General features: G+C 70.3%; 55 protein-coding genes and 2 pseudogenes (2 of these 57 running past the window's edge). 20 read left to right on the top strand and 37 right to left on the bottom strand.

The features are described 5' to 3' along the window. A protein-coding gene (locus tag ACZ418_RS06875) for an ABC transporter permease (RefSeq protein ID WP_468357999.1) crosses the window boundary here: on the top strand, positions 1-1937 show its 3' portion. It extends 406 nt beyond the left edge of the window; 1937 of the gene's 2343 nt are visible here — the last part of the coding sequence; the start codon falls outside the window, past its left edge; its stop codon occupies positions 1935-1937. A 63-nt stretch (positions 1938-2000) separates the two neighbouring features. Here ACZ418_RS06875 and ACZ418_RS06870 read toward each other — a convergent pair whose 3' ends face one another. From ACZ418_RS06870 to ACZ418_RS06855, 4 genes are all read right to left on the bottom strand, one after another. Next, on the bottom strand, positions 2001-2426 hold the full coding sequence (locus ACZ418_RS06870; protein ID WP_468357996.1) for a hypothetical protein: 426 nt from the start codon (positions 2424-2426) through the stop codon (positions 2001-2003). 3 nt (positions 2427-2429) lie between these two features. Further along, a complete protein-coding gene (locus ACZ418_RS06865) occupies positions 2430-2816 on the bottom strand; it encodes a roadblock/LC7 domain-containing protein (protein WP_351204712.1) in 387 nt (128 codons plus the stop codon). Between the two features lie 60 nt (positions 2817-2876). Continuing rightward, positions 2877-3743, bottom strand: coding sequence for a MarR family transcriptional regulator (locus ACZ418_RS06860; RefSeq protein ID WP_468357992.1), 867 nt, complete (start codon positions 3741-3743; stop codon positions 2877-2879). A 174-nt stretch (positions 3744-3917) separates the two neighbouring features. Beyond that, the gene (locus ACZ418_RS06855) at positions 3918-4865 is read right to left on the bottom strand and encodes a LysR substrate-binding domain-containing protein (RefSeq protein WP_468358910.1); all 948 of its coding nucleotides are present in this window, start codon (positions 4863-4865) and stop codon (positions 3918-3920) included. Positions 4866-5003: 138 nt separating this feature from the next. Here ACZ418_RS06855 and ACZ418_RS06850 point away from each other — a divergent pair, with 138 nt between their 5' ends. Beyond that, on the top strand, positions 5004-5558 hold the full coding sequence (locus ACZ418_RS06850) for a peroxiredoxin (protein WP_055704786.1): 555 nt from the start codon (positions 5004-5006) through the stop codon (positions 5556-5558). 3 nt (positions 5559-5561) lie between these two features. Then, positions 5562-6095, top strand: coding sequence for an alkyl hydroperoxide reductase (locus tag ACZ418_RS06845; RefSeq protein WP_468357989.1), 534 nt, complete (start codon positions 5562-5564; stop codon positions 6093-6095). Between the two features lie 256 nt (positions 6096-6351). Here ACZ418_RS06845 and ACZ418_RS06840 read toward each other — a convergent pair whose 3' ends face one another. The 5 genes from ACZ418_RS06840 to ACZ418_RS06820 form a co-directional block, all read right to left on the bottom strand. Beyond that, the gene (locus ACZ418_RS06840; protein WP_468357986.1) at positions 6352-7716 is read right to left on the bottom strand and encodes an AI-2E family transporter; all 1365 of its coding nucleotides are present in this window, start codon (positions 7714-7716) and stop codon (positions 6352-6354) included. A gap of 151 nt (positions 7717-7867) precedes the next feature. Continuing rightward, entirely contained in the window at positions 7868-8566 is a 699-nt protein-coding gene (locus ACZ418_RS06835) for an aggregation-promoting factor C-terminal-like domain-containing protein (RefSeq protein WP_468357983.1), read from the bottom strand. Positions 8567-8962: 396 nt separating this feature from the next. Continuing rightward, complete coding sequence (locus tag ACZ418_RS06830; protein WP_351799110.1) at positions 8963-10288, bottom strand: PhoH family protein; 1326 nt, start codon at positions 10286-10288, stop codon at positions 8963-8965. Positions 10289-10633: 345 nt separating this feature from the next. Next, the gene (locus tag ACZ418_RS06825) at positions 10634-11407 is read right to left on the bottom strand and encodes an isoprenyl transferase (RefSeq protein ID WP_451002562.1); all 774 of its coding nucleotides are present in this window, start codon (positions 11405-11407) and stop codon (positions 10634-10636) included. A 744-nt stretch (positions 11408-12151) separates the two neighbouring features. Continuing rightward, positions 12152-12934 carry a class I SAM-dependent methyltransferase gene (locus tag ACZ418_RS06820; RefSeq protein WP_468357978.1) on the bottom strand — a complete coding sequence of 261 codons (783 nt, stop codon included), beginning with the start codon at positions 12932-12934 and terminating at the stop codon, positions 12152-12154. A gap of 68 nt (positions 12935-13002) precedes the next feature. On the opposite strand from ACZ418_RS06820, the gene ACZ418_RS06815 reads away from it, so the two are divergent. After that, positions 13003-13500 (top strand): DinB family protein, encoded by a 498-nt coding sequence (locus ACZ418_RS06815; RefSeq protein WP_468357975.1) that lies wholly within the window; start codon positions 13003-13005, stop codon positions 13498-13500. A gap of 226 nt (positions 13501-13726) precedes the next feature. On the opposite strand, the gene ACZ418_RS06810 is transcribed toward ACZ418_RS06815, so the two are convergent. Next, positions 13727-14215, bottom strand: coding sequence for a GNAT family N-acetyltransferase (locus ACZ418_RS06810; RefSeq protein ID WP_468357972.1), 489 nt, complete (start codon positions 14213-14215; stop codon positions 13727-13729). A gap of 44 nt (positions 14216-14259) precedes the next feature. After that, a pseudogene (locus ACZ418_RS06805) lies at positions 14260-15133 on the bottom strand (LLM class flavin-dependent oxidoreductase). Between the two features lie 92 nt (positions 15134-15225). Here ACZ418_RS06805 and ACZ418_RS06800 point away from each other — a divergent pair. Both ACZ418_RS06800 and ACZ418_RS06795 read left to right on the top strand, forming a co-directional pair. After that, on the top strand, positions 15226-15666 hold the full coding sequence (locus tag ACZ418_RS06800) for a DUF192 domain-containing protein (protein WP_468357969.1): 441 nt from the start codon (positions 15226-15228) through the stop codon (positions 15664-15666). A gap of 35 nt (positions 15667-15701) precedes the next feature. Beyond that, positions 15702-16124, top strand: coding sequence for a DUF3224 domain-containing protein (locus tag ACZ418_RS06795; protein ID WP_468357966.1), 423 nt, complete (start codon positions 15702-15704; stop codon positions 16122-16124). Positions 16125-16187: 63 nt separating this feature from the next. Here ACZ418_RS06795 and ACZ418_RS06790 read toward each other — a convergent pair whose 3' ends face one another. The 14 genes from ACZ418_RS06790 to ACZ418_RS06725 all read right to left on the bottom strand — a co-directional run bounded on the left by ACZ418_RS06790 (position 16188) and on the right by ACZ418_RS06725 (position 27348). Further along, positions 16188-16805 carry an OmpA family protein gene (locus ACZ418_RS06790; RefSeq protein WP_468357963.1) on the bottom strand — a complete coding sequence of 206 codons (618 nt, stop codon included), beginning with the start codon at positions 16803-16805 and terminating at the stop codon, positions 16188-16190. Positions 16806-16812: 7 nt separating this feature from the next. Continuing rightward, a complete protein-coding gene (locus tag ACZ418_RS06785) occupies positions 16813-17394 on the bottom strand; it encodes a hypothetical protein (RefSeq protein WP_468357960.1) in 582 nt (193 codons plus the stop codon). A gap of 34 nt (positions 17395-17428) precedes the next feature. Next, on the bottom strand, positions 17429-18013 hold the full coding sequence (locus ACZ418_RS06780) for a pilus assembly protein TadG-related protein (RefSeq protein ID WP_468358907.1): 585 nt from the start codon (positions 18011-18013) through the stop codon (positions 17429-17431). Further along, the gene (locus ACZ418_RS06775; RefSeq protein ID WP_351239101.1) at positions 18013-18210 is read right to left on the bottom strand and encodes a Flp family type IVb pilin; all 198 of its coding nucleotides are present in this window, start codon (positions 18208-18210) and stop codon (positions 18013-18015) included. Before ACZ418_RS06775 ends, ACZ418_RS06780 begins: the two co-directional genes overlap by 1 nt. 125 nt (positions 18211-18335) lie before the next feature. Continuing rightward, positions 18336-19091, bottom strand: coding sequence for a response regulator (locus ACZ418_RS06770; RefSeq protein WP_468357957.1), 756 nt, complete (start codon positions 19089-19091; stop codon positions 18336-18338). An 11-nt stretch (positions 19092-19102) separates the two neighbouring features. Next, a complete protein-coding gene (locus tag ACZ418_RS06765; protein ID WP_468358904.1) occupies positions 19103-20419 on the bottom strand; it encodes a sensor histidine kinase in 1317 nt (438 codons plus the stop codon). A 79-nt stretch (positions 20420-20498) separates the two neighbouring features. Next, on the bottom strand, positions 20499-21386 hold the full coding sequence (locus ACZ418_RS06760) for a DUF5936 domain-containing protein (RefSeq protein ID WP_451555826.1): 888 nt from the start codon (positions 21384-21386) through the stop codon (positions 20499-20501). 19 nt (positions 21387-21405) lie between these two features. Further along, positions 21406-22350: a type II secretion system F family protein gene (locus ACZ418_RS06755; protein ID WP_468357954.1), complete on the bottom strand. Its 945-nt coding sequence runs from the start codon at positions 22348-22350 to the stop codon at positions 21406-21408. Positions 22351-22357: 7 nt separating this feature from the next. After that, positions 22358-23695: a CpaF family protein gene (locus ACZ418_RS06750; RefSeq protein ID WP_468357951.1), complete on the bottom strand. Its 1338-nt coding sequence runs from the start codon at positions 23693-23695 to the stop codon at positions 22358-22360. Positions 23696-23711: 16 nt separating this feature from the next. Next, positions 23712-24056, bottom strand: a complete 345-nt coding sequence (locus tag ACZ418_RS06745) for a TadE/TadG family type IV pilus assembly protein (protein ID WP_468357948.1) — start codon at positions 24054-24056, stop codon at positions 23712-23714. A gap of 1 nt (position 24057) precedes the next feature. Then, entirely contained in the window at positions 24058-24438 is a 381-nt protein-coding gene (locus ACZ418_RS06740; protein ID WP_468357945.1) for a TadE/TadG family type IV pilus assembly protein, read from the bottom strand. A gap of 7 nt (positions 24439-24445) precedes the next feature. Further along, complete coding sequence (locus ACZ418_RS06735) at positions 24446-25687, bottom strand: AAA family ATPase (RefSeq protein ID WP_468357942.1); 1242 nt, start codon at positions 25685-25687, stop codon at positions 24446-24448. Between the two features lie 12 nt (positions 25688-25699). Next, complete coding sequence (gene cpaB, locus ACZ418_RS06730) at positions 25700-26407, bottom strand: Flp pilus assembly protein CpaB (RefSeq protein ID WP_468357939.1); 708 nt, start codon at positions 26405-26407, stop codon at positions 25700-25702. A 59-nt stretch (positions 26408-26466) separates the two neighbouring features. Then, complete coding sequence (locus ACZ418_RS06725) at positions 26467-27348, bottom strand: hypothetical protein (protein ID WP_468358901.1); 882 nt, start codon at positions 27346-27348, stop codon at positions 26467-26469. A 315-nt stretch (positions 27349-27663) separates the two neighbouring features. Here ACZ418_RS06725 and ACZ418_RS06720 point away from each other — a divergent pair, with 315 nt between their 5' ends. Continuing rightward, positions 27664-29379, top strand: a complete 1716-nt coding sequence (locus ACZ418_RS06720) for a chitinase (RefSeq protein ID WP_468357936.1) — start codon at positions 27664-27666, stop codon at positions 29377-29379. A 296-nt stretch (positions 29380-29675) separates the two neighbouring features. Here the strand turns inward: ACZ418_RS06720 and ACZ418_RS06715 are convergent, their stop codons facing one another. The 5 genes and pseudogenes from ACZ418_RS06715 to ACZ418_RS06695 form a co-directional block, all read right to left on the bottom strand. Next, positions 29676-30275, bottom strand: coding sequence for a hypothetical protein (locus ACZ418_RS06715; protein ID WP_468357933.1), 600 nt, complete (start codon positions 30273-30275; stop codon positions 29676-29678). A 276-nt stretch (positions 30276-30551) separates the two neighbouring features. Then, positions 30552-31270, bottom strand: a pseudogene (locus tag ACZ418_RS06710) (GntP family permease); the annotation flags it as partial. Positions 31271-31349: 79 nt separating this feature from the next. Then, positions 31350-31760, bottom strand: a complete 411-nt coding sequence (locus tag ACZ418_RS06705; protein WP_468357930.1) for a RidA family protein — start codon at positions 31758-31760, stop codon at positions 31350-31352. 22 nt (positions 31761-31782) lie between these two features. Further along, on the bottom strand, positions 31783-32577 hold the full coding sequence (locus tag ACZ418_RS06700; RefSeq protein ID WP_468357927.1) for an IclR family transcriptional regulator: 795 nt from the start codon (positions 32575-32577) through the stop codon (positions 31783-31785). Then, a complete protein-coding gene (locus tag ACZ418_RS06695; RefSeq protein WP_468358898.1) occupies positions 32574-33620 on the bottom strand; it encodes a sugar kinase in 1047 nt (348 codons plus the stop codon). The genes ACZ418_RS06700 and ACZ418_RS06695 overlap by 4 nt, the downstream gene beginning before the upstream one ends. Before the next feature lie 120 nt (positions 33621-33740). Here ACZ418_RS06695 and ACZ418_RS06690 point away from each other — a divergent pair, with 120 nt between their 5' ends. Further along, entirely contained in the window at positions 33741-35015 is a 1275-nt protein-coding gene (locus tag ACZ418_RS06690; RefSeq protein ID WP_468357924.1) for an amino acid deaminase, read from the top strand. A gap of 21 nt (positions 35016-35036) precedes the next feature. Beyond that, complete coding sequence (locus tag ACZ418_RS06685) at positions 35037-36662, top strand: N-acyl-D-amino-acid deacylase family protein (RefSeq protein WP_468357921.1); 1626 nt, start codon at positions 35037-35039, stop codon at positions 36660-36662. Here the strand turns inward: ACZ418_RS06685 and ACZ418_RS06680 are convergent. Both ACZ418_RS06680 and ACZ418_RS06675 read right to left on the bottom strand, forming a co-directional pair. Then, a complete protein-coding gene (locus ACZ418_RS06680; protein ID WP_468357918.1) occupies positions 36659-37492 on the bottom strand; it encodes a trypsin-like serine peptidase in 834 nt (277 codons plus the stop codon). The genes ACZ418_RS06685 and ACZ418_RS06680 overlap by 4 nt on opposite strands. A gap of 211 nt (positions 37493-37703) precedes the next feature. Continuing rightward, positions 37704-38510: a hypothetical protein gene (locus ACZ418_RS06675; protein WP_468357915.1), complete on the bottom strand. Its 807-nt coding sequence runs from the start codon at positions 38508-38510 to the stop codon at positions 37704-37706. Positions 38511-38721: 211 nt separating this feature from the next. Here ACZ418_RS06675 and ACZ418_RS06670 point away from each other — a divergent pair, with 211 nt between their 5' ends. From ACZ418_RS06670 to ACZ418_RS06650, 5 genes are all read left to right on the top strand, one after another. Further along, positions 38722-39933, top strand: coding sequence for a pyridoxal phosphate-dependent aminotransferase (locus tag ACZ418_RS06670; RefSeq protein WP_468357912.1), 1212 nt, complete (start codon positions 38722-38724; stop codon positions 39931-39933). A 110-nt stretch (positions 39934-40043) separates the two neighbouring features. After that, on the top strand, positions 40044-40475 hold the full coding sequence (locus ACZ418_RS06665; protein WP_468357909.1) for an SCO4983 family protein: 432 nt from the start codon (positions 40044-40046) through the stop codon (positions 40473-40475). 246 nt (positions 40476-40721) lie between these two features. Continuing rightward, positions 40722-41276, top strand: a complete 555-nt coding sequence (locus ACZ418_RS06660; RefSeq protein ID WP_468357906.1) for a tetratricopeptide repeat protein — start codon at positions 40722-40724, stop codon at positions 41274-41276. A 52-nt stretch (positions 41277-41328) separates the two neighbouring features. Next, complete coding sequence (locus tag ACZ418_RS06655) at positions 41329-42603, top strand: glycosyltransferase (RefSeq protein ID WP_468357903.1); 1275 nt, start codon at positions 41329-41331, stop codon at positions 42601-42603. Positions 42604-42835: 232 nt separating this feature from the next. Continuing rightward, entirely contained in the window at positions 42836-43423 is a 588-nt protein-coding gene (locus ACZ418_RS06650; protein WP_468357900.1) for a tetratricopeptide repeat protein, read from the top strand. Between the two features lie 54 nt (positions 43424-43477). Here the strand turns inward: ACZ418_RS06650 and rfbD are convergent, their stop codons facing one another. After that, positions 43478-44389, bottom strand: coding sequence for a dTDP-4-dehydrorhamnose reductase (rfbD, locus tag ACZ418_RS06645; RefSeq protein WP_468357897.1), 912 nt, complete (start codon positions 44387-44389; stop codon positions 43478-43480). Next, entirely contained in the window at positions 44386-45360 is a 975-nt protein-coding gene (rfbB, locus tag ACZ418_RS06640) for a dTDP-glucose 4,6-dehydratase (RefSeq protein ID WP_468357895.1), read from the bottom strand. The genes rfbD and rfbB overlap by 4 nt, the downstream gene beginning before the upstream one ends. Positions 45361-45777: 417 nt before the next feature. On the opposite strand from rfbB, the gene ACZ418_RS06635 reads away from it, so the two are divergent. Beyond that, positions 45778-46080: a hypothetical protein gene (locus ACZ418_RS06635; protein ID WP_468357892.1), complete on the top strand. Its 303-nt coding sequence runs from the start codon at positions 45778-45780 to the stop codon at positions 46078-46080. 318 nt (positions 46081-46398) lie between these two features. Here ACZ418_RS06635 and rfbC read toward each other — a convergent pair whose 3' ends face one another. Together rfbC and rfbA are read right to left on the bottom strand one after the other, a co-directional pair. Then, positions 46399-47043, bottom strand: coding sequence for a dTDP-4-dehydrorhamnose 3,5-epimerase (gene rfbC / locus ACZ418_RS06630; RefSeq protein WP_468357889.1), 645 nt, complete (start codon positions 47041-47043; stop codon positions 46399-46401). A gap of 30 nt (positions 47044-47073) precedes the next feature. Then, a complete protein-coding gene (rfbA, locus tag ACZ418_RS06625) occupies positions 47074-48003 on the bottom strand; it encodes a glucose-1-phosphate thymidylyltransferase RfbA (protein WP_468357886.1) in 930 nt (309 codons plus the stop codon). 150 nt (positions 48004-48153) lie between these two features. On the opposite strand from rfbA, the gene ACZ418_RS06620 reads away from it, so the two are divergent. The 5 genes from ACZ418_RS06620 to ACZ418_RS06600 all read left to right on the top strand — a co-directional run bounded on the left by ACZ418_RS06620 (position 48154) and on the right by ACZ418_RS06600 (position 54426). Beyond that, entirely contained in the window at positions 48154-49695 is a 1542-nt protein-coding gene (locus tag ACZ418_RS06620; RefSeq protein ID WP_468357883.1) for a DUF2079 domain-containing protein, read from the top strand. Positions 49696-50010: 315 nt separating this feature from the next. After that, entirely contained in the window at positions 50011-51093 is a 1083-nt protein-coding gene (locus tag ACZ418_RS06615) for a hypothetical protein (protein ID WP_468357880.1), read from the top strand. Between the two features lie 18 nt (positions 51094-51111). After that, on the top strand, positions 51112-52290 hold the full coding sequence (locus ACZ418_RS06610; protein WP_468357877.1) for a toxic anion resistance protein: 1179 nt from the start codon (positions 51112-51114) through the stop codon (positions 52288-52290). After that, the gene (locus ACZ418_RS06605) at positions 52287-53837 is read left to right on the top strand and encodes a vWA domain-containing protein (protein ID WP_468357874.1); all 1551 of its coding nucleotides are present in this window, start codon (positions 52287-52289) and stop codon (positions 53835-53837) included. The genes ACZ418_RS06610 and ACZ418_RS06605 overlap by 4 nt, the downstream gene beginning before the upstream one ends. Beyond that, the gene (locus ACZ418_RS06600; protein ID WP_468357871.1) at positions 53824-54426 is read left to right on the top strand and encodes a hypothetical protein; all 603 of its coding nucleotides are present in this window, start codon (positions 53824-53826) and stop codon (positions 54424-54426) included. Before ACZ418_RS06605 ends, ACZ418_RS06600 begins: the two co-directional genes overlap by 14 nt. 166 nt (positions 54427-54592) lie before the next feature. Here ACZ418_RS06600 and ACZ418_RS06595 read toward each other — a convergent pair whose 3' ends face one another. Further along, on the bottom strand, positions 54593-55430 hold the 3' end of the coding sequence (locus tag ACZ418_RS06595) for a phosphoenolpyruvate carboxykinase (GTP) (protein WP_468357868.1). It continues 983 nt past the right edge of the window; the window shows 838 of its 1821 coding nt (coding positions 984-1821); the start codon falls outside the window, past its right edge — the gene reads right to left on this strand; it ends in the stop codon at positions 54593-54595.

Genomic DNA, 55430 nt, shown 5'->3' with positions numbered 1-55430 from the left:
TGCTGCGTGAGCGGCTGCCGTACCGGATCGTCGGGACGATCGGCGAGCCCGGGCTCATCGGCTCGCACGAACTCGCCTACTACGCCGGTGCGAAGGACCTGGCGTCGCACATCGACGGCTGGCGGACGGCCCGCATCACCCACTTCGGGCCGCCGCACGCGTCACCGGCGGACAAGACCGACCCGGTGCTGATCCTGATGGTGCTGGTCGTGTTCGTGGTGCTGCTGATGCCGGTCGCCGTGTTCATCGCCGCCGCCGTACGGTTCGGCGGCGAACGGCGCGACCGCAGGCTGGCCGCGCTGCGGCTGGTGGGCTCCGACAGCCGGATGACCCGGCGGATCGCGGCGGGCGAGGCGCTCGCCGGATCGCTGGTCGGGCTGCTCTTCGGCACCGGCTTCTTCCTGCTCGGCCGGCAGCTCGCGGTCTCGGTCGAGATCATGGACGTCAGCGTGTTCCCCAGCTATCTCAACCCCTCCCCGGCGCTGGCCGCCCTGGTCGCGGTCGCCGTTCCGGCGGCGGCTGTCCTGGTCACGCTGTTCGCGCTGCGCGGGGTGGTCATCGAACCGCTGGGCGTGGTCCGTACGGCCAGGCCCGCGCGCCGCCGGCTGTGGTGGCGGCTGCTGCTGCCGCTGGGCGGACTGGCCTGCCTGGCCCCGATGATCGGCCAGGGCCGCAGCAACGGCACCTTCAACGAGTACCTGGTGATCGGCGGCGTCCTGCTGCTGCTCGTCGGCGTGACCGCGCTGCTGCCCTGGGTCGTCGAGGCGGTCGTGGCCCGGCTCGGCCTGGGCGGGGTGGCCTGGCAACTGGCCGTACGGCGGCTGCAGTTGAGCAGTGGTTCGGCGGCCCGCATGGTGAACGGCATCGCGGTCGCGGTGGCCGGGGCGATCGCGCTGCAGATGCTGTTCGCGGGCGTGCAGGGCGACTACACCAAGTCCACCGGCAAGGACACCGACAGCATTCAGATGCAGGTCAACCTGTCGCGGGGCGTCCCCTTCGTGCCGGTCGCCGCGAAGTTCGAGGCGACCAAGGGCGTACGCGAGGCCACCGCACTCGGCAGCACCGAACTGGGGGACCGGCCCTGGACCCCCGGTCACGGGCCGGACAACACGGTGGGCCTCACCGTCGGCACCTGTGCCTCCCTGCGCAAGGTGGCCGCACTGACCTCCTGCCACGACGGGGACGTCTTCGTCGCGAAGGGCGGGGACGAGGACTCCGAAGTGGACCAGTACGCCCGGCCGGGCCGCACGCTCCACGTCGACACGAGCGACGGCCTGGGCGGCGGACCGGACGTCGTCTGGACCGTGCCGCACGGTATGAAGCAGGTCCGCGCGATCACCGGGCCGAACGGCACCAAGGACAGCGGGGTGCTGATGACACCGGCCGCGCTGTCCGGCCCGATGAGCAGCGCCCTGAACGGAGGGGTGTACCTCAGGCTCGACGAGTCCGTGCCGGACGTGCACGAGTACGTCCGCAACACGGCGGCGCGGATCGACCCGCTCGCGGACGCGATGGTGTGGTCGGCCACCGAGCAGTCGAACAAGTTCACCTCCATCCGCACCGGAACGTTCGTCGGCGCCGCCTGTGTGCTGGCGCTGATCGGGGCGAGCCTGCTGGTGTCCCAGCTGGAGCAGTTGCGCGAGCGGCGCAAGCTGCTGTCGTCGCTGGTCGCCTTCGGCACCCGGCGGCGCACCCTGAGCATGTCGGTGCTGTGGCAGACGGCGATCCCCATCGCCCTCGGCCTGCTGCTCGCCTCGGCCGTGGGGCTGACGCTGGGCGGGGTGCTGCTGAAGATGGTGGGCGCGACGGTGAGCGTGGACTGGCCGAGCGTGCTGTCGATGACCGGTGTCGGCGCGGCGGTGGTCGTCACGGTCACGCTGCTGAGCCTGCCGCCGCTGCTGCGGCTGATGCGGCCGGAGGGGCTGCGGACGGAGTAGCGGCGCGAAGTCGGAGCGCGGTCGGCCGTGGGCCCCTCCCGCCCGGGAGCCCACGGCCGTTGCTCACAGGCTGTGCTCCCGCACCACCCTCCGGGCCTGGGCGAACAGCATGCCGACGTTCACCGACTTACGGCAGACGACGACGGCGACGACGTCCTGCTGGTCGTTCATCCGCAGGAACAGGTGGGTGAGGTTCTCGCTGTTGACGAGGATCTCCTGGAAGAAATGGCTGTCGTTGCTGACGCCGCGGCGCTCCTTGAAGACGTCCTCGATCATGACGACCGTACGTCCCTGGAACAGGTCGAGGGTCGCACCCGCCAGCAGGTCCAGCACCTCCGGCGGGTGGTTGTCGACCGTCTCGTACGACAGCAGCATCCCGGTGGCCATGTCGACCACACCGGCCGCGACACAGTCGGGCGCCTCGGCGCGCAGCGACTTGACCAGACTCATCACCTGGTCGGAGAAACCCGTCATGCGCTTCGTCGCCATCCGTCACACCCCCTCTGGCGTCTTCTCGGTGAGGATCGATCCGATGCGGTCGAGGGCCGGGTGGGTCGCCCGGTGCAGGCGGCTCACGTCCATCCCCTCGTCACCGAGGACCACCATCAGGGCGGTGTCGCCGACGGCGTAGAAGGCGACACAGCCGTGGCTGCCGTACGTCACCGTCTGACGCAGCGCTCCACGCGCCGTGGCGGCGGCGGTGCGGCGCGCCAGGCCGAGACCCGCCGCCGCGAGCGCGGCGAGCCCCTCCGGGTCGATCGACTCCGCGGTGTCGGCCGCGATCAGCATGCCGTCGGCCGCCGCCAGGGCCGTGTCGGTGATCCCGGTCACCTCCTCGCGCAGTCCGCGCATCTCCCGCGCCAGGGCTTCGTGGTCCATGTGCTCAACTCCCTTGTTTTCCTTGCTGGTTCGTCCGTTGCGGCCGTCGACGGAGCCATGTCATCCAGCGGTTCCGTGGCGCAGCCGGAAGAACCCTTTCCAGCCCGCCCCGCTCACCGGCGGGACGAGGACTTCGGTGATGCCGCTGGCGCCGGGTGCGCGGCGCGGCAGTTCGTCGGGGGCGGTCGCCTCCGGCTCCGGCGGGGACTGCTCGCGGTGCCGTACGACGGGAGCCTCGGGCGCCACCAGGAGCGGGGCCTGGGCGAGCGGACCGGGGCACTCCAGCAGTCCCTCGCTCAGCATCCGCGCGACCTCCAGGGTGACCGTGTAGACCCCGCGGCCGGTGCGGAAGGCGAGGTCGCGGGCGGTGCGGCGGCCGTCGGCGTGCGCGAGCAGCTCCCGTTGCAGCAGGGTGCGGGCCTGCTCCGGCGAGGCCATGGGCAGGGGTCGTTCCCGGTCGGGGCGCACGGGGTACGGCAGCGCGTCCACGGCGGCCACCTTGCGCACCGCGTCCTCCAGCAGCCGGGCGGGCGGCTCGCCGGCGGCGGCCGGGGCGTGCGGCTCGGTGCCGGTGACCCGTTCGCAGGCGTCCACCCGCCCGGCGACGAGCGCGAAGGCCGCGTCCCGCAGCGCCAGCAGGCACACCACCTGGAGCTGGGCGGCCCCCGCGTAGCCGTGCGCGATCAGCCCGGCGGCCGGCCAGCGCGCCCCCGACTCGCGCACCAGTTCCGCCCACTGCTCGCCGTCGATGCGTTCGGAGCGCAGGAGCAGCGCCTCGGCGCCGGGGGCGCCGGGGCTCTCGGCCGCCACGACGAGTCCGTCCCGCAGATGGAAGGCTCCGCCGGGGCTGCCCGGCACCCGCAGCTCGCCCGTGAATCCGTCACGCCCGCACGCGGTCAGCGCGTGCGCGAGCCCGCCGTGATCCATCGCTCCCCTTGGCATTTCGTACAGACGCCTGACGTGTCGCACCGAGGGGGTATGTGTATCAGTCGATCGGTATATTTCGGCCGAGGGTTTCCGACCTGATCCCGACTGACGGAAGTTGGAGTTTCGAGCCGATCACATCGCTTTGTTCGACACTCATTTGATCGATTGGCAGGCTCAGGCGTCCTGTTCGAGCACCCGCACCGGCAGCGCCCGCAGCGCCCCGCGCAGGGCCGCCGCCAGCTCCTCGTACTCGGCGGACCGGGCCGCGCCCGCGCGCATGGCGAAGGCGACCCGGCGGCTCGGTGCCGGCTCGGCGAAGTACCCGGTGAGGAGCTGGCTGCTGCGGGTGGTCTCCAGCTTCAGCGCGGTACGCGGCAGCAAGGTGCACCCGAGCCCCCCGGCGACCAGCTGGACCAGCGTGGACAGCCCGGCGGCGGTCGTGGTCACCGGGGCGTCCGCACGGCCCGCCTCCCGGCAGATGTCGAGGGCCTGGTCGCGCAGGCAGTGCCCCTCGTCCAGGAGCAGCAGGTTCAGCTCCTTCAACGCCTCGCGCGGAATGCCCTCACGGCCGCCGAGCCAGTGGTCCAGCGGGGTGACCAGCACGAAGTCCTCGTCGAACAGCGGGAGTTCGACGACTCCGGGCACGCCGAGCGGCACCGCCAGCAACAGCAGGTCGAGACGGCCGGAGTTGAGTCCGTCGATCAGGTTGGCGGTCTGCTCCTCGTGCACCTGGAGGTCGAGGTGCGGATAGCGCTCATGGACCAGCCGCAGCACGGTCGGCAGCAGGTACGGCGCGACCGTGGGGATCACCCCGAGACGCAGCACGCCCGTGAAGGGCGCCCGGACCGCCTCGGCCTCCTCCAGCAGCGCCCCGACCGCGTCCAGCACCGCCTTCGCGCGTACGGCCAGCCGCTCGCCGGCGGGCGAGAGCAGCACCTTGCGCGTCGTACGCTCGAGGAGGGTCACCCCGAGGGTCTCCTCCAGTGCCGAGACCGCGCCCGACAGGGCGGGCTGGCTCATCCCGATGGCGGCCGCCGCGTCCCGGAAGTGCAGATGCTCGGCGACGGCGGCGAAGGCGCGCAGCTGTGCGAGGCTCGGCTGCCTCCGCTTGCCGTTACTCATGGTCACTGATAACTACCTCCGATCAACATGACCGAGTGTAGCTATTTCACTAATCAATGCACCCTGTGCCAACATCGACAAAGTCCAACCCATGGGAAACACCCTCAAAAGGGGTGTTCCTCGCTGCAAGGAGAGCGTGTGCTCACTGTCGGTGACAAGTTCCCCGAGTTCGAACTGACCGCCTGCGTCTCGCTGGAGAAGGGCAAGGAGTTCGAGCAGATCCACCACAAGTCCTACGAGGGCAAGTGGTTGGTGGTATTTGCGTGGCCCAAGGATTTCACCTTCGTGTGCCCGACCGAGATCGCCGCGTTCGGGAAGCTGAACGACGAGTTCGCCGACCGCGACGCCCAGATCCTCGGCTTCTCCGGTGACTCCGAGTTCGTCCACCACGCCTGGCGCAAGGACCACCCGGACCTGACCGACCTGCCGTTCCCGATGATGGCCGACTCCAAGCACGAGCTGATGCGCGACCTGGGCATCGAGGGCGAGGACGGCTTCGCGCAGCGCGCCGTCTTCATCGTCGACCCGAACCGCGAGATCCAGTTCACCATGGTCACCGCCGGTTCCGTGGGCCGTAACCCCAAGGAGGTCCTGCGGGTCCTGGACGCCCTGCAGACCGACGAGCTGTGCCCGTGCAACTGGACCAAGGGTGAGGACACCCTGGACCCGGTCGCGCTGCTGGCCGGTGAGTGACCCATGTCGCTCGACTCGCTGAAGTCCCGCGTCCCGGACTACGCCAAGGACCTGAAGCTCAACCTGGGCTCCGTCATCGGCAACTCCGACCTGCCGGCGCAGCAGCTGTGGGGCACGGTGCTGGCGACCGCCATCGCCTCCCGTTCCCCGATCGTGCTGCGTGAGCTGGAGCCGGAGGCGAAGGCGAACCTGTCGCCTCAGGCGTACACGGCCGCCAAGTCGGCCGCCGCGATCATGGCGATGAACAACGTCTTCTACCGGACGCGCCATCTGCTGTCGGACCACGAGTACGGCACCCTGCGCGCGGGTCTGCGGATGAACGTCATCGGCAACCCGGGCGTGGAGAAGGTCGACTTCGAGCTGTGGTCGTTCGCGGTGTCCGCGATCAACGGCTGCGGCATGTGCCTGGACTCGCACGAGCAGGTGCTGCGCAAGGCGGGCGTGGAGCGCGAGGTCATCCAGGAGGCGTTCAAGATCGCCTCCGTGGTTCAGGCCGTGGGCGTCACCCTCGACGCAGAGGCCGTACTGGCCGAGTAGGCCGACGCGGCACATCACGGCGGCCCCTTGCCCACCGGGTGGGCAAGGGGCCGCCGTCCGTGGCCGGCGGCGCCCGGAGCCACCTCTCGCGGACCGCCCATCGCAACGGCCAGGAGTGCGCGAGGACCGACACCCTCTGCTTCTCCTGGTGGGGCCTGACGGCCGTCCCCCTCGTCGTCACCGTCTCCGCGCGCTGCTGCTCGCCGCCATGGTCGTGCTCCACGGCTGAGCAAGCGGCGAGCCGGATGGTCGCGCCTCAGGCCCCTGCCTTCTCCTCCACGGTGGCCTGGGCCGGCGTCTCGGCGGCCTCGTCCACCGGCGCCGCGGCGGCCTTCTGCTGCTGCAGCTCCTCCGAGTACTGCCGCAGATACCCCACCACCGTGTTCGTCACCGCCACCAGCGGTACGGCCACCACCGCGCCGCCGATGCCGGCCACCATGCCGCCGGCGGCGACCGTGAGGACGACGGCCAGCGGGTGGACGCGGACCGCGCGGCCCAGGATGAACGGCTGCAGGACGTGGCCCTCGATCTGCTGGACGGCGAGGACGACCGCCAGGGTCATGACGGCCGTGAAGACGCCCTGGGTGACCAGCGCCACGATCACCGCGAGCGCGCCGGAGGCGACCGCGCCGACGAGCGGGATGAACGAGAACAGGAAGATGAAGACGGCCAGCGGGACGGCCATCGGCACGTCCAGGAAGTAGATGCCGATGCCGATGAAGATCGCGTCGATCAGGGCGACCAGCACCGTGCCGCGGACGTACGCCGTCAGGGTGCGCCAGGCGCGCGGGCCGGCGCCGGCCACGCCCGGGCGGGCCGCGGCGGGCACCAGCTTCAGGAACCACTCCCAGATGCGCTTGCCGTCGTAGAGCAGGAACAGTGTCGAGAAGAACACCAGCAGGATGCTGGTGAGGGTCTCGATGATGACCTGAACGCCCTCCAGGCCCGCGGACGTTATCTGGTCGGCGTTGGCGCCGATCGCCTCGCGGAGGTTCTTGGCGATCTGGTTGATCTGCTTGTCGGTGACGTGGAAGGGGCTCTTCAGCAGCCAGTCGCGCAGGTCGTCGATGCCGGACTGGATCTGGTTGGAGAGCGTGTCGATGTTCTCCATGACCTGCCAGGTCACGAACCAGCCCATCAGCCCTATGACCACGAACCCGCTGATCGCGGTGAGCGCGGTGGCCGGGCCGCGCGGCACTCCGCGGCGGGTGAGCCGGGCGACCGTCGGCTGCAGCAGCGCGGTGACGAGCAGGGCGATGACGAAGGCGAACACCACCAGCTGGACCGCGCTGATGACCCGCATCAGGACCCAGACGGTGCCGGCGAGGACCAGCATGCGCCAGCCGGCCTCGGCCGCGACCCGCACGCCCCAGGGCACGGCCTCGGCGGGGTCGGGGCGGTGGCCGGCCGGGGGTACGTGCCGGCGGGCGGGCGGTACGACGGGCTCGGCGACGGGGTCCGGTGCGGCGGCGGGCTGCGGCGGGGGCAGCGGGGTGTCCGGGGGCTCTGGGGGCTCTGGGGCGTGCTCGCGCTCCACCTCCGCACGGCGCTCGTCCAGGCGCTCGCTCATCTCGGTGAGTCCGGCACCGAGCCTGCCGAGCCACCCTGGCACTCGCGACATGATCCGTCCTCTTCCCCCGCGTCCCCGCGTGCTCGCCACCTCTCCTCCCCCTGGAGGCATCCGGGTACGACCGTACAGGGCGAAAGCCCCTCCCCTAAGGACGGGGAGGGGCTGCGCGAGGTTGAGTGCGACCGGCAGTGACCGGACGGGCCTAGTACCAGTGGTTGGCCGACCAGAACGACCAGGCCTGGCAGGGGCTGCCGTACCGGCTGTCCATGTAGTTGAGGCCCCACTTGATCTGGGTGGCGGGGTTGGTCCGCCAGTCGGCGCCGGCCGAGGCGTACTTGCCGGCGGGCAGGGCCTGGAAGAGGCCGTAGGCACCGGAGGAGGCGTTCACGGCCTGGTAGTTCCAGCTGGACTCGTGGTCCACGATGTTGCTGAAGCACTGGAACTGGTCGGCCGCCACCATCTGACGCGCCATCGCCTGGATCTGCGCGACGCTGTAGCTGCTCTGGACGGGGAAGCTGGAGGAGTCGCGGGCGCTGTCACGGCTGGCCGCGGTCTTCGCCTCGGCGCGCGCCTTGGCCTCCTTGGCCGCCTGCTCGGCCGCCGCCTTCTTGGCGATCGCGGTCTCGGCGGCTGCCTTGCGGGCCGCCGCCTCGGCGTCCTTCTTGGCACTCGCGTCCGCGGCGATGGCCTGGGCGTCGGCCTGCTGCGTCAGGGACGCGGACTGGACCTGGGCCTGCTGACCCGCGGGTATGTCCGCGAGGAGCGTGGTGTCGGCTGCCGTCGCCTCGGCGTCGTTGTTGTTCTGCGCGACGCTGCCCGAGGCAACTCCGACGACGCTTCCGACGGCGGTGACCGCGGTGGCCGAGGCCACTGCGAATCCCCGGACCGAAATCCGGCTCACACGGTTTCCTTCCAGCATCGCCCGCTTCGGTGACCCTGGCGGACGCAATCGTGCCCCTGGCACTGGCCTCCCAACTGCGGGGTCACGGGAGGCGCGGGCCCGGTGGGCAACTCCCCCTCCGGGGAGCGCCGCGTGGTGCTCGGGCGGCATACGACGAACTCTATGGAGTTGGTGGTGCTGCTGTGGTCTGTGCCGCTGGGGGTACAGGTGTGTCGTATGCGGGGCCTGACAGGACTGAGACTCTGCCGTAACCGGACGCCGGGTGGCAATTCTGTGTTGCGTGTGAAAGCTCACATCCCGTTTGGCCCTGGGGATTTCCGGAAACCTCCGCACACCAAGCGCCGTCCGGCTAGGCTCTTGGCCTTTGCCGGACGGCGCCAATTGCGGTGCGTCGGATCAGATGTGACCGTCCTCCAGCATTTCGGTCACAAGTGCCGCAATCTGGGACCTCTCGGACCGGGTCAGCGTGACGTGTGCGAAGAGCGGATGCCCCTTCAGCTTCTCCACGACGGCGACGACACCGTCGTAGCGACCGACGCGCAGATTGTCCCTTTGCGCCACGTCATGGGTCAGAACGACCCGGGAATTCGCGCCGATTCGGGACAGAACGGTGAGAAGCACATTCCGTTCGAGGGACTGCGCCTCGTCCACGATCACGAACGCGTCGTGCAGCGAGCGGCCGCGGATATGGGTGAGCGGCAGGACCTCCAGCATTCCGCGCGCGGTGACCTCCTCGATGACCTCGCGGCTGGTGACCGCCGACAGCGTGTCGAAGACGGCCTGCGCCCACGGGCTCATCTTCTCCGCCTCGGTGCCCGGCAGATAGCCCAACTCCTGCCCGCCGACCGCGTACAGCGGCCGGAACACCATCACCTTCTGGTGCTGGCGGCGCTCCAGGACCGCCTCCAGGCCCGCGCACAGTGCCAGCGCCGACTTGCCGGTGCCGGCCCGGCCGCCCATCGAGACGATCCCGACGTCCGGGTCGAGCAGCAGGTCGAGCGCGATGCGCTGCTCGGCGCTGCGGCCCTTGATGCCGAACGCCTCCCGGTCGCCGCGCACCAGGCGGACGTTGCCCTCGGCGGTGATCCGGCCGAGCGCCTTGCCGCGCTCGGAGTGGATGGTCAGGCCGGTGTGCACGGGCAGCTCGGCGGCCTCGGGGACGTACAGATGCCCTTCCTCGAAGAGGATGTCCACCTGCTCGCCGGAGAGGGTCAGTTCGGACATTCCGGTCCAGCCGGAGTTCTCCGTGATGGCGAGTTCGGCGCGGTACTCCTCGGCGAGCAGACCGACCGAGGACGCCTTGATCCGCAGGGGCAGGTCCTTCGAGACGACGGTGACGTCGTACCCCTCGGCCTGCAGATTGCGGGCCACCGCGAGGATGCGGGAGTCGTTGTCCCCCAGGCGGTAGCCGGTGGGCAGCACGCTGGGGTCCGAGTGGTTGAGCTCGACACGGACGGTCCCGCCCAGCTCCCCGATCGGGATGGGGGCGTCGAGGCGACCGTTCTTCACCCGGTAGTCGTCCAGCAGGCGCAGGGCCTGGCGGGCGAAGTAGCCGAGTTCCGGATGGTGCCGCTTGGCCTCCAGTTCCGTGACCACCACGATGGGGAGCACGACCTCGTGCTCGTCGAAGCGGGTCAGGGCGTTCGGGTCGGCCAGCAGGACGCTGGTGTCGAGAACATAGGTGCGCCGGTCTGGCTTGTGGCGCTTTGTGCTGGTCACCACGGAAGGACGTACCCCCTCGGATGAGGTCGGGGAGCGACGAGATCGAGCTGGGCCGGTCGTCGGCCGCCCTGCACGGGCCGACAGCCGGCCCTCCGCCTCTTCGTCCGCGCTGTGACCGCACGATCGGGCTGGTGCAAAGGGCCTCCCGGGCGGACGGCCCCGTGCCGCCCGCTGAGATCCGACACCCGTGGTTCGGGTGTCGACCTGTTTGGCTTATGCCCTCGAACATGCACTGCCATGCAAAAGCGGCCACCGCCGTACCGGTGAACTCCTGGTTACGTCCGCACGAATCCGGGTGTGCGAACGCCCCGCAGCCATGGCGGCCGGCGGGGCGTCGGTCGGGCCTCAGCCGCCGTAACGGCGGTGACGTGCGGCGTAGTCACGCAGCGCGCGCAGGAAGTCGACCTTGCGGAAGGCGGGCCAGAAGACCTCGCAGAAGTAGTACTCGGAGTGCGCGGTCTGCCACAGCATGAATCCGGACAGCCGCTGCTCGCCGCTGGTGCGGATGACGAGGTCCGGGTCGGGCTGGGCGCCGGTGTAGAGATGACGGCCGATCATGTCGATGTCGACGGACTCGGCGAGGTCCTCCATCGGCACGCCCTTGTCGTGGGCGTCGAGCAGCATGGAGCGCACGGCGTCGGCGATCTCCTGCCGGCCGCCGTAGCCGATGGCCACGTTGACGAGTATGCCGTCGATGTGGGCGGTGGCCTCCTCGGCCTCCTTCAGGGTGCGTTGCATGCCGCCCGGCAGCAGGTCCATGGTGCCGACGTGGTGCACGCGCCAGCGGCCGTCGGCGGCGAGCGTGCGCACGACGTCCTCGATGATGCCGAGCAGCGGGACGAGTTCCTCCTGCGGCCGGTCGAAGTTGTCCGTGGACAGCAGCCACAGGGTGACGACCTCGACGTCGGTCTCGGTGCACCAGCCGAGGAACTCCTCGATCTTGTCCGCACCGGCCCGGTGTCCGTGGACGGTGGTGGAACCGGACGCCTTCGCCCAGCGGCGGTTGCCGTCCATGATGACGCCGATGTGCTTGGGCACCTGAGCGTGGTCCAGGTGGCCCTCCACCCGGCGTGCGTAGAGCCTGACGAGCAGGCTGCGCAGGTTGTCGCGCAGGTTCACGTGGCCCTCCGGGGGTTTGGCGGCGGGTTTGGGGTGCGGGAGGTGTTCGAGCCTACCCCGCTGGCGGCCTTGTTCTGGCCCGGGGTTTGGGGATTGGGGTCGGGGTCCTGCGAATGCGCCGTCGGGTGCGGCCGTGTGGGGGTCGATCGCACAGTTCCCCGCGCCCCTTGAGTGGGGACGCCGAGCCGGCGCCGAGCGGTTCCCGGAGCTCCCGCCGAAAGACCTGCCGAGGGGCGGGACGAAAAACGGGCCGGTCCGTGGGGGGGAGACGGACCGGCCCGAGGGGGGGTTTCCACCATAACCCTTCGTAAGGGATGGTGGGTGCATTGGCGGGACACAACTACTCTCCGGAATCACCCGGCGACGCCCTGGTGGCTCCGGAAGGCTGGGTTCAGAGGCGTCGCATCGCCGGTTCACAGTGGATTCCCAGGGATGACCGGACAGATGCGAAAGGATTCGGAGGAATCCAGACTGTTTACGCCAGCTTGCGGAGATGTCGGCAAGTTGCGCCCGGGTCCCCCCGACGGACTACCCGGCCAGCGAACGGTGACTTGACGGTTCCGGTAGGGCGACTCGGGAAGGTCGCGCGGTTTCACAGCACCGCGCAGCCCCCTCCGCTGCGCGGTGCCACCCGCGCAGGGTTTGCCGACGCGAATTACCTTGGTCTGAACTTATGTGACCGATGATGCCGATGTGAACCGCACTGCATAACGATGTGGAAACCGTTGGCAAAATGCGGGTGAATCAGCCGGGTTTGCGTACGTCGAAGAGGTGCCGGGTGCTGTGCGCCACGAACGGCCCCTCCTTCTCGATCCGCTCGTGCAGCACGCGGAGTTGGGGTTCGTACGCCGCCACCGTGAAGCCCGGGACCATCCACACCACCTTCCGCAGGAAGTGGACGACGGCGGCTATGTCGTGGAACTCCATCCGCAGCCGCTCCGCTCGCAGCCCGGCCACCTCCAGGCCCGCCGCCTCGGCGTCGGCCCGCTCCCGCTCGGGGTCCCGGCCGGAGCGCACCTCCTCGGGCAGCGGACCGAGGAAGTACTCCACCAGCTCGAAGACGCTGGCCGGACCGACATGCTGGGCGAAGTAGGTGCCACCCGGCCGCAGCACCCGGGCGATCTCGTCCCAGTACGGCCGCACCGGATGCCGGCTGAGCACCAGGTCGAAGGTCTCGTCGGCGAACGGCAGCGGCGCGTCGTCCGGGGCGGCGACCACCACCACCCCGCGCGGCCGCAGCAGCGCGGTGGCCTTGGCCACATTCGGCGGCCAGCCCTCCGTCGCGGCGGCCAGCACCGGCCGGGCGGGCTCGGCCCTGCCCAGCACGAAGTCCAGCACCTCACCGCCACCCGTCTGGATGTCCAGCACGGCCTCCGCCCGGGCCAGCCGCTCCCCCGCCGACACGGCGTACCCCCACGAGGGCCGCTCCTCACTGGCCCGCCCCTCGAACCAGGAGAAGTCCCAGCCCTCGGTGGGTACGGCGGCGCCCTCGGCCACGAGGTCTTCGAAGGAGTGGTTCACGGACATGCCTTCCATGATCGCAGGGCGCTGCCCGGCGCGGCCTGCTAATTTCCGCCCGTATGACGACTTCCCGCATGACGACCTACTCCGCCGGAGAGAAGCAGACGCTGCACGCGAGCCTGGACCGGCACCGGGACGCCGTGCTGTGGAAGCTGGACGGCCTCGACGAGGAGCAGGTGCGCCGGCCGATGACACCGTCCGGCACCAACCTGCTGGGCCTGGTGAAACATCTGGCCTGCGTGGAGTACGGCTGGTTCGTGGAGACGTTCGGCGGCGAGGCCGAGCCTTTGTGGTTCGACCCGCACGACGACATGCGGGTCACCCCCGAGGAGACGACCGAGCGGATCGTCGCCTTCTACGGCCGCGCCCGCGCCGCCGCCGATGCCGTGATCACCGGGCTGCCGCTGGACGCCCAGGGCAGCCCGGCCTGGCGGGACATCACCGTGAGTCTGCGCTGGACCCTGGTCCACATGGTGGAGGAGACCGCGCGGCACGCCGGCCACATGGACATCCTGCGGGAGCTGATCGACGGCGCCACCGGGGACCATCCGCCGGTCACCGGCGCGGGCTGACCGTGCCGTACACCGCCCCGTACGCCGCCTGGGCCGTGGCCGCGTCGAGCAGGCCGGCGTCCGGGTGACGGCGGGCCTCACGGGGCGGCGTGCCGCCGAGCTGCGGGACGCGCTCCGCTCCGCGCCAGTGCTCGTCGGCGGTGACGCAGGCGACGTGCGGGACATGGGCGTGGATCAGCGCGCCGCTGCACAGCAGGCACGGCTCGAGGGTGGACGGGGATCGAGGTCACGGGGCCGCCCCCGGACCGCCGAGCACGAGGAGGATGTGCTCGTCGTCGCCGTGCCGGACCGTGCCGGCCCGCTCGAAGCCGTGTCTCTCCAGCAGCCGGACGGAGGCGGTGTTCGCGTGGAAGGGGTCGGCGTACAGGGGCCGTACGGGCTCCAGTTCCAGGAAGAGACCGAGCGCGCGCGTGCCGACGCCGCCGCCCCAGTACGGCCGCCCGAGCCAGTAGCCGACGAACCGCCGCTCGCCCTCCGTCCAGGAAACGACGTGCCCGGCGGCCGCACCGCCCACGGTGACCGTCCGCACGAGGCAGTCGGGATCGCCGAGGATCCGCTCCCGCCAGTGCGTGAGGAAGGCGTCCCGCGGCCGGGGCGTGAATCTCGACCGCCGGACGGCTTCCGGGTCGTGCTCCTGGGCGAGGAAGGCGAACAGGTCGTCGTCCGTGACGCCCCGCAGGCCCACTTCGCTGTGCTCGTCACGCTCGTCGGTCATGTCAGGCAGTGTGGCAGCCGCCACTGACAACGCCCCCCGTCACGTCAGGGCACCAGCGGCCGTACCTCCTCGGCGGCGAACCGCACGAACCCCTCCGGGTCGGGCTCGTCCCCGGTCGGCTGGAGCACGACGGTGTCGGCACCGGCCTCGGCGAGCCGCCGTACGGCCGCGGCGACGACGCCCGCGTCCCCCGCCACCCCCACGCCCGTGGCCGACACCAGCCCCTGGTCGGCGAGTTCGGCCCGCAGTCGGGCGGAGGCGTCAGCCCCCCTGGCGGCGAGCAGATAGACGACGACCGGGTGACGCTCTCCGCGTCCCGCCTCCTTCTGCCCCTCCTCGATGCGCTGCCGGGCCCGCCGTACACCGGCCGGGGAGGTGGCGGCGGTGAGGAGGATGCCGTCGGCCTTGGCTCCGGAGAGGCGGAGGGTACGCGGCCCGGTGGCACCGGCGAAGACGGGCACCGGCTGCTCCGGCGGCCAGTCGAGGGCGACGTCGTCGAGGGAGACGTACCGGCCCCGCACGGTGAGCCGTTCACCGGCGAACAGGGCGCGCAGGGCGTCGAGATGCTCGCCGAGGAGGGTGAGCGGGGAGGCGGCACGGGCGCCGACCTGCCCCATCCAGTCCTGCACGCCATGCCCGACGACGACGGTCGCGCGGCCCGGGAACATCCGGTGCAGGGAGGCGGCCTCCATCGCGGTGACGGCCACGTTCCTGAGGGGCACGGGCAGCAGCCCGACCCCGACCCGCACCCGCTCGGTCCAGGCGAGCGCCGCTGCGGCGGTCGCCATCCCGCCCTCCCGGAAACAGTCCTCCCACAACCACAGTTCCTCAAGCCCCGCTTCGTCCGCCGCACGGGCCACCGCCCGCAGCCGCTCGGGGGGGAGGCTGGGGGCGGAAGACGACACCGAGTCCAGTCATGGAGCTCTTCCTAGTGGGGAGGAGGTGGGGTGACAAGTGGTTTCCTCCGGCGCAGAGTTGGCGGCACCGAGGGACGGCGGGAGGGGACGGACATGGGGAGACGCCGGCGGGACGGGGTCGGGAGGCTGATCGTGCCGCGGGGTGAGGGACCGGAGGACCCGCTGGTGCTTCCGCTGGAGATCTCGGCCTCTTACCGGGCCCGGACGAAGGGCCTGCTGGGCCGGGAATCGATCGCCGGGGCGATGCTGCTGTCACCGGCGAGCGGGGTCCACACCTTCGGCATGCGCATTCCGATCGACGTCGCCTACCTGGACCGCCGCCTGACCGTCCTCGCCGTCCGCACGATGCCCCCTGGCCGACTCGGCCTGCCCCGGCTGCGGGCGCGGCACGTTCTGGAGGCGGAGGCGGGGGCGATGGCGGAATGGGGAATGCGGGCGGGGGTGCGGGTGAGTGTGGAGACGGGTGGTGACACCGACGGTGTTCGCGATGCCGGTGGTCTCGGCGATTCCGGCGGTGTGGACGGCTCGGGTTGAGGGCCGTTGTCAGTGGCGCGTCCTAGCATCGCGGCATGAGAGCTTCAGGGACGTTCAAGGTCGAGGAGTTCACTCCGGCAGAGGTGCGGCTGCCGGAGCCGGGGGTCGAGACGGCGGTGCCGGTCGGGGTGGCCACGATGCGGAAGCGGTACGAGGGGGAGGTCGCCGGGGTGTCGCAGACGCTGTTCACCGCGGCGTACGACCAGTCCAGTGGGACCGGCACGTATGTCGCCATGGAGTCCTTCGAGGGCACGCTGGGTGAGCGGAGCGGCACCTTCAACTTCGCCCACTCGGCGACGACCCTCGGAGAGGGCAGAGAGGCCGAGTTCTTCGTGATCGTGCCGGGGAGCGGGACGGCAGCGCTGGCCGGGATCCGAGGGGCCGGCGGTCTGCGGATCGATGCGGACGGCACCCATCGGATCTGGTTCGAGTACGAGGTGGGAGACGGCGGTTCCTAGAGTTCCACCGACTGCGCCACCGTATACGCCTCGGCATCTCATCTTCCGAAATCGGGGTAGCGGTCAGCTCTCCGAGCGCGGAAAGGACACCTCGACGCGGCGGTTCTTCCTCCTTCCCTCCTCGGTGGAGTTGTCCGCGATCGGGTACTGCTCGCCGTAGCCGCGGACCTCGAAGGTGATGTTCGAGTCGTTCAGGTCCTGGTCCAGAACGGCCTGTACGGCGTTGGCGCGCTGCCTGGACAGGATGTCGCCGTGGGCGGACGAGCCGAGGTTGTCGGTGAAGCCGAAGACGCGGACCTGGGTCGCGTTCTGCTTCTTGATCTCGTCGGCGATGGTGGCGATCCGGGCCTTGGCCTCTCCGCTGAGCTTGGCGCTGTCCTTGCCGAAGAGGACTTCGGCCTGGAGAGCGAAGGTCACGTCGGCGTTGGTGTCCTCGCGTCGCTCGTCCCCGCTCTGGTCCTCCACGACCGACTTGATGTCCAGCACCTTGGGCGCGGCGAGGGTGGCGCCCTCGGGGAGCTTGAGGTCGGGGTCGGTGGGGTCGATCTTCACCGGGGCGGCGGCGGAGGGCGCGGTGTCGGGGGGCTGGCTGGGGTCCGTGTCGTCGGCTTGGGCGGGGGTGGCAGTGAGGAGGAGGGTGGCGGTGAAGGCGAGTGTGAGGGCGAGACGGGGTGTGGTCACTTCGGCCTCACCCGGAGATCTTGATGGTGGCGGAGGAGAGGGTGGGCAGCTGGAGGGTCACCTCGGTGGTGTCCGTGGGCGGGGAGGGGAACTGCATGAAGACCGGCAGCGACTGACCCGCCTTGAGCGTGCCGAGGCCGGTTGTAGTGAGCGGGCGGCCCTCTGTGTCGCGCAGTACGTAGTAACGCTTCTTGCCCTTGGAGTCGACAAGGGTGGCTCCACCCAGGGACGGGCCGTTCTTGGTGATCTCGGTTTCATTGCCGCTGAGGGCCGACGGGATGAGCAGATCACCGGCCCCGTCGTTCTTCAGGGTGCCGTTCACGGTGACGAAGCCACCAGAATCACGCTGCACGGAGGTGATCTGGAGAAGCAGGCCATCCGAACCCTTCAGTTCGGCCAGCGGTTGGTCCGACTGCCCCTCCTGTGCGCTCGGGCCGGAGTTGCCACCCTGGGAAGCGGACGCGGAGCTGTGCGGCTTCTTGTCGTCGCCGGCGCCTCCGCCGCAGCCGGCCACACCGACAGCCAGACCAGCCGCAACGGCCAATGCGACCATCCCCCTGCGGGCCTTCGCAGTGAACCGAATGCTCATCGCTCCGCTTCCTTCGTCATTGATCGTTCGCTCGTCAGTCGGCCAGGTGGACGTCGAAGAGGTCTTCGGGCTTCGGCAGCCCCGTTGGGTCGTCCGGCTTCAGATGCCAGACCTTGCCCTTGCAGGTGAGTTCGGGCAGCGCGGCGCCGTCGGCGCCCTCGCCGGGGAAGGTACAGAGGAACTTGATCTCGGCGGTGGCGGAAGCCCTTGATTTATAGTTCTCCGACCCCGGCACCACAGACCTGCCGACGGACTTGTTGGTCCGCACGTCGACCCGGTACTTCAGCAGCCCTTGCGGAGAGCAGCCTGTCAGCGAGGCATCGTTCTGCGCGGCGAGTCGGCCGGCCCGCAAGCACGGGTTGACGTCGAGCGTCACCCTGCCGTCGAAGACGTCCTGCCACTTCTTGGGGTCGGCCAGCACGTTCACCCACTGGGCCGTGAGCTGGTCCCGCGCGTTCTGGGCCGCCGCAAGGGCTGCCGCATCCGCAGCTGTCTGGGCGCCGCTGCGATTCACCGACGCCTGGCCGACCGCGAGGTAGGCCAACGCAAGAAAGAGCAGGCCTGCCACCACCGTGATGTAGATGGGGAAGGCCTGCCCTGCGTCGCGGCGTGGAGGAATCAGCCGCCGGTGACCTCGCTGATCTTGTTCCTGATCGCGTCGAAGATCGTCTGACCGATGCTCGTACCCGTGATCGCCAACACGATCGCCACCACCACCGCGATGATGCCGAGGTACTCCACCGCAGTCTGCCCCTTGTCGCTGCGAGCCACTCGGGCTTGCAGGTACGCGACGGTGGTGTTGAACCAGTTGCTCATGGTGGTCCCCTTCGGGTTCGCCTCCGATCCGGGAAAGGTACGTCGGCAACCAGCACGCGTCAGAGGGCCCCAGGACCCAACCCCGGACCCATTCCCCCCGCCGTCCGCTCCCCCACGCCCCCACCTCAGGCCACCCCCAGCCACTTCGCGGCCGCCTGGGACCGGGTGGTGGTCTGGAGCTTGGCGAAGATGCGGTTGATGTGGTTCTTGACCGTCTTCTCGGAGATGAAGCACGCGGCGGCGATCTGCTGGTTGGTCATGCCGGACGCGATGAGGTCCATGATCTCCGCCTCCCTCGTGCTCAGCCGGAAATGTGAACGGAACGACTGTCCCATGGGAGATTGCAGTTGCGAAAGAACTTGGGGTGTGTTTTTCCCCAAGAATTCCGGGACTTGAGGTTCCGCCTGTGCAGGTGCACTCACCCGCAACTCCGTCAGTAACGCCTTCGCCGCCCCCGGAGTCACATGCGGCCGCCCCTCCCGGACATCCCGCACCGCGCGCACCAACTGCTCCGTCGTGAACTCGCCGTGCACCAGGTATCCCCCCGCTCCCAGCCGCAACGCCTCCCGCACGGTCTCCGTCTCGTGGCTGTAGGTGAGCATCATGACCGGCGCCAGCCGTACCAGGTGCGGCAATGCCGAGATTCCGTCGACTCCGGGCATGCGGACGTCGAGGAGGATGACGTCCGGGCGGTGTCGTACGGCCGCCTCGTAGGCCTCCCGGCCGTCCGTCGCCTCCGCCACCACCGTGGTGTCCTCGCGGCCGGAGAGCAGGGCCGTCAGGCCCGCCCGGACCACGGGGTTGTCGTCGGCCACCAGCAGACGCAGGGGAGGGGGAGGCGGTGGCGAGGGGGCCTCGGGCCAGGGGGTGCTGTGCTGCATGGTGCCTCCTCTCAGGGTTCCCTGGACGCGGGGTCGGAGTCGTTCACCAGCGACAACGGGAGTTCCACGCGTACCTCCGTGCCCCGTTCGTGGTCGCCCCTGCCGATGCGGATCCTCGCGCCCACCTGCGCGGCTCGCTCCACCATGCCGAGCACGCCGAAGTGGCCGGAGTCGCGGAGCCGTTCGAGTGTGGTGCCGGGCGGGAGGCCTCGGCCGTCGTCGTGGACCGTGAGGCGCAGCAGGCCTCCGTGCAACGCCGCCCGTACTTCGACCCGGGTCGCGCACGCGTGGCGGTAGGCGTTCTCCAGCGCCTCCGTGGTGATGGCGAGGAGGTGACGGGCCAGGGGGGCGGCCAGCGGGGGGAGACGGTCCGGGTCCAGGTCCGGGCAGGTGACCCGGAGGCCCGTGCGCGCTGTGAAGTCCCGCGCCGTCTCCGTCAGTTCCTGCCACACCGTCGTCCCGCCCCCGTCGAACGCCTCCGGCTGCTCTCGCCGCAGGTCCGTCAGCAGTTCCCGTGACTCCGCCGCCGCCCTGCGTGCCGAGCGGGACACCAGGTCCGCCTGTTGCCGGATGCGGTCCGGGTCGGGGGCGTCGGCGGAGACGGTGGCCGCCAGGCCGTCCGCCGCGAGGGCCACTCCGTAGAGGGTCTTGGCCACGGAGTCGTGCATCTCGCGGGCGAGCCGGGCGCGTTCCGCGCTCACCGCCTCCGCCGCCGCGAGGCGCGCCTGGACCGTCGTCAGGGCGTGGGTCGCGGCGCCGAAGCGGAGCATCAGGTTTCGCAGGGTCGAGCCCATGGCGCCGGAGATCACGCACAGACCGGGGAGCAGGAGGGCCTCGGCCACCGGGGCGTGGCGGTCGGCCTTCAGGGTGGCGTGGACCAGCAGCAGGATCAGGGACTGGAGGGAGGCGAAGCAGGCCGCGCCGCGCCAGCTGTAGACCAGGCCGGCCAGGAGCGGGGTGCAGACGCTGACGTAGGCGAGGGTGGTGTCCGGGCCGGCCGAGATCAGCAGGAGCGAGCCGAAGAGGGTATCGGCGGCGAGGAGGCTGGGGTGGCGCAGGAGGAGCGGGCCGAAGCGCTCCCAGTCGCGGAACAGGACGTACGACACCATGAACGTCACGACCACGGCCGCGCCGACCAGGCGGACGCCCAGGCCGGGGGCCGCGTTGAGGAGCGCGGCCGGGGCCGCCACGGCGATCATGGCCAGCCGGAAGCCGAAGACCTGCCGGCACATCGCCTGCAGGGCACGGATCTGGAGCTTCTCCGAGGGTTCGGCGGTGGCGGGATCCGTAGCGGCGGTCGTCCGCCGGCGGCGTACGAACCAGCCCATGACTGCGCGCACCCGGCCGCCACCGCCGGAGAACACTCCTCCCCCGCGCCCCGTCAGTCCGGCCACCGTCACGTGTGCCTCACTTCCCGGTGAGCGAGCCGAAGTCCACGCCGGAGCCGAGGATCAGGCCGGCGCCCAGCAGCAGCATCGTGGCCGGGACCATGAACGTGGTGATCATCAGCGTGGCCTTGGGCACCGCACGGGCGGCCTTGCGGCGGGCGTTCTGCGCGTCGGTGCGGCGCATGTCCTTCGCCAGGGAGACCAGCGTGTCCACGATGGGGGCGCCCAGTTCCTCCCCCTGCTGCAGTGCCGTCACGAACATCGCCACCTGTTCCGAGTCGTTCCTCCGTCTCAGCTCCGCGAAGGCCTGGCGGCGGCTCATGCCCAGGTCCATCTGGCGGAGGGTGATGCGCAGTTCGTCCGCCCAGGGGCCCTCGTACCTCGTCGCCACCCGGTCCAGGGCCTGGCGGAAGCCCAGCCCCGCGCTGACCACCACCGCCAGCACGTCCAGGAAGTCCGGCAGCGTGCGCTCGATGACGTCCCTGCGGACCCGGATCGCCGACCAGATGCCCACCTCCGTCCAGAACGCGCCGAAGAGCAGCAGCAGTACGGCCACGAACCACTGGCCGCGCAGCAGGAACACCAGGCAGCCGACCCCGCCCAGCGCGCCGTACACCGCGCGGCGGGCCGCGTACCGGTCGATGGTCAGGCCGCCGGGGTTGCCCGCGAGGTCGATCTTGCGGCGGTACTTGGCCACCAGGCGCGGGCCCATCAGGCGCAGCACGGCGGGGGCGTAGCGCATGCCCATCCGGTCGATGACCGAGCCCACCGCGCCGGTGCGGGTGGCGCCGACCTCCAGGGCCACCGCCAGGTCGCCGGGGAGTTTGGCGTCCGCCCGGTACATGCGGAGGCCGGCGAAGGCGCCCCAGACGCCGAGTCCCATCAGCAGGGCGAGCAGGAATCCCACCATCGGGCCGACCCTCCCCTCACACGTCGATCCGGCTCAGGCGCCGGATGAGGACGAATCCGACGGCGTACATCGCGAAGGCGATCAGCACGCAGGCCTGGCCGACCGGTGAGCCGGTCATGCGGGCCAGCGCGCCGTCCTTCACGGCGTTCATGAGGAAGAGCGCGCCGACGCCGAGGACGGGGACGGCGTACGACGTCATGGTCACCTGGGAGAGCTGGGTGCGGATCTCACGCCGGGTCTCCTTGCGTTCCTCCAGGGTCTCGGTCAGGTTCCGCAGGGCCGACACCACCTGGCCGCCCGCCCGGTTGGACAGGACCAGGGTCGTGACGAGGACGACCAACTCCCGGGACGGCAGCCGGTCCGCCAGCTCGCCGAGCGCGTCGTCGAGGGACTGGCCGATGGCCAACTGGTCGGAGACCTTGGCCAGTTCCTCGCCGGCCGGGGCCTCCAGTTCCTCCGCCGCCATGCCGATCGCGGTGCGCAGGGCGAGGCCCGCCTGGGTGGCGTTGGCCAGGATGCGGGCGAGTTCGGGGAGTTGGTTGATGAAGCGCTCGATGCGTTTCTGCCGCTGCCAGTTGAGGAACTGCACCGCCGCCCAGATGCCGAGGAGGCCGGCGAGCGGCCCGAAGAAGGGGGCCAGGGTGGCCTGGCCGATCAGCCAGAGCGCGGCGACCGTGGCGAGCATGTAGACGAAGAACTCGCCCGGGGTGACGTCCAGTCCGGTCGCCGCCAGGCGCAGTTCCAGCCAGCGGCCGAGGCGGGTGCGGCGCAGTCGCCGGTCCAGGTCGCGGAAGCGGCGCGTGCGGCCGCTCGCCGGGACCGGGCCGGTGTGGGTGAGCCGGTCCACGAGGGCCGCCCGCTGGGCCCGGCCCGAGGCGTAGGCGTGCACGCCGGCCACCGCCAGGACACAGGTCAGCAGCGTCACTCCGGTGGTGAGCTGGACGAGGGTGTGGAGTTCCATGGGGGGCCTACCTGGCTTCTCGGGTGGCGAGCTGGTCCACGGAGTGGGCGACTCCGAAGGCCTGCGGGATGGGCTGGCTCGCCATGTAGAGGCGGTCGGCGGTACGGCGGGGCAGCGGGAAGTACTGGAAGCTGCCGTACACGCGGCCGTCGGGGGTCATGGGCTGGGCGTCGAACCGGGCCACGGTCGCGATCCGGTACGGCTCCCCGCCGTGGCTGTCGAGGAGCGCGATCTCGGTGATCCGGCGGGCGCCGTCGGCGAACCGGGTGAGTTGGACGATGACGTCGACCGCGCTGTTGATCTGGTCGTGGAGGGCTACGAAGGGGACCTCGACGTCGGACATGGAGGCGAGGGTCTGCAGCCGGGTGAGCGCGTCCTCGGCGCTGTTCGCGTGCACGGTCGCCAGCGATCCGTCGTGGCCGGTGGACATCGCCTGGAGCATGTCGAGGGACTCGCCGCCGCGGACCTCACCGACCACGATCCGGTCCGGGCGCATGCGGAGGGAGTTGCGGACGAGGTCGCGGATGGTGACCTGGCCCTTGCCCTCGACGTTCGGCGGCCGTGACTCCAGCCGGACCACGTGCGTCTGCTGGAGCTGGAGCTCGGCGGAGTCCTCGATGGTGATGATGCGTTCGTGGGACGGGATCAGGCCCGACAGCGCATTCAGCAAGGTCGTCTTTCCCGTACCCGTGGCGCCCGAGACGATGATGTTGAACTTCGCCTGCACCAGCCCGGCCAGCAGATAGACCATGTGCTCGTCCAGCGAGCCGAAGGAGATCAGCTCCTGGAGGGTGAAGGAGCGCGGGAAGCGGCGGATGGTGAGGATCGGGCCGGTCAGCGACAGCGGCGGGATGATCACGTTGACGCGCTCGCCGGAGGGCAGGCGGGCGTCCACCATCGGGTTCGACTCGTCCACCCGGCGGTTGACGGTGGACACGATCCGCTCGATGGTCTGCATCAACTGGTCGGCGGAGACGAACCGCAAGGGCAACTGCTCGACGCGGCCGCCTCGCTCGACGAAGATCGCGTCGGGGCCGTTCACCATGATCTCGGTGATCGACGCGTCTTCGAGGAGGGGCTCCAGGATGCCGAGGCCCAGCGCCTCGTCCACCACCCGGCGGATCAGCTGCGAGCGCTCGACCGTCGACAGCACCGGGCCCTCACGGCTGATGATGTGCCCGAGCACCCGCTCAAGGCGCGCCCGGCGTTCGGCCGCCGCGAGCGAACTCATCTCCGCGAGGTCGATCTCCTCCAGCAGCTTGGCCCGGTAGGAGGCGACGAGATGCCCGTCCTCGCCCCGGCTGCCGTGCTCCTCCGGAGTGCTGATGCGTGCGCGCAGGCTCATGTCGGCACCTCCTTGCTCAGTGGTCGAGCGGCATGGTGGCGGACTTGGTGGCGTCGCCGAAGTCCCAGATGACCTTCGGGATCTTCACCGTGGCGGTGACGGTCACCGAGGCATCTCCTGGTTCCTCGCCGCACCTCACGCTGAGTGCGCCGCTGACGGCCTCGGAGCACGCCTGCTGGGCGTCCTGCCGCAGAGAGGCCGCCCGCGCCCCCGCCCGGGCCGCCGTACCGGCCTGCTCGGCGGCGTAGGCAATGGCCCCGATCTGGATGCCGGCCATGGCCACGATCAGCAGAACCGGGATGAACCCGAGGTACTCGATGGCGACTTGGCCCCTGTCCCGCCGTCCGCGCCGGTACGACATCTCAGCCCTTCACCTCCTCGACGGCACCGGCGTGGCCGGTCACCGTGGCCGGGAAGTCGATCAGACCGGGGAAGAGGACGGGGACGTGCAGCCTGACGTCGGCCGTCACATAGCCGCTGCCGCCACAGGACACCTTCGCGCTCCCCCTCCAGGCCGCCGACAGATGCTTGAGCCCCGCCGTCGAGCAGGCCGCGTCCCTCGCGCCCCCCGGCGCCGCAGCCGTCCCCGCCCGCACCGCCTCGTCGGCAGCATTCCCGGCAAGCGTGAAGGTGTACCCCACGAGCACGGCCTGCCACACGAGCACCAACGTCAGGACGATCAGCGGCGTCATCCCGAGGAACTCGATGCTCACCTGCCCCTGATCCCCGCCCCGCCTTCTCATGGAGCACTCACTCCTTCCGCCGCCGGAACCCGCCCGGACCACGCCCGCTCCCCCGATGGCCCGCAGACCCCTCGGCCGCCCGCACCAGCCCCAGCTCCCCCGCGAGCCCCCACAACGCCTGCTTCACCGTGCTCTTGCTGTCGAGCTCATGGACCCGGCCGGCGTCGACAACGGCCTGAAGTTCCTTGAAATTGGCGGGAATCGCCGTACGCGCCAGCGCCGTCCCGGTGATGCGCTGCACGAGCGCGGGCTGGATCTCCGTACTGCGCGTGTGCCGGTTGACGACCACGGTCGTCTCCTCGGCCTTGCGGATCTGCAGCCGGTCCCACATCCGTACGGTCCGCTTGGCGGCGCGGACGGCGATGACGTCCGGGGTGGTGACCAGCAGCGCGATGTCGGCCATCTCCACCACCGCCGCACCTGCCCCGCTCAACTGGGCGCCGCAGTCGACGACGACCACCTCGTAGCGGGAGCGCAGGGCGCTGACGATCTGGCGGGCGGCGCGGTCGGTGACCTCCTCGCCGCGTTCACCCTCGCCGGGCGCGAGGAGCAGGGCGAGCCCGGTGTCGTGGCGGAAGACGGCGTCGGCGAGGACCCGCGGCGAGATGTCGGTGATCGCGGCCAGGTCGGCCACGGACCGGCGGAACTGGATGTCCAGGTAGGAGGCGATGTCCCCGGTCTGCAGATCCAGGTCGACCAGGGCCGTCGCCCGCCCGGAGGCCTGCGCGGCGAGGGCCAGCTGGATCGCCGCCAGGGTGGCACCCACGCCCCCCTTCGCGCCGCTGACCGTGACGACCGTGCCGCCGACCCCGCCGAGCATGTCGGAGGCGCCGTGGCCGAGGTGACGCCGTACCCCGGTCGACCACTGGGCGACGGCCTGGACCCGGCTGGCGAGTTCCTCGTACGACAGCGGGAGCGCGACCAGGCCACGGGCGCCGGAGTCCATGGCGGCGGAGAACAGACCGGGGCCGGCGTCGGTGGTGACGAGGATGACGCCGACGGCGGGGAAACGGAGCGCGACCTCGCGGATCAGCTCCAGGGCCGGGACCGGGCCGATCCGCTCGTGCACGACGACGACTTCCGGGAGTTCGTCCACGGACTCGGCGGCGAGGTGGGCGAGGGTGTCGACGAGCTGGGTGGAGTCACCGACCGGCGGCTGGGGTTCGGCGTCGGGGAGCTGGCTGAGCAGGGTGGTCAGGGAGCGTACGGCGTCCGGGTCGGCTCCCGCCGGGAGGATCCTGGTAGGCATGCGGGCCGCCTCTCACTTGTCCGTCGCGAGTTCGTAGGTGCGGTCCTTGTCCGGGACGCTGGTCTCGCTGCCGGGCGCCACCAGTGCGAGCCGGACGCGCTGGGCGAAGGACTCGGCGTAGGTGATGCGCTGGGCGTCGAGGGTGGACAGCGCGAAGGTGATGGGGACGGCCTCGCTGGGCTGCTGCTGGTTCTTGCTCTGGTCCGGGTCGAGGGCGGTGATCTGGCCGACGTCGAGGACCCGGGCGTCGGTGACGATGATCTTCGACTGGTCCGGGTCGCCTTCCTTCTTTCCGGAGAAGGTGGCGTACACGTTGACGTGCGATCCGGGGGTGATCTTCCCCGCCACACCGGTCGCCGCGTCGATCATGATGGCGACCTCCTGCTGTCCGGGCTGGAGGGCGGGCTGGTCGACGACCATGTCGGTCTGGAGCAGGGAGCCCTTGCGCAGGGTGGTGACGGCGATCTTGCCCTGGATCTGCCGCAGATCCGTGACCGCGTTGTCCGACAGCCACCGCTTGGGCATCTCGATCTTCTCGAACTGACCGGCGTCCAGGGCGGTGTACGGCTTCACATCGGACCGCACTCGATAGGCGGTGACCTCCGGTCCGACCTTGGAATTGACGTTGTGGACGACGGAGAGCACGCCGGCGAACGCGCCGAGAGCGCACAGGACCGACAGGATCAGGAGTATCACGCCGCGGCGCTGACGGGAGTTCATGAACCGTGCAACCTCATTGGGGGAATCGGTCGAGCGGACTGGGGACGTACGGGGCGGGGTCAGGCGGGCGTGCGCTGTTCCAGGGCGCGGGGCGCGGCGGGTTCGTAGGCGGGCGGGGTGGCGGAGCAGAAGACACAGCGGTCGCCGATGACGTCCAGTCCGCACCAGTGACAGGCGGTCTGCCGTACCGATGTGACGAGTTGGTAGAGAACGGACAGGTCGGCGAGGTAGCTGCAGAACTCGGTCATGCGGCCGGTGCCCCACCACACCGGGGACTCGGCGGGCAGCGGGACCTCGCGCAGCCCGTGCACACTCCACTGCCCGGCGAGTCCGGCGACCCAGTCACCCTGTGTCTGCCCCTTGGCGACGAGCATCCAGGTGTTGAACTCGGGCCCTTTGAGCGTGACACCGGGCCCTATGCGCACGAGCTGGGGCTCCGGATGCGCGAGCACGGCGAACTGGCTGCCGGGCACCCAGGACTTGGCGTGCGCCTTCAGCCCGACCGGCACCCGGTCCAGCCTGGCGACCGAGCCGAGCACGGCCCCGGCGTGGATGTAGTGGGTGAGCAGCCGCCCGGCGGAGGCGAGCACGCCCGGGCTCAGATCGCAGGAGGCGAGCTGCCGGAGCTGCCGGGCGAGCACGGCGATGCCCAGCGGGGGCAGCTCCGGCCGGAAGAGGGCGATGCGATCGCTCTCCAGCAGTGAGCGCAGGGTGTGCAGCCGTCGTACGACGGGCTCCGGAGTGGCCGCCGAGCAGACGACGACCACATACCCGTACTGCTCGGTCAGGGTGTGGAGTTCGGTGAGCGCGTGGTCCAGGGGCCGCTGGTCGAGGCCGCCGAGCACGACGGGCGGCATGGTCCGTTCGTCCTGCGCCGGCAGTGCCATGTCGGCACTGGTCACGGCAATGGCAGTTGGCACGCGCAGCTCCCCGCTCTTCACACTCGCCGGCCCACGGAGGTAACTCCCGTCCACCGGGACGACTTCACTGCGTGACTATGTGAGCACTGTATCCACGGCCGTATGACCGGAGAACAGCGTTTGTGAAGCTCGCATGGAACTCTCTGGTCACAACTCCCGCCAAATCCGGACAGCTTGCGCGTCGATCCGGAAGCCGATTTGGTCTGGACCTCTTGACACCCCGATTGGTCTGGACCAACTTGTATGCCCGACGGCGGCGACCACATCTCTCCCCCTCCCCCTTTCCGCCCCCCGAGGCTCCCTCTTCTCCGACTCCATTCCCCACCGGAGGCCCCAGTGGACCATGCACCAGGCATACCCAGACCCCGCGGACGGCGAATCACCCTGTGGTCCGCCACCACGGCCCTGGCCCTCTCCGTGGCGGGCCTCACCGTGGCCGCAGGCCCGGCCTCAGCGGCGGACGTGAACAACGTCAAGAACGCCGGCTTCGAGTCGGGCCTGTCCAACTGGACGTGTACGGCGGCCAGCGGCACGACGGTCTCCTCCCCGGTCCACTCCGGTTCCTCCGCACTGAAGGCGACCCCGGCCGGCCAGGACGACGCCCAGTGCACCCAGACGGTCGCGGTCAAGCCCAACTCGACGTACACGCTCGGCGCATGGGTCCAGGGCGGCTACTCCTTCCTGGGCGTGACGGGCACGGGCACGACGGACGTGTCCACATGGACGCCGGACACATCCGCCTGGAAACAGCTGTCCACGACCTTCACCACGGGCGCGTCGACGACCTCGGTCACGATCTACACGCACGGCTGGTACGGCCAGGCGGCCTACTACGCCGACGACGTCTCGGTCTACGGCCCCGACGGCGGCGGAGGCGGCGACCCGACCCCGACGGTCCCGGCCGCGCCCACCGGCGTGGCGGTCTCCGGTACGACATCCTCCTCCGTCTCGCTGTCCTGGTCCCCGGTCTCGGGCGCGACGGGCTACAACGTCTACCGCGACGGAACGAAGGTGACGGCGGTGACGGGAACGTCGGCGACGGTGACGGGCCTGACGCCCTCGACCTCGTACTCCTTCCAGGTGACGGCGACGAACGCGGCGGGCGAGTCGGCGAGGTCGGCGTCGGTGACGGCCATGACGGCCTCCGGCGGCAGCGGCGGCGGCTCCGTGCCCAAGCACGCGGTGACCGGCTACTGGCAGAACTTCAACAACGGCGCGAAGGTCCAGAAGCTGTCGGACGTCCCCTCCTCCTACGACATCATCGCGGTGGCCTTCGCGGACGCGACGTCGACGCCGGGTGCGGTGACCTTCAACCTGGACTCGTCCGGCCTGGGCGGCTACACCGTCGACCAGTTCAAGGCGGACATCAAGACCAAGCAGGCGGCCGGCAAGAAGGTCATCATCTCGATCGGCGGCCAGAACGGCACGGTGTCGATCAACGACTCGGCGTCGGCGACGAACTTCGCGAACTCCGTCTACTCCCTCATGCAGACGTACGGCTTCGACGGCGTGGACATCGACCTGGAGAACGGCCTCAACGCGACGTACATGACCCAGGCGCTCCGCGCCCTGTCGGCAAAGGCCGGCTCGTCCCTGGTCATCACGATGGCCCCGCAGACGATCGACATGCAGTCCACGTCGAACGCCTACTTCCAGACGGCCCTGAACGTGAAGGACATCCTCACGGTAGTCAACATGCAGTACTACAACAGCGGTTCCATGCTGGGCTGCGACGGCAAGGTCTACAGCCAGGGCTCGGTGGACTTCCTCACCGCCCTCGCCTGCATCCAGCTCCAGGGCGGCCTGGCCCCGTCCCAGGTGGGCCTCGGCCTCCCGGCCTCGACCAGCGCGGCGGGCAGCGGCTATGTCTCCCCCACGGTGGTCGACAACGCCCTGGACTGCCTGACGGCCGGCACCAACTGCGGCACCTTCAAGCCGTCCAAGACCTACCCGGACCTGCGGGGCGCGATGACCTGGTCGACGAACTGGGACGCGTCGGCGGGCAACGCATGGTCGAACGCGGTGGGAGCACATGTGCACGCGCTGCCGTGACATGAGCTTCGCCCAGCGACGACGCCCGGGCCCTCAGCGGTGCCCGGGCTTCCTCGCACGCTGGGGACGCGGCCGGCAAATCCCCGCCGAACCCACCCGGCGTGCATGCGAGACGCGACCGCGCCCCTCACCGACGGGACGCACACAGCCGACCCAGGGGCCCGGTACCGGTCAGGCCCAACGGCCACTTGTTCACTCGCCGACGAGCAACTCCGGCCACGCCGCCGTCAGCTCACATCACCCAGATTCACGAAGCAGCACTGCGCATCAGGGTCGGTACCCGAGCCGCGCCCCCTTCATCGACTCCCTGAAGGGGACTCCTCGGCGTCCTCGAAGTACGCGTCCAGCACCGCGTCCAACTGCTCGTCCCACTCCTTGAAGCGCGCCCTGGCCGCCGCCTCGATCTCGATCGGGTACCAGCGACGGTCAGGGGTGTGCACGGTGATCGTGTAGCGCTTGCCGAAGCGGGGGGACTCCGTCTCGACCGCCGCGATCTCGTCCCAGCGGAACTCGCAGGCCTCCTCGTCCAGCCGGAGGCGTACGCCCTTGCGGTCGGCCACGATCTTCGCCCTGCGGTCGGAGGCCTCGAAGGCCGGGCCGTCGTCCGGACCGTCGTCGTCCGCGGACTCCGTGACTTCCTCGGTCGTACCGGTCGTCCCGGCCTTCCCGGTCGCCGCTGTCTCCTCGGGCGCCTTCGAGTCCTCCGGCTCCGCCGACGCCTCCAGCTCCTCCGGCTCCGCCGACGCCTCCGCGTCCTCCGGCTCGCCGGGCTTGGCCTGCGCCGGAACCGTGATTCCGGGGATGAACGCCGGGTCGAAACCGGCGCCCGTCACAGGACCGGCCTTCAACGGCTCGGCCTCGGACGGCTTGCTGCTCGCTCCTGTGCGCTGCTCCACGGCGGCAGTATGGACGACTTCCCTGTGCCGGAACCAGTCAGCCCGCTCATCCCCGGTTTCACTTACGTCACGTTCATACGAACACACTCACCATCGCCGCCACCGCGAACCGTCCAGGTGCGCAGCGTGTCCCGTTCGCTGATGCCGAAGTACTTGGCCACCATCCAGCTGCATCCATCAGCGCGCTCCGCGCGCGGGCGCCGTCGCTGACGTGCGAGGCGAAGATGGAGCCGGCCGACACAGCCGTGAGGACCAGGGCCACGAAGGGCTCGGAGTGACCGTGGCGAGCGGGACCGGATGCTCCTGGGGTGCCACGCCCTGGGCGCGCTGTTCGGTCACGACCGCCCGCCAGGCGGAGTACGCCCAGGCGGCCAGTACGGCCGGGATGCCGCAGACGACGCCCATGAGGATGATCCAGCCGAGCTGGACGTGGAGGAGGCCCGCGGCGGCGACCGGGCCCGGGTGCGGGGGCAGGAAGGCGTGGGTCATCGAGAGGCCGGCCAGCAGGGGGAGGCAGTAGAGCAGGATGGACTTGCCGCCGCGCTTGGCCGCCGCGTAGACGAGCGGGGCCAGCACGAAGATGCCCACGTCGAAGAAGACCGGGATGCTGAAGATCAGGCCCGTCAGGCCCATCGCCAGGGGGCACGGCGCTCGCCGAACAGGGCCGGCAGGCGGGCCGCGAGCACCTCCGCTCCGCCGCTGACCTCCAGGATCGCGCCGAGCATCGTACCGAGGCCGATGATGATCGCGACGTGGCCGAGGATGCCGCCCATGCCGGACTCGATGGTGGAGACGGCGTCGGAACGCTGGACGGTACCGAAGAGCTCGGTGACCGAAAGGCCGGCCAGCAGGCCCACGGCTGTGGAGACGGCCACGAGCGCCACGAAGGGCTGCAGCCGGGCCTTGATGATCAGGAACAGCAACAAGGCTATGCCGAGGGCCGCGACCGTGAGGAGGCCGGGCGTGCCGTCGACGAGGAGGAGCAGGTCGGGCAGGGGATCGCCGCGCGGCGGCCCGGGGGTGGGGGCCGCCGTACCGTGAAGGGACGTGCGGGCGGTGAGGGATCGTCAGGGCTCAGCCGAGTACGGCGAGCGCGTCGATCTCGATGAGGAGGCCGGCCGGGAGACCGACGTAGACCGTGGTCCGGGCGGCGGGCGGCTGGGTGAGGCCCTGCTCCTCGAAGTAGGTGTTGTAGATCTCGTTCATCTCGGCGAAGTGGTCCACGTCGGTGAGGTAGACGCGGATCATCATCACGTCGTCCCAGCCCGCGCCGCCCTCTTCGAGGATCGCCTTGACGTTGGCGAGGGTCTGGAGGGTCTGCTCACGCAGGGTGGGACCGGCCGGTGTCGGGGGCTTGCCCTCCTCGGCGGGCAGGAAGCCGACCTGGCCGGCGACCTGGAGGATGTTGCCCTTCTTCACGCCGTGGGAGAACTTCGCGGGCGGGGTGGTGTGGGTCTTCGGGGTCAGCGCGATCTTGTCGGTCATACGGTGGGGTCCTTCGTCTCGGTCATTCGGGGTCCTTCGTGGGGTCCGACACCGGCGTTGTGGGGCCCGACACCGGCGTTCTTCCGGAGTACTCGCCGCTGATCGCGTCCGCGGTACGGCGGACCTGCGGGAGCAGCGTGAGGAGTTCCTCGGCGGTGACGACCACGTTCGGCGCGGACACCGACATCGCGGCGACCACGCGGCCGTCGGCGCCGCGGATGGGGGCGGCGACGCAGTTGATGGACTCCTCGTGGCCACCGAGGTCGGTGGCCCAGCCCTGTTCGCGGACCTTCTCCAACTCCCGCAGGAAAGCTGGTGCGTTGGGGGTCGAACGGGGCGTGTACAGGGGGTATTCGAGCTTGTCCGCGAGGGCGCGGCGCTCGGGTTCGGGCAGGTCGGCGAGGAGGAGTTTGGCCACGGCCGCGACGGTGATGGCGACGGGCTTGCCGATCCGCGAGTACATGCGGACCGGGTAGCGGCTGTCCACCTTGTCGATGTAGAGGACCTCGCCCTCCTCGTACACGGCGAGGTGCACGGTGTGCCCGCAGGCCTCGTTGAGGCGCACGAGGTGGGGGTGGGCGATCTCGCGGACGTCGAGGTTCTCCATCGCCTCCTGGGCGAGGGCGAAGAGGCGGGCGCCGAGGCGGTAGCGCTGGTCGGACTGGCGGTAGACCAGGCCGTGCTCGTGCAGGGTGCGCAGGAGGCGGAGGGCCGTGGATTTGTGTACGCCCAGTCGGTCGGCGACCTGGCCGAGGTCTGCGGGGCCCTCCGCGAGGAGCGGCAGGATGCTCAGGGCGCGGTCTACGGTCTGACTCATGGGGTGTTCGCCTCCTCCGTCGCCCGCTCGGCCTGCGTCCAGCCGGGGGCGAGTCGAAGTCTCCCCCATGCGGTGGCGTCCAGGGCGGTCAGGCGGTCGGCGTGCTGCCGGGTGGGGGGTGTGGCCAGGTCGCCGGGTGTGGTGAGGGCCGCCGCGGCGAAGAGGTGGCCGAGCCGGAGGCGGCTGCGCAGGGGGAGGTCGCGGAGGGTGCCGGAGAGGAAGCCGGCGGCGAAGGCGTCTCCGGCGCCGGTGGTTGCTACGACGTCCACGCGGAGGGCGGGTTCGAAGGGGGCCGGGGTTGCGGTGGGCCGGCGCCGTTCGAACGCCGTCGCGCCCTTCTCGCCCTGCTTCACCACCAGCACCCCCGGCTCCGGAAGTGCCGCTCGGATCGCCTCCGGCCCGCCGGTGATGCCCCAGGCCTGCTCCGCCTCGTCCTCGCCGACGAAGACGATGTCCGCTCGGCGGGCCAGGTCGAGCAGCACGCGCGGCCCCTCGGGGCTCCGCCACAGGGCCGGGCGGTGGTTCACGTCGAAGGACAGCAACGGGCGCCCCGGGCGGGCAGCCGTCAGCGTCTGCATCAAGGCTCCGCACTCCTGGGACAGCGCCGCCGTGATGCCCGAAAGGTGCAGCACCCGCCCCGCCCGCACCGCCGGCAGATCCACGTTGGCCACCGACATCGCCGACGCCGCCGAACCCGCCCGGTAGTACGCGACCTCGTGCGCGCCCGTGCTCCGGTCGCCGGCCGTGCGGAAGTAGACGCCGGTCGGGCGGGCCGGGTCCCGGGACACGGACGAGACGTCGACGCCGTACCCGGCGATGCGCTCCACCAGGTGGTCGCCGAAGCCGTCCGCGCCGACCCGGCCGACCCAGCGGGCGGTGTGCCCGGCGGCGGCCAGTACGCAGGCCACGTTGGACTCGGCGCCGCCGATCGCGCGGTCGAAGGAGGGCACGTCCGCTAGGCGGCCCGGCCGCCGGGGCAGGAAGGTGACCATGGACTCGCCGAGCGCCACGACCTCGACGGCGTAAGCAGCGTCGTTGATGATGACTCCTGTCCGATGTCCGGGGTGGCGGCTCCGTTGACCCGGTGTCGGCGAGATGCTAGACACCAGTTAGCAAAATGTGCAATGGCCGTTGCAGAGAGCGCAACGGTGGAGAGGGGCTCCATGAGCAGCAGCGAAGCGCTCGCCCGGCTGGCCGAGGAACGCGTCGACCACCGCTTCAAGGGCCTCCCGCCGGACGCCGACGGCCTCACCGTCGGTGAGCTGGCCGCCCAGCGCCGCAACCTCTTCGCCGAGGCCGACGGCTTCACCACGCCCGTCCTCGCGCTGTCCGCCGAGCGCCTGGAACACAACCTCGCGCTCATGGAGACGTACGCCGCCCGGCACGGCCTCGCCTTCGCCCCGCACGGCAAGACCTCCATGGCCCCGCAGCTCTTCCACCGCCAGATCGAGCACGGCGCCTGGGGCATCACGCTGGCGGTGCCCCACCAGGTGCGGGTGGCCCGGGCGTTCGGCGTCCAGCGGGTCTTTCTCGCCAACGAGCTGGTCGATGTCCCGGCACTGCGCTGGATCGCCGGCGAGCTGGCCGCCGACCCCGGCTTCCGGTTCGTCTGCTACGTCGACTCCGTGCGCGGTGTGGAATTGATGGACACCGCGCTCAGGGGCTCCGCCCGGCCCGTCGACGTGGTGGTCGAGCTGGGTGCGGGTGACGGTGCGCGGACCGGCGTACGGACGGAGGCCGAGGCCCGGGCCGTCGCCGATGCCGTGGCCCGTGCGCGGACGCTGCGGCTCGTGGGCGTCGCCGGTTACGAGGGCGAGGTGCCGCAGGCCGATCCGGCGCGGGTGCGGGCGTATCTGCGGCGGCTGGTGGCGCTCGTCGCCGGCCTCGATGGGGCCGGACTCCTCAAGGGCGCGGAGGAGATCGTGGTGAGCGCGGGCGGCAGTGCCTGGTTCGACGCGGTGGCCGAGGTGTTCGAGGAGATCCCCGAGCTCTCCCTCCCCGTGCTGAAACTGCTGCGCTCGGGGGCGTACGTCTCGCACGACGAGGGGCACTACCGCAGGCTCACCCCCTTCACCCGGGTCCCGGAGGAGGGTGCCCTGGAGCCCGCGTTCCGGCTGTGGGCACAGGTCGTCTCCCGGCCGACCCCGGAGCAGGCCTTCGCCAACGCGGGCAAGCGGGACGCGGCCTACGACCTGGACCTGCCCACCGCCCAGGTGGTGCGCCGGAACGGTGTCGAGCGCCCGGCCACCGGGATCACCGTGACCGGCCTGTCCGACCAGCACGCCTGGCTGCGCACCGACCCCGGCGCGGACGTCGAGGTCGGCGACTGGCTCGGGCTCGGGCTGTCCCACCCGTGCACGTCGTTCGACAAGTGGCAGCTGATCCCGGTGGCCGAGGCCGACGGGACGGTCGTCGACTACATCCGCACCTTCTTCTAGAGGACATCAGGGGGGCCTGGTATGGAGGACCTGGTCATCCGGGACGCCGACGTCGTGGACGGCAGCGGCGAACCGTCGTACCGGGCCGATGTGGTGATCGACGGCGGCCGGATCGTCGGAATCGTCAAGGAGGCCGCCGCGGCCGGCTGCCAGCGCCCGCGCGCCATGCGGGAGCTGGACGCGGAGGGCCTGGTCCTCTCCCCCGGCTTCATCGACATGCACGCCCACTCCGACCTCGCCCTGCTGCGCGACCCCGACCACAGCGCGAAGGCCGCGCAGGGGGTCACGCTGGAGGTCCTCGGACAGGACGGGCTGTCGTACGCGCCCGTCGACGACCGCACGCTCCAGGAGGTGCGGCGGGCGATCACCGGGTGGAACGGGTACGGCGACGACATCGACTTCGACTGGCGGTCGGTCGGCGAGTACCTGGACCGGCTGGATCGCGGGATCGCCGTCAACGCCGCCTATCTCGTCCCGCAGGGCACGGTCCGAGCGCTCGTCGTCGGCTGGGAGGACCGGGCGGCGACGCCCGAAGAGCTGGACCGGATGCGGCAGTTGGTCGCGGAGGGGATGGAGCAGGGCGCGGTCGGGCTGTCCTCCGGGCTGACGTACACGCCCGGCATGTACGCCCCGGACGCCGAACTGACCGAGCTGTGCCGGGTGGTGGCGTCGTACGGCGGCTACTACTGCCCGCACCACCGTTCCTACGGCGCCGGCGCCCTGGAGGCCTACGCCGAGATGGTCGCCCTGACCCGGGAGGCCGGGTGTCCGCTGCATCTGGCCCACGCGACGATGAACTTCGGCGTGAACGAGGGCCGGGCGCCCGAGCTGCTGGCCCTGCTCGACCGGGCCCTGGACGCCGGTGCGGACATCACCCTCGACACCTATCCCTACACCCCCGGCTGCACCACCCTGGCCGCGCTGCTGCCGAGCTGGGCGAGCGAGGGCGGCCCGGAGGAGATCCTGGCGCGGCTCACCGACCCGGCGGCGGCCGCGCGGATCCGGCACGACCTGGAGGTGACCGGCTCGGACGGCTGCCATGGCGTGCCCGTGGAGTGGGAGACGATCGAGATCTCCGGTGTCACCGACGGGGTCACCGATCCCGCGCTCGGCCGACTCGTGGGCCGTACCGTCCGGGAGGCGGCCGAGCTGTGTGGCGAAGCCCCGTGGGACACCGCCCGCCGGCTGCTGGTCGAGGACCGGCTCGGTACGACGGTCCTCCAGCACGTCGGCCACGAGGACAACGTCCGCACGATCATGCGGCACCGCACCCACACCAGCGGCTCCGACGGCATTCTGCGGGGCGACAAGCCGCACCCGCGCGCCTACGGCACCTTCCCGCGCTATCTCGGCCACTACGTACGGGAGTTGGGGATCCTGTCGCTGGAGGAGTGCGTCGCCCATCTCACGTCGCGGCCCGCGGCCCGGCTGCGGCTGCCGGACCGGGGGCTGGTGCGCGAGGGTCACCGGGCCGACCTGGTGCTGTTCGATCCGGAGACGGTGGCGCCGGGAGCGACCTTCGCCGAGCCCCGCGCGCTGCCGACCGGCATCCCGTACGTCCTGGTCGACGGCCGGTTCGTCATCGAGGACGGGAAGCGGACGGATGTGCTCGCGGGGCGGGCGGTGCGTCGTACGAGCGCCCGCTAGGGCTTGGGCAGGGTGCAGCCGGCCGCGCCGAGGTCCAGCTTGTTGCCCGTGGTGAAGCAGGCGGGGATCTGGTAGGTCTCCTCGGCGTAGTTGATGCCCTGGTGGATGGTGACGTTGCCGCTCTCGTCCACCTCGCACGGGTTGTTCTCCGTGCAGGTCTCGCCGTCCTCGTTGCCGGTGTTGTTGACGGCGACGACCTTGCCGGTGGTGGTGTCGATCACCGGGGAGCCCGAGGTGCCGCCGATGGTGTTGCACGCGGAGGTGTAGCGGACCGAGTCCTTCCAGGTCCAGTCGCCCTCCTTCAGCCGGTACGCGAAACCGTCGATGCTGCAGCTGTAGGTGCGCTTCCAGAATCCGGAGACGACCTTGATGGCGGTGCCGGCGGTGGGGCGGGTGTCGTTCACGGTGAGCGGGCTGATCCCGTACGCGCTCTTGATCCGCGCGTAGGTAGTGGTCAGCCGGTAGATCGTGACGTCCGTGTCCGTCATGGTCGAGTAGACGACCTGGTTGGCGCGGAGGGTGGCGACCTTGCTGCCGGAGGCGTTCAGCAGGCCGAAGGTGCGGCTGGAGGACTGGCCGGTGATGACCTCGCCGGGGTCCGGGAAGCCGGTCTCCAGGCAGTGGCCGTTGGTGAGCACGAGCGCGGGGTCGCTGTCGGCGGAGTTGGGGAAGCGGATGACAGAGCCGGAGCAGTTGCTGAGTGCCACGGTGCCGGCGTAGGTGACGGTCACCGCGGGCTTGACGGTGGTGTGCGGCGCGGCGACCGCGGGTGTGGCGCCCAGCCCGGCTATGGCCACGGAGGAGAGTGCGGCAAGGAGAGGCTTGTTCATGTGGGGTCCCCTCTGACGACTTGGGCGACCGGAGTTCTCCGGTCGCCCTTTCGTTTGTCATGCACATACTCAGTGCACGAGGGGGGCGGGAACAAGAAGCCGGCTCAGGTCATAGGGGTTTCCCTCTGCGGGCGCCGCGCCTGCGGGACACCCGGGCCGCCGGGCACGCCGAAAGCGCTGACGTCGGCTCCGGCGAAGACGCGTCCAGCCGTCAGCGGGGGCGCTTGGTGGCGCCGTGGCCATGGCCCCGGCCGCCGGGGAGGCCAGAGGTGGACGTGGACGGGTCGGCCGTGGTCGCGGTGGGCGCGGAGGCGCCGGAGGTGGCGGGGGCCGTGGTGGCCGGGCCGGTGCTCGCCTTCCCCTGGGACGCGCCCGCGGCCGGGGAGGCGGACGAGCGGGACGCCGAGGCCGAGTTGTCACCGGCCGTCGGGGTGGCCCCGGCCGAGGAGTCGGCGCCCGCAGCGGGGCTCGCGGTGGCGGAGTCGCCGACGACGGCGTGTTTGCCGCCGGCCGGACCGTCCGAGGCGGGGGAATCCGAGCCACCCGCCATGGTGGCGATCACCGCGACCGCGCCGGCGACTCCCAGCGCCCCGGCAACGGCCACGACCCGGCGGCGGCCGCCCGTGCGCCGCTCGGCGCGCCGCCGCTCGGCACGCCCCTCGCCCGGCCGGGACCGGCTGACCGGCTCGGTCATCCCGGTCGGCTCGGTCGGTCCGGCCGCCCCGGTCGGCTCAGCCAGTGCGGGCAGCTCACGGGTCTCGTCGTAGGCGGTCATCCAGCCGTGGGCGGCGGCCGGGTCGGCGTACTCGTCGTACGCCGGAGCGGAGACCGCCTGGGGGAGGTACACGTTCGGCGAGGCCGACGGCGCTTCACCGGCGTGCGGCAGCTGCGCGGGCGCCTGCGCGCGATCGGCGCCCGGCAGGGCCGCCTGCCCCGGCTCGGTGCCGTACCCGTTCGGCGGCACCTCGGGCGTTTCACCCGGTCCGCGTCTGCCGTCCGTCCCCGTCTCTCCGTGCATCCCCGCCCCACTCGCCTCGCTGTGCACCCAAGCCGCCCGCTCGAGCCCCCCTGACGACCCCGCCGCGCCGGCTCGACCGGCGGAGCGGCACAGCATTCTAGGGACGCAAGTGGCTCCTGAGACAGCCATCGACGATATCGGGGCAAACCGCCGTGTCTCACGTGGCGGAAAACACGACTCAAGTGGGGCGGACGGGCCGTAAGCTCACGACATGCAGGTGATCCAGTCGACCAAGCTCGCCAACGTCTGTTACGAGATCCGGGGCCCGGTTCTCGAGGAGGCCATGCGGCTTGAGGCGGCGGGACACCGCATCCTCAAGCTCAACACCGGCAACCCGGCCGCCTTCGGCTTCGAGTGCCCCCCGGAGATCCTGGAGGACATCCTCCGCAACGTCTCCACCGCCCATGGCTACGGCGACGCCAAGGGCCTGCTGGCCGCCCGCCGCGCCGTCGTCATGCACAACCAGACCATCGGCATCGAGACGGACGTCGAGCACGTCTTCATCGGCAACGGCGTCTCCGAGCTGATCGTGATGGCGATGCAGGGGCTCCTCGACGACGGCGACGAGGTCCTCGTACCGGCCCCGGACTACCCGCTGTGGACGGCGGCCGTCTCCCTCTCCGGCGGTACGGCGGTGCACTACCGCTGCGACGAGCAGTCCGACTGGATGCCCGACCTGGCCGACGTCGAGCGCAAGGTCACCGACCGCACCAAGGCGATCGTCATCATCAACCCGAACAACCCCACGGGCGCGGTGTACGACGAGGCGATGCTGAAGGGCCTGACCGACATCGCCCGCCGGCACAACCTGCTGGTCTGCTCCGACGAGATCTACGACAAGATCCTCTACGACGGCGCCACGCACACCCCGACCGCCAAGATCGCCCCCGACCTGCTCACCCTCACCTTCAACGGCATGTCGAAGGCGTACCGGGTGGCCGGCTACCGGGTCGGCTGGATGGCGATCTCCGGCCCGCGCGCCCACGCCGACTCCTACATCGAGGGCCTGACGATCCTGGCGAACATGCGGCTGTGCGCCAACATGCCGGGGCAGCACGGGGTGGTCGCCGCGCTCAGCGGACGCCAGTCGATCAACGACCTGGTGCTGCCGGGCGGCCGGCTGAAGGAGCAGGTGGACACGGCGTACGAGCTGCTGACGCAGATCCCGGGCGTGAGCTGCGTCCGCCCCAAGGGCGCGCTGTACCTCTTCCCGCGGCTCGACCCCCAGGTCTTCAAGATCAAGGACGACCGGCAGATGGTCCTCGACCTGCTGCGCCAGGAGAAGATCATGGTCGTCCAGGGCACCGGCTTCAACTGGCCCGAGCCGGACCACTTCCGGGTGGTGACCCTGCCGTCGGTCGGCGATCTCCGGGACGCGGTCACCCGGATCGGGAACTTCCTGGACGGATACAGCCAGCCGTAGCCGACGGGCACAGCCAACCGTAGTCGACGGACTCCATTCCGTGACCTGGCTCAACTTTAGACGAAATCCAAGCTAGGATGGTTTCCTGTCAGCGCACAGGAGGCCATCCCATGTACGAACCGATCCGCACGGGGCCTTCCCGCAGGTCCGTCCACAGCACGATGGCCGGGACCGCCTCCGACTTCCCCCACCGGTCGCGCGAGGAGGAACTGGACATCCAGCTCGCCGGCCACCTCGCCGCGCTGCTCGCCGTCACCGACGAGCTGCGCGGGGTGACTCCGTCAGCCGACCTGGATGCCGCGGCCGAGCGGCTCACCGAGCAGGTGGCCCGGCTCCGAGGAGGCCGCTCTCCGCTGCGGGCGACGCCGGCGGCGGCCGGCGATCCCGCGGCGCTGCACCGGCGTGCGCACGCCCTCGCCGGCCGTGCGCTCGTGGTCGCCGCCTCACGCGCCGACACCGCGGCGGCCATCCTCGCGGCCGAGCGGATGGACGCGCACACCGACGCCCTGTCGGAGTCGAAGGAACTGAGCACCACCGCCTGACCCCCATGGGGTCCCTCGATCGGCCCCGGTCCGCGTGCACCCGCAGCGACGCGCGGACCGGGCGCCATTTTTCGTGCGCGCGACGCGTACATTCGGGTGGACTGCACACCCCAAGTGGCCGCCAAAAGGCGGCCGCACCACCACTGCCTCGTAACGTCGGTGGAAATGACGGTGGTTCGGACTCCGACATCCATCGTCCCTCACTATTCCACGAGATATGACAAAGTGAAACGTAGGCAATTGTTGGTGGGGCTCTTCACTGCGGCTGCAGTTGCCACCGGAGTGACATCGTGGGCCATTCACGCGTACTCGGCAGCGCCCCCGGATTCCAAGGCTCCGTCATCAGCGGACCAGAATCTGCAGGATGCCGACAGCCTGTTGCAGGCCGGCATTGCGCAGCAGGAGAATCACGACACCCAAGGGGCCGACCGTACCTACCGGCGCGTCCTGGAGCTGGACCCGCACAACAAGTACGCCTGGTACAACCTGGGAGTCATGGCGCACGAGGCCGGCAGGACGGCCGATGCCCGTGTGTACTACGACAAGACGCTGAAGATCGACCCGGTGTTCACGTCGGCTCTCTTCAACGAGGCGCTTCTGCTGGAGTCGAGCGCTCCCGACCAGGCCGGCGCACTCCTGAAGCGTGTCATTGCCCGTAAACCCAGGGCGGCCGCGGCACATCTGCACCTCGGACGAATCCGAGCGCGGCAGAAGCGTGCCAAGGACGCCGTGGACGAGTTCCGTCGTGCAATCGCCTCCGATCCCTCACTGCGTTCCCAAGTCCCGGCGGAATTCCGGTGATTTACGACTCTTCAGCCTTCTCACCGACATCGAGCCAAGCAGGGAGCAACAGATGACGTCGACCGCGACACCGAGGTTCTCCGTCTTCACCCCCAGCCACCGGCCCCGTTTCCTCGATGAGTGCCTGGCAACCCTGCAGGCACAGACCTGTCCGGACTGGGAGTGGATCGTCCTGCTCAACAACGGCGCCCGATGGCGGCCGGACCGGCCCGACGACCGTGTCCGCATCGAGATCGCGGACAACGTGGACGGCGTAGGGGCTGCGAAGCGCAGGGCCTGTGAACTGGCGCGCGGCGAGATCCTCGTGGAACTCGACCACGACGACCTGATGGCGAAGTCGTGCCTGGCCGAGGTCGGCAAGGCGTTCGACGAGAATCCCGACGCTGTCTTCGTCTACAGCAACACCGCGCAGATCACCGAGGACGGGGGGCGGGACGACAGCCGTTTCGACGAGACGTTCGGCTGGCAGTACGAGGAGGTGGACGTCGACGGCCGCAAGCTGCTGCAGGTCATCTCCCTGGCGCCGACGCCGCACAACGTCGCCTACATCTGGTACGCGCCCAACCACGTGCGGGCGTTCCGCAAGAAGAGCTACGAGAAGGCCGGCGGGTACGACGCCGAGCGGACGGTTCTGGACGACCAGGACCTGATGTGCCGCCTCTTCCACATCGGCGACTTCCACCACATCAACCGCTGCCTCTACCTCCAGCGGGTTCACCCCGAGAACACCCAGCGCGACCCGGAGATCAACGCGCACATCCAGCGCGAGACGGTCGCCCTGTACGACAAGTACATCGAGGCCAACGCCCTCGCATGGACCTACCGGCGCGGACTGATCGCGTTGGACCTCGGCGCGGCCCACCGGAAACCGCCGGGCTACGTCGGCGTGGACCAGCGGCCGGGAGACGGTGTCGACATCGTCGCGACCCTGCCCGGGAAGCTGGACCTGCCCGACGGCTCCGTCGGCCTGATGCGGGCGGTGGACTTCCTCGAATACGTGCCCGCGAAGGTGCCGCTGATCAACGAGCTGTACCGGCTGCTGGCGCCTGGCGGCATGCTCCTCACCATGACGCCCAGCTCCGACGGCCGCGGCGCCTACCAGGACCCGACGCACGTCGCCTACTACAACGAGAACTCGTTCTGGTACTACACGGACAACCAGTTCCGCACCTTCGTGCCGGACCTGGAGGCCCGGTTCCAGTCGTCGCGGCTGGTCACCTACTTCCCGAGCGAGTGGCACTCCCAGAACGACATCTCGTACGTGGTCGCGAACCTCATCGCGATGAAGGACGGCGCCCCGCGATGCGGCGGAAAGCTCCTCGTCTAGGCCCTCCGAGACATTGGGCGCCCGGTGGACCGCAAGGTCCCCACCGGGCGCCTTCGGCGTCTGCGGGCCGGAAGACCTCCTCGTGTACTTCGCCTCGTGCATTCGAGTGATCTGAACGCCTCTCGCGCCTGCCGTACGACAGCACCAATAGGGGTGCCTCGTAACGTCGGTGAGGACGAACCGAGACTGGCGAACTCCATCCGTTCCGCCACCTTCCACGAAAAGTGACCAAGTGAAACGTACGAGATTGTGGGCAGGGCTCGCCACGGCGGCGACGGTTGCCACCGGGGTGACCGTCTGGGCGATTCATTCCCCGTCGGCCGAGTCACCGGAATCCAAGGCCGCTTCAGCGACCCGGAACGCGAAGTCGGTGGATGCGCTGCTGAAGTCCGGCCTCCAGCGCCAGATTCAGCAGGATTCCCCTGGGGCCGCCCAGGACTACCGGCGCGCTCTGGAACTGGACCCCAAGAACAAACAGGCCTGGTACGGCCTCGGGCTCGTCGATCAGCAGTCCGGTCGGACGGAGAATGCCCGGGCAGAGTTCGACAAGGCGCTCGAAATCGATCCGCACTTCATGTCCGCTCTCCACAGCGAGGCGTACATGCTGCGAACGAGCGACCCGGACCGGGCCATTGACCTCCTCAAGCGTGCCGCTGCCATCGATCCCAAGGTGCCAATGACCCAACTGCAACTGGGTCGGCTCCTGGCGGAGAACCACCACAAGGGCGAGGCCGAGGCCGCGTTCCGTCGTGCGGTCGCCACCGATCCCAAGTCCCTCTCCCAAGTGCCACAAGAGTTCCGGGACGCCGTGGGCCGATGAGTGCCCGGCGCCCGGCAGGCGCCCGGCGGACCGTGGGGTTCCGCCGGGCGCCTGTCATGTGCGCAGGGCGCTGATGCGCGCCGCGGCGGCCGGTGCGGCGAACTCGGGCGCCTTCAGGGCGGCCGTCAGCTGGTCGTCCCATGGGGAAAGGGGCTGCAGGCCGGCCCGCAGCCAGTTGCCGTGGCCGAGGACACCGAAGGCCGGACGGGTGGCGGGACGCGGGAACTTGTCCGAGCCGACCGGGCGGATCCGCTCGGGATCGAGACCGCTGAGCCGGAAGGTCTCACGCGCCAGGCCGCACCATGTGGTGCGGCCTGCCGCCGTGCCGTGGTAGATGCCGGCCGGTGCCCGTCCGGTCAGCGCGGCGCGGCCGAGGGCGGTCAGCTGCCGGGCGAGCGCCCGGGACCAGGTTGGCTGACCGTGCTGGTCGGCCACCACGTCCAAGGTCTCGCGCCGGGCGGCGAGTTCGAGCATGGTGGCCACGAAGTTCGGGCCGTGCGCGCCGTAGAGCCAGGCGGTGCGCACGATGTAGCCGGTACGCGGCAGCAGTTCGACGACCGCCCGCTCCCCCGCCAGTTTGCTTCGCCCGTACGCGTTGACGGGCCCCGTCGGCGCGTCTTCCGGGTACGGGCGGCGGGCGTCGCCCGGGAAGACGTAGTCGGTGGAGATGTGCAGCAGGATGGCGTCGGCGTCCGCACACGCGTGGGCCAGGTGGCGGACGCCCGTGCCGTTCACGGCTGTGGCCGCCGCCTCGGACCGCTCGGCACCGTCGACGTCCGTCCATGCGGCACAGTTGACGACCACTCGGTGACCGGCGACGGCGGCGCGCACGGCTGTCGGGTCGGTGATGTCGAGCCTGTCCCGGCTCAGTCCCGTCACCCTGGCGTCCGGATCGAGGGCGAGCTCGGCCAGCACGTCCTGGCCGAGGAGCCCGCGCGCACCGGTCACCAGCCAGCTCGTGGTCATCGCAGCTCGGCCCTCTCCTTGAGGGGCTCCCACCAGGAGCGGTGCGCGCGGTACCAGGCGACCGTGGCGGCCAGGCCCTCCGTGAAGGACACCTGCGGGACATAGCCGAGGTGCTCCCGGATCTTGCTGTCGTCCAGCGCATAGCGCAGGTCGTGGCCCTTGCGGTCGGCGACGTACTCGACCCGGTCCCAGCCCGCGCCGACCGCGTCCAGCAGCAGTCCGGTGAGCTTGTGGTTGCTCAGCTCGGTTCCGCCGCCGATGTTGTAGACCTCCCCGGACCTGCCGCCGTGCAGGACCAGGTCGATGCCCCGGCAGTGGTCGGAGACGTGCACCCAGTCGCGGATGTTGCGGCCGTCTCCGTAGAGGGGGACCGTCTTCCCGTCGATGAGGTTGGTGATGAAGAGCGGGACGACCTTCTCGGGGAACTGGTACGGCCCGTAGTTGTTGGAGCACCGGGTGATCACGACGTCGAGTCCGTGGGTGCGGTGGTAGGCGAGCGCCAGCAGGTCGGAGCCGGCTTTCGAGGCGGAGTACGGGGAGTTCGGCGCCAGAGGCCACCCCTCGGTCCATGAGCCCTCGCTGATCGAACCGTAGACCTCGTCGGTGGAGACGTGGACGAAGCGGCCGACGCCGTGCCGGTGGGCCGCGTCCAGGAGCACCTGAGTGCCCATCATATTGGTGCGGACGAACGGCCCGGCCCCGTCGATCGACCGGTCCACGTGCGACTCGGCGGCGAAATGGACCACCGCGTCCTGGCCCGCCATCACCTGGTCGACCACGTCCGGGTCGCAGATGTCGCCGTGGCGGAAGGTGAAACCCGGGTGTTCCGCCACCGGTGCCAGATTGGCTTCGACCCCCGAATAGGTGAGTTTGTCGAGGACGGTGATCCGCGCTGCCGGATCCGAACTCAGATTTCGGCGGACAAATTCCGAACCGATGAATCCAGCACCGCCGGTCACAAGGATGCGCATAGTACTCCGAGTCTTTCTTGCTGCCCGGAGTCCGGCATCAGAGCCGCAGACGCCAGGTCGCGGGCGCGGACACAAAGCGGACGGTGCCCGCGAGGCCGAAGCCTCGGGGGCACCGTCACTAGTTCCCATGTGGAGCGGTCGACCCGTACGGTACCGCCGCTCGCGTGGGATTCAGTGGGCGTTGCAGACCACGAACGCGGTGATGGTGGCGGTGCCAGGAGCCGTGACCACGGTAGCCGGGGTCCCAGCCTGCCACCCGTTGGGGATGGTTCCATCAGGGCCGACGGGAAGGGGCCTGTTGATGGAGATGTTGCCGCCGGTGGCTTCGTATCCGCCGCCGGTGGCCACGTCGCCGGTGTTGCAGAAGACTTCCGCGTGGTGGACGTTCTCGTCGACAGTAACGCTCTTGTAGTACGTGTGGACGCCGCTGGCGCCCTGCGCGCCCTGGGCGCCCTGGGCACCCTGAGCACCCTGCGCACCCTGGGCACCCTGAGCGCCTTGGGCGCCCTGCGTGCCCGCCGCGCCCGCCGCGCCCTGCGCACCCTGCGCGCCCTGCGGACCCTGCGGACCCTGCGGACCCTCCTTGCCCTGCGCGCCCTGGGCACCCTGGGCGCCCTGCGGACCCTGCGGACCCTGCGGACCCTGGGGACCCTGCGGACCTCGCTTGCCGGGCTTGCCGTCATGGCCGTCATGGCCGCCATGGCCGCCGGCCACGTCTAGGTACGTGTTGCTGGACGCCGCCTGGGGCACAGAGCTCGACCGGTGGATCGCGTCGGCGATGGCCACCGAGCTCTGTCCAACATTGAGCGCCACCGCGAGAGCGCCCGCGGATACGAGCGTGGCGGACCTCAGGCGTGAACTTCGGATCGTTCTACGGTTCAAGAGAACCTTCCTCAGTGACTGGGAGTCAGACCGCAAGCGCGCGCACAGTGGTGCGCTTTCCGCATGCGCGTCACGTCGCCTCTGGCTACGGACAAATCCATTCTTAAACTGGCGGCAACTGAATGGTTACGGGTCACGCCGCGAGTTGCGCCAAGGTCACCCGTGCGGCCTCAATGAACCTACTTCCTCCGCGCATTCCCCGCGGATTCCTTCGACGAGCCCTCTGCGATACGCGATGCAGTCCTCGAAGGACGGCAGCAGGCCGAGTCGCCTGGCTTCCTCCAGCGTTGGCGCAGCAGCGTCCTTGCCGGAAAGGCGGGGGGTGAGTTCCTCGGGCCAGGAGATGGCCAAATCGGGGTCGAGCGGGTTGATCCCGTATTCGCGGTGCGGCGCGTATCCCTCTGAACAGAGGTAGATGACGGTTGAATTATCCTCCAGAGCCATGAAGCCATGGCCCAGGCCTTCAGAGATATAGACGCAGCGGTGCGTCGTGTCGTCGAGCCTGACCGCTTCCCATTTTCCGAAGCTCGGAGAACCGGTGCGGATGTCGACCACCACGTCCAGGACGGCACCGCTGACGCAGGTGACGAACTTGGCCTGGCCCGGTGGGACCGATGCGTAGTGGATGCCGCGGACAGTGCCGAGAACGGAGCGCGAGCAGTTGGCCTGCGCGAGTCGGAGTCCCTGGCCGGTGGAATCAAGAAACCGTTCCCCCTTGAACCACTCATGGAATCTACCCCTGGTGTCCGTGAACACCTGGGGCGTGTCCACCCAGGCCCCTTCGATACCGAGTGGCTCCATGTGAATGCTCCTTTTCATCTGACAACCGGCTCAGGGCCGGCCGAGCGATTCCTGGTGGCGCGATCCGCCGCTTCTCTGGGGCAGGACGACATGCCGGTAGTCCTCCAGCAGCCCCAGCAGGTAGTGGCCGTATCCGCTCTTGAGCAGGGGCTGGGCCAGTTCCCGGAGCCGGTCGTCATCGATCAGGCCGGCACGCCACACCGCTTCCTCCACGCACCCCACCTTGAAGCCCTGGCGCTCCTCGATCACCCGGACGAACTCCGACGCCTGCATCAGGGAAGTGAAGGTCCCGGTGTCCAGCCATGCGGTTCCGCGGTCCAGCCGGGTGACCTGCAGCGTTCCGGCTTCCAGATAGACCCGGTTGAGGTCGGAGATCTCCAACTCGCCCCGGGCACTGGGTCGCAGAGCGCGGGCGATTTCCACGACGTGATGGTCGTAGAAGTAAAGGCCGGGCACGGCGTAGCGGGACTTCGGCCGGGCCGGTTTCTCTTCGATGGACAGTGCCCGGCCCGCCTCGTCGAACTCCACCACGCCGTAGGCCGAGGGGTTGGCGACCTGGTAGGCGAACACCCTCCCGCCCTTGAGGTCGTCGTGGCGGGCGAGCCGGGTACCGAGGCCGCTGCCGTAGAAGATGTTGTCGCCCAGGATCAGGGCCACCGATTCGTCGCCGATGAAGTCGGCCCCCAGAAGGAAGGCCTGGGCAATTCCCTCCGGACGCTCCTGCGCCCTGTACTCGATTCGTAGGCCGAGTTGACTCCCGTCGCCGAGCAAGCGGCGGAATTGATACTGGTCTTCGGGGGTGGTGAGGACGAGAATCTCGCGCACACCGGCCATCACCAGTGTGGAAAGCGGGTAATAGACCATCGGTTTGTCGAAAATCGGCAGCAGTTGCTTCGATACCGAGCGGGTCAGTGGCCACAGTCGCGAGCCGGTACCCCCGGCCAGGAGAATTCCGCGCATGGCTGCACCATAGGTGGATTTCCTATCGGTGCCACCGGCCGGTCGGCCATTCGGTGGATTCTCGGCACACGGAAGTTCGGTCGAGTCCGAATGCCGCATGCTGCTGGCATCTTGATGGCCGCAAGTCTCTGCTTCCCGAGGGAGCTCCCGATGCAAACACCGCTCGTCGACGGCGCGACAGTTCCGGCGCAGCAACAGGGTCATGAAAAAGCGGGGGTGGCCGAACCACCGCGCAAAGGCCGCTTCGACGGCACATGGTGGGTCTGGGCCATGGCGGGAGCGCTGTTCGTGATGTACGCGGCGGTGTCACTGCGACTCCACCAGCGGATGCTCACGAGCAGCTACGACCTGGCAATCTTCCAACAGGTCGTCCGCTCGTACGCGGAAGGACACCTGCCGGTCTCCGAGGTGAAGGGCCAGGGCTTTCCCGTCCTGGGGGATCACTTCTCCCCGATCCTGGCGCTCGTGGCACCCTTCTACCTGGTGTGGCGACGAGCAGAAACACTCCTCGCCGTACAGGCCGCGCTCCTCGCCGTGAGCGTCGTCCCGCTGACTCTCTGGGCGCGCCGAGCCCTGGGCCCCCTGGCCGGCGCGGTGATCGGTGCCTGCTACGGGCTCTCCTGGGGAATCGCGAGTGCGGTCGGCTACGACTTCCACGAAGTGGCGTTCGCCGTTCCCCTCTTGGCGTTCTCGCTGACCGCCCTCGGGAACGGCCGGCTGACCGCCGCGGCATGCTGGGCCCTACCCCTGTTGCTCGTGAAGGAGGACCTCGGGCTCACGGTTCTCGTCATCGGTCTCGTCATCGCCCGGCGAGGCGACCGCAGGCTCGGAACGCTCACGGCCGTGGCGGGCCTTGCCGGGTCTGCGCTGGCCCTGTTCGTGGTCCTGCCGGCCTTCAACCCCGGCGGGTCCTTCGCCTATTGGTCTCTGCTGCAGGATCCCGCCGCAGGTGGCCAGGGGGCGGCCGAGGGCAGTGCGGGCGGTCTGCTTGATGTGCTCCACCAGGGCACCATCGGTCTCCTCACCCCACTGCCCAAGGTGACGACCTTCGTCCTCATGCTCGCTCCCACCCTGTTCCTGGCGTTGCGGTCGCCCCTGCTGTGGGTCGCCCTGCCCACGCTGGTGTGGCGCTTCGCGTCGAACAACAGCCTGCACTGGGGGACCAGCTTCCACTACTCGCTCGTCCTGATGCCGATCGTCTTCGCGGCCTTCGTCGACGCCCTGGTGCGGCGCGGGACGAGCGGACGCGGCCTGCGCCGCTACCTCGCGGGCTCCGCCGCGATCACTCTCGTGATCCTTCCGAGCTTCCCCCTGTTCCAGCTCGCCCAGCCCGAGACCTGGCGAACCGACTCTCGCGTCACCGTCGCCCGTCGGCTGATCGCCATGATCCCCGACGGCGTCACGGTCCAGGCATCCGACCATCTGGGACCCCAGCTCGCCGACCGCACGAGCGTCGGCCTCTACGGCTCCCCCGGCAGCCGCCCCGATCCCCAGTGGATCATGGTGGACACCGAGGTGCCGGACGAACTGCGAGGGTGGCCGGGCCAGCCGCTCAGCGTCGAGGCGGAGCAGCAGCGCCTGGCAGCCAACCTCGGCAACGGATACGACCTGGTGGCCTTGCAGGACGGCTACATGCTGCTGCACCGCCGGACGGCGACGACGGGCTCGCACCGGCCCCCGACCGCCCCCTGACCCTCTACGACGGTACAGCGGCCGGTCGCGCGAGGAGGAGCTGGACAGCCGACTCGCCGGCCACCTCGCCGGCCGTGCGCTCGTGGTCGCCACCGCACGCGCCGACACCGCGGCGGCACCACCGCCTGCCCCCCACGGGGCCCCTGGATCGGCCCCGGTCCGCGTGCACCCGCAGCGACGCGCGGACCGGGAGCCATACACTGCGCGTCGGCTTCGGCACTTCTTGGGGCGCGTTGCAGTGCCGGGTCCGGTATGTCACCCACCGTTCATCGGTCGCCGCGGGGAATGTTGGCTTCCGGGAGCACGCTCCCCGGCGTGAGACGTATCGCTGGAATCGTCCTCGCCGTGCTGCTGATCGGTGGCGTGGTGGCCGCTGTCGTCGCGGGCCGGCAAGGGGAGGACAAGGGCACGGCAACGAAGACCGTGCGTGGCGTGATCGGGTCGGAGAAGGCGGACTTCTTCGCAGATCCCGATGTGGTGAAGGCCCTGGCCGCCAAGGGCTACACCGTGAAGACCGAGGCATCCGGGTCCTGGGCCATGGAAGGGCTGGATCTCAAGGGGTACGACTTCGCCTTTCCGGGGAGCCAGGCCCCCGCCGACGCGCTGGCCGCGAAGTACCACGCGCAGGAGCCGCTGCCCCGGCCGTTCTACTCGCCGCTGGTCGTCGTCGCCCACCGCAGTGCCGCCGACGTGCTCGCGGCGAACGGGCTGGCCGTACTCGACGGGAAGCACCGCGGCACGCTCAGGATGGCCGCGTACCTGGACGCCGCCCGGCGCGACCGGACCTGGCAGCAGCTCAAGGGGGCCCAGGCGCACGGGGAGCTGACCGGCACGCTCTACATCGCGAGCACCGACCCCGAGAGCTCCAACTCCGGTGCGCTGTACCTCGCCGCCGCCTCCTACGTCGCCAACGGCGGCAAGGTGGTCGCGAGCCAGGCCGACGTCGACCGCACCGCACCCCTGCTGCACAAGCTGGTCAGCGTCCAGGGCGCCCAGCAGTCCAGCAGCGACGCGGTGTACCGGGACTTCGTCAGCGGCGCCGGAAATCCGCTGGTGCTGGTGTACGAGGCGCAGGTCGCCTCGCTGCTCGTCCAGCAGCACGGCGCCGGCGCCGACGACCTCGTGGTCCTCTACCCGGACACCACCGTCAACAGCGACCACACCGTCGTACCGCTCGACGCGACCGGCCGGGCGCTGGGTGAACTCCTGAGCACCGATCCGACGTTGCTCAAGCTCGCCGTCCGGCACGGATTCCGGCCGCAGGGCGACGCCGCCGAGTTCGTCGCGGCCACCGCCGGACAGTCCGTATATCTGAACCAGACGCTCACCGGCGTCCGGCAGGCGCCCGTGCCCACCTCCCAGGTGCTGCACGAGATGGCCCGCCGGGCGCGCGGATAACCGGGGGGACAGTACCAAGTGACCAGCACTGACAGTGAATTCAGCCTGGCGCCGCCGGAGCCCGTGGCTCCGGTGCCGCGGGACAAGGCCGGTGGGCTGGTGCCCGTCGAGGACGCGGTGCGCGAGGAGATGGCGCGCAAGGCCGGCGCCTTCGTCGCCTCGCTCGCCTCGCTCGCCTCGCTCGACGCCCGCTCCCCCGAGTTCGCGGGCAGGGTCGGCGAGATCGGCGCCCTCGGCTCGGGCGAGCTGCGCACCGCCGCCGCCCAGTCCAACCGGATGCTGGAGCGGACCCTGCGCAGCCTGCCCGACAAGGGCGGGGACGCCCAGGCGAAGGTCGCCGGCTCGCTCGTGGAGCTGCGCCGGGTCGTGGAGGACCTGGACCCGCGCGATCTGCCCGGAAGCAGGGGCAGGAAGCTGCTGTCCCGGCTGCCCGGCGGCAACAGGCTGCGCGACCACGTCGCCGGCTTCGCCTCCGCACAGGGCACGTTGAACAGGATCGTGGGGGCGCTGCGCGGCGGTCAGGACGAGCTGCGCCGGGACAACGCCGCGTTGCAGACCGAGCGGGTCCGGCTGTGGGAGACCATGGGCAGGCTCCAGGAGTTCGTCGTCCTCACCGAGGCCCTGGACGTGGCTGTGGAGGAGCACATCGCCGGGATCGGCGACCCCCGGCAGGCCGACGCCCTCCGCGCCGACGTGCTGTTCCCAGTCCGGCAGAAACACCAGGACCTGCTCACCCAGCTAGCGGTGTGCGCCCAGGGCTACCTCGCCATGGACGTCGTACGCCGCAACAACAACGAGCTGATCAAGGGCGTCGACCGGGCCGCCACGACCACCGTGTCCGCCCTGCGCATCTCGGTGCTCCTGGCCTCCGCGCTGGACCGGCAGAAGAGGGTGATCGAGCAGGTCGACGCCCTGCGCGGGACCACCGAGGAACTCATCCGGGGCAACGCCGAGATGCTCTCCTCGCAGGGTGAGGAGAGCCGGCGCATCGCCGCCGACCCGGCCGTCGGCGCGGAGACGCTGCGCGCCGCGTTCCAGCAGATCTACCGCACGCTCGACGCGATCGACACCTACAAGGTCCAGGCGACCGAGGTGATGGCCTCGACGGTCGCCTCCCTGACCGATGAACTGCACAGCGCCACCGCCTACCTGGAGCGCAGCAGGACCCAGGGCGCACTGGAGGGCCCGCAGGCATGAGACGACGACGTTCCGCACTCGCCCTGCTCGCCACGACGGCCGCGACGGCCGCCCTGCTCGGCGGCTGCACGTCCGAGGACCACAAGGACGACCCCGCCGCGCCGAAGCCCGGCACCCTGCGTGTGCTGGCCTCCAGCGAGCTCAGTGACATGACCGCCGTCTTCGACCGCGTCCGCAAGGACACCGGCATCACCGTCCGGCCCACCTACATGGGCACCCTGGACGCCGTGGACCTGCTCGCCAAGGGCAAGGCCGACGGCCGTTACGACGCGCTGTGGCTGTCCTCGGACGACTATCTGCGGCTGCGGCCCGACGCGGCGAGGAAGGTGGTGTCCGAGACGCCGGTGATGTCCAGCCCGGTCGCCATCGGCGTCAAGCCGGCCACCGTCAAGGCGCTCGGCTGGCAGCCCGAGCAGGTGACCTGGGGGCAGATCGAACAGGCCGTGCAGGACGGCAAACTGACCTACGGCATGACCGACCCGGCCCGCTCCAACTCCGGTTTCTCCACGCTGATCTCGGTCGCCTCGGCCCTGTCCGGCGCCCAGTCCGCACTCACGGACGCCGATGTCGCCAAGGCCACGCCGAGGCTGAAGGAGTTCTTCAAGGGCCAGAAGCTGACCTCGGGTTCCTCGGGCTGGCTGGCCACCGCCTACAAGCGGCGCGGCACGGTCGACGCCCTGCTCAACTACGAGTCGGTGCTCAAGGGCATCCCGGGCCTCGCCGTGATCCGGCCCCGCGACGGCGTCGTCACCGCCGACTACCCGCTCTCCTCGCTCGCCTCGACGAACGCCCGCACCCGCGAGGACGTCCGCAAGGTGAGCGAGGACCTGCGCACCGACGCCGTGCAGAAGCTCATCACGGACACCACCCACCGCCGCCCGGTCGTCGCCTCGGTGCCGCCGGCGCCCGGCCTGGACACCGGCCGCCGCCGCGAACTGCCCTTTCCGGGCAGTCGCTCGGTCGCCGACGGGCTGCTGCACTCCTACGAGAACGAACTGCGCCGCCCCTCCCGCACGGTGTACGTCCTCGACACCTCCGGCTCGATGGCGGGTGACCGGCTGAAGGCGCTGAAGAAGGCGCTGACCGAGCTCACCGGTGACTTCCGCGAGCGCGAGGAGGTGACGCTGATGCCGTTCGGCTCGGACGTGAAGAGCGTGCGCACGCATGTCGTCGACCCCAAGGACCCGAAGGCTGGCCTGGCCGCCATCCGCCGGGACGCCGACTCCCTGGGCGCCGACGGCGGCACCGCGATCTACACCTCGCTGGAGAAGGCGTACGACCATCTCGGCGACGGCAAGGACACGTTCACCTCGATCGTGCTGATGACCGACGGCGAGAACACGGCCGGCGTCGGCGCCGGTGACTTCGACGGCTTCTACCGCTCGCTCACCGGCACCCGGCGGGACACCCCCGTCTTCCCGATCCTGTTCGGCGACTCCTCCCGCGCGGAGCTGCAGCACATCGCCGACCTGACCGGCGGCCGTCTCTTCGACGCCCGGCAGGGCTCGCTGGACGGTGCCTTCGAGGAGATCCGTGGCTACCAGTAAGGTCCTCGGCTACCTGGAGTCCCGCAAGAACCTCGCCGGTGGCGCCTGCGGGCTCGTCGGGCTGGTGCTGACGTTCACCGGGACCGCGGGACCGTACTGGCCGGCCGTGGTCGCGGGCCTGTACGGCGCGGGCGCGCTGATCGCCCCGCCGGAGCGGCCCGCCCTGCCCGCCTTCCCGAGCCCGTCGGCCCAGCTGGACGCCATCCGGGCCGACTTCGGGAAGCTGCGCGGCTATCTCGCGGACGTCGACCTGCCGGCCACGTCCGCCGACTGGCTCGCGGAGATCACCGAGTTGCTGACCGCGCTGCTGGAGCCGGGCTGGGTCGCCGAGGCCCTGGCCCAGGACCCGGAGGGCGTGCACACGGTGTCCCGCGCGGTACGGCAGGACATCCCGGAGGCCGTCGACGCCTACGTGCGCACCCGCTGGTGGACCCGGCTGACTCCGGGCACCGAGTCCCCGGAGGCGCACCTGGACCGCCAGCTGGCCCTGCTCCGCGAGGAGGCCGAACATCTGGCCTCGGCCCTACGGGACAGGGAGGCACGCCGACAGGAGTCGCATACGCGGTATCTGGAGGACCGAGGCCGGTAGAGACAGGCGGGGGCCTGCCGTCGTGCTCCCGCGGGGCGAGCGGAAACGTGACGACAGGCCCCAGGGCCCCCACGCCGTTGTGCGGGCCTCGCCGGCATGTCACCACGGCCGGCCGGGACGATCGCTGGTCAGGGCACGGCGGCCGGCCGTGGAGTCTCGGGCGGGACTAGCCCAGGCGCTCCACCAGCGCGCGGTACTGGTCCCACAGCTCCTTCGGGGTGTGCTCGCCGAAGGTGTTGAGGTGCTCGGGGACGAGCGCGGCCTCCTCGCGCCAGATGTCCTTGTCGACCGTGAGCAGGAAGTCCAGGTCCGAGTCGGACAGTTCCAGGCCCTTGGTGTCCAGCGCGCCCTTGGTCGGCAGCACGCCGATCGGGGTCTCGACGCCCTCGGCCTTGCCCTCCAGGCGCTCCACGATCCACTTCAGGACACGGGAGTTCTCGCCGAAGCCCGGCCAGACGAACTTGCCCTCGTCGTTCTTGCGGAACCAGTTGACGTAGTAGATCTTCGGCAGCTTGGACTGGTCCTTGTCCTTGGCCACGTCGATCCAGTGGGCCATGTAGTCGCCCATGTTGTAGCCGCAGAACGGCAGCATCGCGAACGGGTCGCGGCGCAGCTCGCCGACCTTGCCCTCGGCGGCGGCGGTCTTCTCGGAGGCCACGTTGGCGCCGAGGAAGACGCCGTGGTTCCAGTCGAAGGACTCCGTCACCAGCGGCACCGCGGAGGCGCGGCGGCCGCCGAAGAGGATCGCCGAGATCGGCACACCCTTGGGGTCCTCCCACTCGGGCGCGATGATCGGGCACTGGGAGGCGGGGGTGGTGAAGCGGGCGTTGGGGTGCGCGGCGGGCTCGGCGGAGTCCGGGGTCCAGTCGCGGCCCTTCCAGTCGGTCAGGTGGGCCGGGGTCTCCTGGGTCATGCCCTCCCACCACACGTCGCCGTCGTCGGTGAGGGCGACGTTGGTGAAGACCGAGTTGCCCCACAGGGTCTTCATCGCGTTGGCGTTGGTG

Source organism: Streptomyces sp. NPDC030820, assembly GCF_055572075.1.
This window is presented reverse-complemented; position numbering and strand designations above follow the sequence as displayed.

Excerpts from the sequence above, each read along its gene's own strand:
- rfbB (WP_468357895.1), bottom strand. The coding sequence starts at position 45,360 with ATGCGCATCCTTGTGACCGGCGGTGCTGGATTCATCGGTTCGGAATTT.
- ACZ418_RS06665 (WP_468357909.1), top strand. The coding sequence starts at position 40,044 with ATGTACGAACCGATCCGCACGGGGCCTTCCCGCAGGTCCGTCCACAGC.
- ACZ418_RS06705 (WP_468357930.1), bottom strand. The coding sequence starts at position 31,760 with ATGACCGACAAGATCGCGCTGACCCCGAAGACCCACACCACCCCGCCC.
- ACZ418_RS06735 (WP_468357942.1), bottom strand. The coding sequence starts at position 25,687 with ATGCCTACCAGGATCCTCCCGGCGGGAGCCGACCCGGACGCCGTACGC.
- ACZ418_RS06655 (WP_468357903.1), top strand. The coding sequence starts at position 41,329 with ATGACGTCGACCGCGACACCGAGGTTCTCCGTCTTCACCCCCAGCCAC.
- ACZ418_RS06820 (WP_468357978.1), bottom strand. The coding sequence starts at position 12,934 with ATGTCCGTGAACCACTCCTTCGAAGACCTCGTGGCCGAGGGCGCCGCC.
- ACZ418_RS06685 (WP_468357921.1), top strand. The coding sequence starts at position 35,037 with ATGGAGGACCTGGTCATCCGGGACGCCGACGTCGTGGACGGCAGCGGC.
- rfbC (WP_468357889.1), bottom strand. The coding sequence starts at position 47,043 with ATGGAGCCACTCGGTATCGAAGGGGCCTGGGTGGACACGCCCCAGGTG.
- ACZ418_RS06765 (WP_468358904.1), bottom strand. The coding sequence starts at position 20,419 with ATGGGCTGGTTCGTACGCCGCCGGCGGACGACCGCCGCTACGGATCCC.
- ACZ418_RS06700 (WP_468357927.1), bottom strand. The coding sequence starts at position 32,577 with ATGAGTCAGACCGTAGACCGCGCCCTGAGCATCCTGCCGCTCCTCGCG.
- ACZ418_RS06620 (WP_468357883.1), top strand. The coding sequence starts at position 48,154 with ATGCAAACACCGCTCGTCGACGGCGCGACAGTTCCGGCGCAGCAACAG.
- ACZ418_RS06800 (WP_468357969.1), top strand. The coding sequence starts at position 15,226 with ATGGGGAGACGCCGGCGGGACGGGGTCGGGAGGCTGATCGTGCCGCGG.
- ACZ418_RS06855 (WP_468358910.1), bottom strand. The coding sequence starts at position 4,865 with ATGAGTAACGGCAAGCGGAGGCAGCCGAGCCTCGCACAGCTGCGCGCC.
- ACZ418_RS06775 (WP_351239101.1), bottom strand. The coding sequence starts at position 18,210 with ATGAGCAACTGGTTCAACACCACCGTCGCGTACCTGCAAGCCCGAGTG.
- cpaB (WP_468357939.1), bottom strand. The coding sequence starts at position 26,407 with ATGAACTCCCGTCAGCGCCGCGGCGTGATACTCCTGATCCTGTCGGTC.
- rfbA (WP_468357886.1), bottom strand. The coding sequence starts at position 48,003 with ATGCGCGGAATTCTCCTGGCCGGGGGTACCGGCTCGCGACTGTGGCCA.
- ACZ418_RS06845 (WP_468357989.1), top strand. The coding sequence starts at position 5,562 with ATGTCGCTCGACTCGCTGAAGTCCCGCGTCCCGGACTACGCCAAGGAC.
- ACZ418_RS06770 (WP_468357957.1), bottom strand. The coding sequence starts at position 19,091 with ATGCAGCACAGCACCCCCTGGCCCGAGGCCCCCTCGCCACCGCCTCCC.
- ACZ418_RS06865 (WP_351204712.1), bottom strand. The coding sequence starts at position 2,816 with ATGGACCACGAAGCCCTGGCGCGGGAGATGCGCGGACTGCGCGAGGAG.
- ACZ418_RS06870 (WP_468357996.1), bottom strand. The coding sequence starts at position 2,426 with ATGGCGACGAAGCGCATGACGGGTTTCTCCGACCAGGTGATGAGTCTG.
- ACZ418_RS06785 (WP_468357960.1), bottom strand. The coding sequence starts at position 17,394 with ATGAGCATTCGGTTCACTGCGAAGGCCCGCAGGGGGATGGTCGCATTG.
- ACZ418_RS06690 (WP_468357924.1), top strand. The coding sequence starts at position 33,741 with ATGAGCAGCAGCGAAGCGCTCGCCCGGCTGGCCGAGGAACGCGTCGAC.
- ACZ418_RS06680 (WP_468357918.1), bottom strand. The coding sequence starts at position 37,492 with ATGAACAAGCCTCTCCTTGCCGCACTCTCCTCCGTGGCCATAGCCGGG.
- ACZ418_RS06755 (WP_468357954.1), bottom strand. The coding sequence starts at position 22,350 with ATGGAACTCCACACCCTCGTCCAGCTCACCACCGGAGTGACGCTGCTG.
- ACZ418_RS06810 (WP_468357972.1), bottom strand. The coding sequence starts at position 14,215 with ATGACCGACGAGCGTGACGAGCACAGCGAAGTGGGCCTGCGGGGCGTC.
- ACZ418_RS06840 (WP_468357986.1), bottom strand. The coding sequence starts at position 7,716 with ATGTCGCGAGTGCCAGGGTGGCTCGGCAGGCTCGGTGCCGGACTCACC.
- ACZ418_RS06605 (WP_468357874.1), top strand. The coding sequence starts at position 52,287 with ATGAGACGACGACGTTCCGCACTCGCCCTGCTCGCCACGACGGCCGCG.
- rfbD (WP_468357897.1), bottom strand. The coding sequence starts at position 44,389 with ATGACCACGAGCTGGCTGGTGACCGGTGCGCGCGGGCTCCTCGGCCAG.
- ACZ418_RS06745 (WP_468357948.1), bottom strand. The coding sequence starts at position 24,056 with ATGTCGTACCGGCGCGGACGGCGGGACAGGGGCCAAGTCGCCATCGAG.
- ACZ418_RS06675 (WP_468357915.1), bottom strand. The coding sequence starts at position 38,510 with ATGCACGGAGAGACGGGGACGGACGGCAGACGCGGACCGGGTGAAACG.
- ACZ418_RS06750 (WP_468357951.1), bottom strand. The coding sequence starts at position 23,695 with ATGAGCCTGCGCGCACGCATCAGCACTCCGGAGGAGCACGGCAGCCGG.
- ACZ418_RS06815 (WP_468357975.1), top strand. The coding sequence starts at position 13,003 with ATGACGACCTACTCCGCCGGAGAGAAGCAGACGCTGCACGCGAGCCTG.
- ACZ418_RS06740 (WP_468357945.1), bottom strand. The coding sequence starts at position 24,438 with ATGAGAAGGCGGGGCGGGGATCAGGGGCAGGTGAGCATCGAGTTCCTC.
- ACZ418_RS06795 (WP_468357966.1), top strand. The coding sequence starts at position 15,702 with ATGAGAGCTTCAGGGACGTTCAAGGTCGAGGAGTTCACTCCGGCAGAG.
- ACZ418_RS06670 (WP_468357912.1), top strand. The coding sequence starts at position 38,722 with ATGCAGGTGATCCAGTCGACCAAGCTCGCCAACGTCTGTTACGAGATC.
- ACZ418_RS06860 (WP_468357992.1), bottom strand. The coding sequence starts at position 3,743 with ATGGATCACGGCGGGCTCGCGCACGCGCTGACCGCGTGCGGGCGTGAC.